This window comes from Mesorhizobium sp. M7A.F.Ca.MR.245.00.0.0 (assembly GCF_003997415.1).
Lineage (GTDB): Bacteria > Pseudomonadota > Alphaproteobacteria > Rhizobiales > Rhizobiaceae > Mesorhizobium.
Genome location: NZ_RZTE01000001.1, coordinates 1 through 57,026 on the forward strand (window position 1 = coordinate 1; position 57,026 = coordinate 57,026).

At 63.8% G+C, this 57,026-nt stretch carries 52 protein-coding genes, 1 tRNA gene and 1 other RNA gene (1 of these 54 running past the window's edge); 22 read left to right on the plus strand and 32 right to left on the minus strand.

Annotation, left to right across the window (positions count from 1 at the left end):
• Positions 1-206 precede the first annotated feature (206 nt).
• The 11 genes from EOB80_RS00010 to EOB80_RS00060 form a co-directional block, all read right to left on the minus strand.
• Positions 207-1,019: an enoyl-CoA hydratase family protein gene (locus EOB80_RS00010; RefSeq protein ID WP_127326223.1), complete on the minus strand. Its 813-nt coding sequence runs from the start codon at positions 1,017-1,019 to the stop codon at positions 207-209.
• The gene (locus EOB80_RS00015) at positions 1,016-1,486 is read right to left on the minus strand and encodes a MarR family transcriptional regulator (RefSeq protein ID WP_023811475.1); all 471 of its coding nucleotides are present in this window, start codon (positions 1,484-1,486) and stop codon (positions 1,016-1,018) included. Before EOB80_RS00015 ends, EOB80_RS00010 begins: the two co-directional genes overlap by 4 nt.
• Positions 1,480-2,253, minus strand: coding sequence for an SDR family NAD(P)-dependent oxidoreductase (locus EOB80_RS00020; RefSeq protein WP_127326224.1), 774 nt, complete (start codon positions 2,251-2,253; stop codon positions 1,480-1,482). Before EOB80_RS00020 ends, EOB80_RS00015 begins: the two co-directional genes overlap by 7 nt.
• Complete coding sequence (locus tag EOB80_RS00025) at positions 2,250-4,544, minus strand: bifunctional salicylyl-CoA 5-hydroxylase/oxidoreductase (RefSeq protein WP_127326225.1); 2,295 nt, start codon at positions 4,542-4,544, stop codon at positions 2,250-2,252. The genes EOB80_RS00020 and EOB80_RS00025 overlap by 4 nt, the downstream gene beginning before the upstream one ends.
• Before the next feature lie 141 nt (positions 4,545-4,685).
• Positions 4,686-5,285, minus strand: coding sequence for a VOC family protein (locus tag EOB80_RS00030; protein WP_127326226.1), 600 nt, complete (start codon positions 5,283-5,285; stop codon positions 4,686-4,688).
• Positions 5,286-5,363: 78 nt separating this feature from the next.
• On the minus strand, positions 5,364-6,200 hold the full coding sequence (locus EOB80_RS00035) for an ATP-binding cassette domain-containing protein (protein ID WP_127326227.1): 837 nt from the start codon (positions 6,198-6,200) through the stop codon (positions 5,364-5,366).
• Positions 6,193-7,071, minus strand: a complete 879-nt coding sequence (locus tag EOB80_RS00040; RefSeq protein ID WP_127326228.1) for an ABC transporter ATP-binding protein — start codon at positions 7,069-7,071, stop codon at positions 6,193-6,195. The genes EOB80_RS00035 and EOB80_RS00040 overlap by 8 nt, the downstream gene beginning before the upstream one ends.
• On the minus strand, positions 7,068-7,916 hold the full coding sequence (locus tag EOB80_RS00045) for an ABC transporter permease (RefSeq protein WP_127326229.1): 849 nt from the start codon (positions 7,914-7,916) through the stop codon (positions 7,068-7,070). The genes EOB80_RS00040 and EOB80_RS00045 overlap by 4 nt, the downstream gene beginning before the upstream one ends.
• Positions 7,909-8,916 carry an ABC transporter permease gene (locus EOB80_RS00050; protein ID WP_027039637.1) on the minus strand — a complete coding sequence of 336 codons (1,008 nt, stop codon included), beginning with the start codon at positions 8,914-8,916 and terminating at the stop codon, positions 7,909-7,911. Before EOB80_RS00050 ends, EOB80_RS00045 begins: the two co-directional genes overlap by 8 nt.
• A 220-nt stretch (positions 8,917-9,136) precedes the next feature.
• Positions 9,137-10,666, minus strand: coding sequence for an ABC transporter substrate-binding protein (locus EOB80_RS00055; RefSeq protein ID WP_127326230.1), 1,530 nt, complete (start codon positions 10,664-10,666; stop codon positions 9,137-9,139).
• Positions 10,667-10,777: 111 nt separating this feature from the next.
• Positions 10,778-12,352, minus strand: coding sequence for an NAD(P)/FAD-dependent oxidoreductase (locus EOB80_RS00060; RefSeq protein ID WP_127326231.1), 1,575 nt, complete (start codon positions 12,350-12,352; stop codon positions 10,778-10,780).
• A gap of 119 nt (positions 12,353-12,471) precedes the next feature.
• On the opposite strand from EOB80_RS00060, the gene EOB80_RS00065 reads away from it, so the two are divergent.
• The 5 genes from EOB80_RS00065 (at position 12,472) to EOB80_RS00085 (ending at position 19,154) form a co-directional block, all read left to right on the plus strand.
• Positions 12,472-13,263, plus strand: a complete 792-nt coding sequence (locus tag EOB80_RS00065; RefSeq protein WP_127321408.1) for a cyclase family protein — start codon at positions 12,472-12,474, stop codon at positions 13,261-13,263.
• Positions 13,264-13,278: 15 nt separating this feature from the next.
• Positions 13,279-14,850 (plus strand): NAD(P)/FAD-dependent oxidoreductase, encoded by a 1,572-nt coding sequence (locus EOB80_RS00070; protein WP_127326232.1) that lies wholly within the window; start codon positions 13,279-13,281, stop codon positions 14,848-14,850.
• Complete coding sequence (locus tag EOB80_RS00075; RefSeq protein WP_127321410.1) at positions 14,850-15,332, plus strand: MarR family transcriptional regulator; 483 nt, start codon at positions 14,850-14,852, stop codon at positions 15,330-15,332. The genes EOB80_RS00070 and EOB80_RS00075 overlap by 1 nt, the downstream gene beginning before the upstream one ends.
• A 95-nt stretch (positions 15,333-15,427) precedes the next feature.
• Positions 15,428-17,581 (plus strand): indolepyruvate ferredoxin oxidoreductase subunit alpha, encoded by a 2,154-nt coding sequence (locus EOB80_RS00080; RefSeq protein WP_127326233.1) that lies wholly within the window; start codon positions 15,428-15,430, stop codon positions 17,579-17,581.
• Positions 17,574-19,154, plus strand: a complete 1,581-nt coding sequence (locus EOB80_RS00085) for an indolepyruvate oxidoreductase subunit beta family protein (RefSeq protein ID WP_127326234.1) — start codon at positions 17,574-17,576, stop codon at positions 19,152-19,154. Before EOB80_RS00080 ends, EOB80_RS00085 begins: the two co-directional genes overlap by 8 nt.
• Before the next feature lie 120 nt (positions 19,155-19,274).
• Here EOB80_RS00085 and EOB80_RS00090 read toward each other — a convergent pair whose 3' ends face one another.
• From EOB80_RS00090 to EOB80_RS00120, 7 genes are all read right to left on the minus strand, one after another.
• Positions 19,275-19,562, minus strand: a complete 288-nt coding sequence (locus EOB80_RS00090; RefSeq protein WP_127326235.1) for a hypothetical protein — start codon at positions 19,560-19,562, stop codon at positions 19,275-19,277.
• Between the two features lie 112 nt (positions 19,563-19,674).
• The gene (locus EOB80_RS00095; protein ID WP_245466195.1) at positions 19,675-20,091 is read right to left on the minus strand and encodes a periplasmic heavy metal sensor; all 417 of its coding nucleotides are present in this window, start codon (positions 20,089-20,091) and stop codon (positions 19,675-19,677) included.
• A 35-nt stretch (positions 20,092-20,126) separates the two neighbouring features.
• On the minus strand, positions 20,127-20,579 hold the full coding sequence (locus EOB80_RS00100) for a hypothetical protein (RefSeq protein ID WP_127326237.1): 453 nt from the start codon (positions 20,577-20,579) through the stop codon (positions 20,127-20,129).
• An 86-nt stretch (positions 20,580-20,665) separates the two neighbouring features.
• Positions 20,666-21,208: an RNA polymerase sigma factor gene (locus tag EOB80_RS00105; RefSeq protein ID WP_127326238.1), complete on the minus strand. Its 543-nt coding sequence runs from the start codon at positions 21,206-21,208 to the stop codon at positions 20,666-20,668.
• A 45-nt stretch (positions 21,209-21,253) separates the two neighbouring features.
• Positions 21,254-21,685 carry an acid-shock protein gene (locus tag EOB80_RS00110; RefSeq protein ID WP_127326239.1) on the minus strand — a complete coding sequence of 144 codons (432 nt, stop codon included), beginning with the start codon at positions 21,683-21,685 and terminating at the stop codon, positions 21,254-21,256.
• A gap of 163 nt (positions 21,686-21,848) precedes the next feature.
• Positions 21,849-22,037, minus strand: a complete 189-nt coding sequence (locus EOB80_RS00115) for a DUF2158 domain-containing protein (RefSeq protein WP_023811455.1) — start codon at positions 22,035-22,037, stop codon at positions 21,849-21,851.
• A gap of 135 nt (positions 22,038-22,172) precedes the next feature.
• A tRNA-Thr gene (locus tag EOB80_RS00120) sits at positions 22,173-22,248 on the minus strand.
• Positions 22,249-22,579: 331 nt separating this feature from the next.
• Between EOB80_RS00120 and EOB80_RS00125 the strand changes: the two genes are divergently transcribed.
• Complete coding sequence (locus EOB80_RS00125) at positions 22,580-23,719, plus strand: hypothetical protein (RefSeq protein ID WP_164762470.1); 1,140 nt, start codon at positions 22,580-22,582, stop codon at positions 23,717-23,719.
• A 14-nt stretch (positions 23,720-23,733) separates the two neighbouring features.
• Here the strand turns inward: EOB80_RS00125 and EOB80_RS00130 are convergent, their stop codons facing one another.
• Positions 23,734-25,335: a cisplatin damage response ATP-dependent DNA ligase gene (locus EOB80_RS00130; protein ID WP_127326241.1), complete on the minus strand. Its 1,602-nt coding sequence runs from the start codon at positions 25,333-25,335 to the stop codon at positions 23,734-23,736.
• 4 nt (positions 25,336-25,339) lie between these two features.
• Complete coding sequence (locus tag EOB80_RS00135; RefSeq protein WP_127326242.1) at positions 25,340-26,350, minus strand: ligase-associated DNA damage response exonuclease; 1,011 nt, start codon at positions 26,348-26,350, stop codon at positions 25,340-25,342.
• Positions 26,351-26,456: 106 nt separating this feature from the next.
• Between EOB80_RS00135 and EOB80_RS00140 the strand changes: the two genes are divergently transcribed.
• Together EOB80_RS00140 and EOB80_RS00145 are read left to right on the plus strand one after the other, a co-directional pair.
• Positions 26,457-27,386, plus strand: coding sequence for a methyltransferase domain-containing protein (locus EOB80_RS00140; RefSeq protein WP_127326243.1), 930 nt, complete (start codon positions 26,457-26,459; stop codon positions 27,384-27,386).
• 290 nt (positions 27,387-27,676) lie between these two features.
• Entirely contained in the window at positions 27,677-28,039 is a 363-nt protein-coding gene (locus tag EOB80_RS00145; protein ID WP_127326244.1) for a hypothetical protein, read from the plus strand.
• On the opposite strand, the gene EOB80_RS00150 is transcribed toward EOB80_RS00145, so the two are convergent.
• The 7 genes from EOB80_RS00150 to EOB80_RS00180 form a co-directional block, all read right to left on the minus strand.
• Complete coding sequence (locus tag EOB80_RS00150; protein ID WP_127326245.1) at positions 28,036-28,977, minus strand: glyoxylate/hydroxypyruvate reductase A; 942 nt, start codon at positions 28,975-28,977, stop codon at positions 28,036-28,038. The genes EOB80_RS00145 and EOB80_RS00150 overlap by 4 nt on opposite strands.
• 29 nt (positions 28,978-29,006) lie before the next feature.
• Positions 29,007-30,638, minus strand: a complete 1,632-nt coding sequence (locus EOB80_RS00155) for an ABC transporter ATP-binding protein (protein ID WP_127326246.1) — start codon at positions 30,636-30,638, stop codon at positions 29,007-29,009.
• Complete coding sequence (locus tag EOB80_RS00160; RefSeq protein ID WP_127326247.1) at positions 30,635-31,780, minus strand: ABC transporter permease; 1,146 nt, start codon at positions 31,778-31,780, stop codon at positions 30,635-30,637. The genes EOB80_RS00155 and EOB80_RS00160 overlap by 4 nt, the downstream gene beginning before the upstream one ends.
• Positions 31,780-32,877 carry a microcin C ABC transporter permease YejB gene (locus EOB80_RS00165; protein WP_127321004.1) on the minus strand — a complete coding sequence of 366 codons (1,098 nt, stop codon included), beginning with the start codon at positions 32,875-32,877 and terminating at the stop codon, positions 31,780-31,782. The genes EOB80_RS00160 and EOB80_RS00165 overlap by 1 nt, the downstream gene beginning before the upstream one ends.
• A 30-nt stretch (positions 32,878-32,907) precedes the next feature.
• Complete coding sequence (locus EOB80_RS00170) at positions 32,908-34,776, minus strand: extracellular solute-binding protein (RefSeq protein ID WP_127326248.1); 1,869 nt, start codon at positions 34,774-34,776, stop codon at positions 32,908-32,910.
• The gene (locus EOB80_RS00175) at positions 34,776-36,653 is read right to left on the minus strand and encodes an extracellular solute-binding protein (RefSeq protein WP_127326249.1); all 1,878 of its coding nucleotides are present in this window, start codon (positions 36,651-36,653) and stop codon (positions 34,776-34,778) included. The genes EOB80_RS00170 and EOB80_RS00175 overlap by 1 nt, the downstream gene beginning before the upstream one ends.
• Positions 36,654-36,808: 155 nt before the next feature.
• Positions 36,809-37,483 (minus strand): cytochrome c family protein, encoded by a 675-nt coding sequence (locus EOB80_RS00180; RefSeq protein WP_127326250.1) that lies wholly within the window; start codon positions 37,481-37,483, stop codon positions 36,809-36,811.
• A gap of 193 nt (positions 37,484-37,676) precedes the next feature.
• Between EOB80_RS00180 and EOB80_RS00185 the strand changes: the two genes are divergently transcribed.
• Both EOB80_RS00185 and EOB80_RS00190 read left to right on the plus strand, forming a co-directional pair.
• Positions 37,677-38,405 (plus strand): 3-deoxy-manno-octulosonate cytidylyltransferase, encoded by a 729-nt coding sequence (locus tag EOB80_RS00185; RefSeq protein ID WP_127326251.1) that lies wholly within the window; start codon positions 37,677-37,679, stop codon positions 38,403-38,405.
• Between the two features lie 9 nt (positions 38,406-38,414).
• Positions 38,415-39,278 carry a prephenate dehydratase gene (locus EOB80_RS00190; RefSeq protein ID WP_127268466.1) on the plus strand — a complete coding sequence of 288 codons (864 nt, stop codon included), beginning with the start codon at positions 38,415-38,417 and terminating at the stop codon, positions 39,276-39,278.
• Between the two features lie 76 nt (positions 39,279-39,354).
• Here the strand turns inward: EOB80_RS00190 and EOB80_RS00195 are convergent, their stop codons facing one another.
• The 3 genes from EOB80_RS00195 to EOB80_RS00205 are packed head-to-tail and all read right to left on the minus strand — an operon-like array spanning position 39,355 to position 41,103.
• Positions 39,355-39,660, minus strand: coding sequence for a Dabb family protein (locus tag EOB80_RS00195; protein WP_127326252.1), 306 nt, complete (start codon positions 39,658-39,660; stop codon positions 39,355-39,357).
• Between the two features lie 37 nt (positions 39,661-39,697).
• A complete protein-coding gene (gene nudC / locus EOB80_RS00200) occupies positions 39,698-40,642 on the minus strand; it encodes an NAD(+) diphosphatase (protein ID WP_127326253.1) in 945 nt (314 codons plus the stop codon).
• Between the two features lie 41 nt (positions 40,643-40,683).
• Positions 40,684-41,103 carry an HIT family protein gene (locus tag EOB80_RS00205; protein ID WP_127326254.1) on the minus strand — a complete coding sequence of 140 codons (420 nt, stop codon included), beginning with the start codon at positions 41,101-41,103 and terminating at the stop codon, positions 40,684-40,686.
• 169 nt (positions 41,104-41,272) lie between these two features.
• Between EOB80_RS00205 and ffs the strand changes: the two genes are divergently transcribed.
• The 12 genes from ffs to EOB80_RS00265 all read left to right on the plus strand — a co-directional run bounded on the left by ffs (position 41,273) and on the right by EOB80_RS00265 (position 52,931).
• Positions 41,273-41,369, plus strand: an RNA gene (ffs, locus tag EOB80_RS00210) — signal recognition particle sRNA small type.
• A 105-nt stretch (positions 41,370-41,474) separates the two neighbouring features.
• Complete coding sequence (locus EOB80_RS00215) at positions 41,475-43,286, plus strand: DNA polymerase III subunit gamma/tau (protein ID WP_127326255.1); 1,812 nt, start codon at positions 41,475-41,477, stop codon at positions 43,284-43,286.
• 30 nt (positions 43,287-43,316) lie between these two features.
• Positions 43,317-43,640, plus strand: a complete 324-nt coding sequence (locus tag EOB80_RS00220) for a YbaB/EbfC family nucleoid-associated protein (RefSeq protein ID WP_013527931.1) — start codon at positions 43,317-43,319, stop codon at positions 43,638-43,640.
• Between the two features lie 27 nt (positions 43,641-43,667).
• Entirely contained in the window at positions 43,668-44,075 is a 408-nt protein-coding gene (locus EOB80_RS00225) for a hypothetical protein (RefSeq protein ID WP_127319797.1), read from the plus strand.
• 135 nt (positions 44,076-44,210) lie between these two features.
• On the plus strand, positions 44,211-45,143 hold the full coding sequence (locus tag EOB80_RS00230; RefSeq protein ID WP_127326256.1) for a cell wall hydrolase: 933 nt from the start codon (positions 44,211-44,213) through the stop codon (positions 45,141-45,143).
• 113 nt (positions 45,144-45,256) lie between these two features.
• Entirely contained in the window at positions 45,257-45,862 is a 606-nt protein-coding gene (gene recR / locus EOB80_RS00235; protein ID WP_027039603.1) for a recombination mediator RecR, read from the plus strand.
• Between the two features lie 26 nt (positions 45,863-45,888).
• A complete protein-coding gene (locus EOB80_RS00240; RefSeq protein ID WP_127326257.1) occupies positions 45,889-47,148 on the plus strand; it encodes a lytic murein transglycosylase in 1,260 nt (419 codons plus the stop codon).
• A gap of 261 nt (positions 47,149-47,409) precedes the next feature.
• Entirely contained in the window at positions 47,410-49,053 is a 1,644-nt protein-coding gene (locus EOB80_RS00245; RefSeq protein WP_127326258.1) for an ABC transporter substrate-binding protein, read from the plus strand.
• An 18-nt stretch (positions 49,054-49,071) separates the two neighbouring features.
• Positions 49,072-50,139: an ABC transporter permease gene (locus EOB80_RS00250; RefSeq protein WP_127319783.1), complete on the plus strand. Its 1,068-nt coding sequence runs from the start codon at positions 49,072-49,074 to the stop codon at positions 50,137-50,139.
• A 292-nt stretch (positions 50,140-50,431) separates the two neighbouring features.
• Positions 50,432-51,358 (plus strand): nickel transporter permease, encoded by a 927-nt coding sequence (nikC, locus tag EOB80_RS00255; RefSeq protein ID WP_127326259.1) that lies wholly within the window; start codon positions 50,432-50,434, stop codon positions 51,356-51,358.
• Positions 51,355-52,188: an ABC transporter ATP-binding protein gene (locus EOB80_RS00260; protein WP_127326260.1), complete on the plus strand. Its 834-nt coding sequence runs from the start codon at positions 51,355-51,357 to the stop codon at positions 52,186-52,188. The genes nikC and EOB80_RS00260 overlap by 4 nt, the downstream gene beginning before the upstream one ends.
• Positions 52,185-52,931 carry an ABC transporter ATP-binding protein gene (locus EOB80_RS00265; protein ID WP_127326261.1) on the plus strand — a complete coding sequence of 249 codons (747 nt, stop codon included), beginning with the start codon at positions 52,185-52,187 and terminating at the stop codon, positions 52,929-52,931. Before EOB80_RS00260 ends, EOB80_RS00265 begins: the two co-directional genes overlap by 4 nt.
• 215 nt (positions 52,932-53,146) lie before the next feature.
• On the opposite strand, the gene EOB80_RS00275 is transcribed toward EOB80_RS00265, so the two are convergent.
• Positions 53,147-56,251: an efflux RND transporter permease subunit gene (locus tag EOB80_RS00275; protein ID WP_127326262.1), complete on the minus strand. Its 3,105-nt coding sequence runs from the start codon at positions 56,249-56,251 to the stop codon at positions 53,147-53,149.
• Positions 56,248-57,026, minus strand: partial view of an efflux RND transporter periplasmic adaptor subunit gene (locus EOB80_RS00280; RefSeq protein WP_127326263.1) — the 3' portion only. 301 nt of this gene lie beyond the right edge of the window; the window shows 779 of its 1,080 coding nt (coding positions 302-1,080); its start codon lies beyond the right edge, outside the window; it ends in the stop codon at positions 56,248-56,250. The genes EOB80_RS00275 and EOB80_RS00280 overlap by 4 nt, the downstream gene beginning before the upstream one ends.

Here is a 57,026-nt window from a genome sequence, read left to right on the forward strand (position 1 = left end):
TTGCGCTCTACGGCGCCCCCCTCTGTCCTGCCGGACATCTCCCCCTCTAGGGGGGAGATTGGCAGCTTCGCCGCCACGGCTCATCCTGCCACGCTGGTGGTTGGCGAAAACCGACGCAACATCCAATCTCCCCCCTAGAGGGGGAGATGTCCGGCAGGACAGAGGGGGGCGCTGTCCCGCCAACATCTCCACGGAATGCATCATCCTCAATCCCCCTCGAACACCGGCTTTTCCTTGGCCACGAACGCCTTGTAGGCGCGCTCGAAGTCGCGGGTCTGCATGCAGATCGCTTGTGCCTGGGCTTCCGCCTCGATCGCCTGGTCGAGACCCATCGACCATTCCTGGTTGAGCTGCGTCTTGGTGATGCCGTGCGCAAAGGTCGGGCCGGAGACGATGCGCGCCGCCATATCGAGCGCGTCGGCCTCCAGCGAGGCGGCATCGACCAGCCGGTTGTAGAAACCCCAGCGTTCGCCTTCCGCCGCCGTCATGGTGCGGCCTGTGTAGAGCAGTTCTGCGGCGCGGCCCTGGCCGACGATGCGCGGCAGGATCGCGCAGGCGCCCATGTCGCAGCCGGCGAGGCCGACGCGGGTGAACAGGAACGCGGTCTTGGCTTCCGGCGTGGCGATGCGGATATCGGAGCTCATCGCAATGATGGCGCCGGCGCCGACCGCGACGCCGTCGACCGCCGCAATGATTGGCTTGCCGCAATTCAGCATCGCCTTGACGAAATCGCCGGTCATGCGGGTGAAGGCGAGAAGCTGCTTCATGTCCATCTTGACCAGCGGGCCGATAATGTCGTGGACATCGCCGCCGGAGCAGAAATTGCCGCCATTGGAGAGGAACACCACGGCGTCGACATCGTCGGCATAGACGAGGTCGCGGAACGTGTCGCGGAGTTCCGCATAGCTGTCGAAGGTCAGCGGGTTCTTGCGCTCCGGCCGGTCGAGCCGGACCTTTGCGATCCTGCCCTCGACCTCCCAGAGGAAATGCTTCGGCTTGCGCCCGGCCATTGCGGTCATTCGCGTCCCTCCCAGTTGCTGCGAAACGAGGTCAGCATGCCGGTCAGCCGGCGCGCGTCGTCCTCGCTGACCTTGCCCAGCAATTCACCGATCCAGCCTTCATGCGCCGCGGCGATTGTGGCAAAGGCTTGCGTGCCTTCCTCGGTCAGCCGCACCATCGACGTGCGGCGGTCGCCATTGCGCCTCGCGCGGGCGACAAGTCCTTCCGAAACCAGCCGGTCGACGATGCCCGTGACATTGCCGTTGGAGACCAGCAGGAAGCGCGACAGGTCGCTCATCAGCATGCCTTCCGGCGCGCGATAGAGGGCTGCCATCACGTCGAAGCGCGGCAGCGTCGTGTTGAACTCCTTCTTCAGCCGCTCGCGCAGCTCGGCCTCGATCGTGCGCGAGGCTCGCAGCAGCCTGATCCACAGCCGCAAGCGGTCCTTGCCGGGTCCCGACGGCGCGGGCAGGGGGCCGGCTACCATGTTTCGCCTCCTGAGATGGAAATCGCCTGTCCGGTTATCGACTGGGCGGCGTCGCCGCAGAGCCACAGCACGGCGGCGGCGACCTCCTGCGGCTGGATGAAGCGGCCTTGCGGGTTGGTCGAGGCGAGGCTTGACCGCGCTTGCTCGACCGAGCGGCCGGTCTTCTCGATGATGCGCTGGATGGACTCTTCCAGCATTTCGGTTTCCACAAAGCCTGGGCACACCGCGTTGACGGTGACGCCCGATTTCGCCGTTTCGGCGGCAAGAGCTCGCATCAGGCCGACGACGCCATGCTTGGCGGCGACGTAAGGCGCAACATAGGCGTAGCCTTTCAGTCCGGCCGTGGAGGCGATGAAGACGATCCGCCCCGCCTTGCGCGCGGCCATCCCGGCCAGCGCCAGTTTCACCGTCAGGAAGGCGCCAGTCAGATTGACGTCGAGCGTCCGCTGCCAGTCGCTGAGCGCGGTTTTGTGCGCCGGCGCGCTGCCGGACATACCGGCATTGGCGACGACAATGTCGAAGGGTCCGCGCGCGGCTTGCGCCCTCTCGTAAAGCGATGCCATCGCCGCCTCATCGGTGACGTCCGCGGGGATGCCGTAGATGCGGTCGTTTTCCCCGGCCACCTCAGTGAGTCCCGCTTCCCGGCGGCCGCAGATGGTGACGTCGATGCCGGCAGCAGCCAGCGCCAGCGCGATGGCCCGCCCGACGCCGGAGCCGCCGCCAGTGACCAGCGCATGCTTGCCGGGTATCGTCGCGGCGGCCGTCATACTTTCAGCCCCGCTGCGGCGTCGCGCTCAGCCAGACGGTAGAGCTGGTCGCGCCCGGGCAGATAGGGATCCGGCCATTTGACACCACGGTCGCCGAGCGTCACGGCGGCATGTAGCGTCCAGTAGGGGTCGGCGAGATGCGGCCGTGCCAGTGCGACGAGGTCGGCGCGGCCGGCCATCAGGATCGAATTGACATGGTCCGGCTCGTAGATGTTGCCGACCGCCATCGTCGCCATACCGACTTCGTTGCGGATGCGGTCGGAAAACGGCGTCTGGAACATGCGGCCATAGACAGGCTTGGCCAGTGCCGAGGTCTGGCCGGCCGAGACGTCGCAGATGTCGACGCCGGCCTCGTGCAGCAGCCGTGCGATCTCCACCGCGTCGGCCGGTGTGACACCTTCGATGCCGACCCAGTCATTGGCCGAAATGCGCATCGAGATCGGCTTCTCCGTCGGCCAGGCGGCGCGCACCGCGCGGAAGATTTCGAGGGGATAGCGCATGCGATTGTCCAGCGAACCGCCATAGTTATCCGTGCGCCGGTTGGTGACCGGCGTGATGAAGGACGACAAAAGATAGCCATGCGCGGCGTGGATCTCGAGCATGTCGAAGCCGCAACGATCGGCCATCTCGGCCGAAGCCACGAATTCGTCGCGCACGCGGTCCATGTCGGCGCGATCCATCGCCTTCGGCACCTGATTCTGCGGCGACCACGCCACGGCCGAGGCGGCGATCACCGGCCAGTTGCCGGAGACCAGCGGCACGTCGGTGCCTTCCCAGCCAAGCCGGGTCGAGCCCTTGGCGCCGGAATGGCCGATCTGGGCGCAGATCTTGGCTTTGGTTTCGGTGTGGACGAAATCGACCAGCCGCTTCCACGCCACCTCATGCTCGGGCGCATAGAATCCCGGACAACCGGGCGTGATACGGCCTTCCGGGCTGACGCAGGTCATCTCAATATAGAGGAGCCCGGCGCCGCCCTTGGCCCGCTCGGCATAATGGGTGAAATGCCAGTCGGTCGGACAGCCGTCGACGGCCTTGTACTGCGCCATCGGCGACACGACGACGCGGTTCTGCAGCCTCATGTCGCGCAGCTTGAACGGCGCGAACATCGGCGCGCGGCGCAGGCTGTTGCCGCCGGCACCCGCCTGGCGTTGGAACCATTCTTCGGCGCTTTCAAGCCATTTGGCATCGCGCAGCCGCAGATTCTCGTGACTGATACGCTGCGAGCGGGTCAAAAGCGAATAGTTGAACTGCACCGGATCGAGGCCGAGATAGCGCTCGACCTCCTCGAACCATTCCAGCGAATTGCGCGCCGCCGATTGCAGCTTCAACACCTCGGTGCGGCGGGCATCCTCATATCTGCGGAAGGCGGCATCCAGATCCGGCTCGGTTTCGACATACTCGGCCAGCGCCACGGCGCTTTCCAATGCGAGTTTGGTGCCGGAGCCGATCGAGAAATGCGCCGATGCCGCCGCATCGCCCATCAGCGCCAGGTTCTTGTAGGACCAGCGCTCGCACAGCACGCGCGGGAAATTGATCCAGGCCGAACCTCGGATGTGGTTGGCATTGGTCATCAGCGCGTGGCCGCCGAGATGTTTTTCGAAGATCCGCTCACAGACAGCGATCGATTCCTGCTGCGACATCGCGCCGAAGCCGAAGGCAGCCCAGGTTTGTTCGCTGCACTCGACGATGAAGGTCGCGGTGTCGCTGTCGAACTGGTAGGCGTGCGCCCACACCCAGCCATGCTCGGTCTTCTCGAAGATAAAGGTGAAGGCGTCGTCGAACTTCTGGTTGGTGCCGAGCCAGACGAACTTGCATTTGCGGGTGTCGATGTCGGGCTTGAAGATGTCGACGAAAGCGTTGCGCGCCCTGGAGTTCAGGCCGTCGGCCGCGACGACCAGATCATGCGTCTCCATGTAGGGCTTGGGATCTGCAATGTCGGTCTCGAACATCAGCTTGACGCCGAGTTCGCGCGCCCGGCGCTGCAGCAGGACCAGCAGCCGCTTACGGCCGATGCCGCAGAAACCGTGACCTGACGAGACCGTGCGCACGCCGTCATGGATGACGGCGATGTCGTCCCAGTAGGCAAAGTGCTTCTTGATCCAGACAGCGCTGACCGGGTCGTTTTTCGACAGATTGTCGAGCGTCTCTGCCGACAGCACGACGCCCCAGCCGAATGTGTCGTCGGCGCGGTTGCGCTCGAACACCGTCACATCGTGCGCGGCGTCCCTCAGCTTCATCGAAATGGCAAAGTAGAGGCCGGCTGGTCCGCCGCCGAGAACCGCAACCTTCATGTCTGCGATCTCCTCTTCGCTTGCTGGAGTTCAGTATCGCGCCGGCGACACGATATTTCAAGCTTAAAGTTTTATATCAAAACGATTGTCCTGACATGGCGAAAGCGCGCCTGCGTGTCATCGCGCAAGCGCGCTGCTGGATCACTTTTCCGGGTTCTTCGGGCTCCACAGCACCGTCTCGGCGCCCTTCTCATAGGCCATGCCATCGGGATAGCTGATCGCCTCCAGTTGCAGACCCCACGGCGCCTGGAAGTAGAGGATGGTCTGGCCGGCGGCGGGCCCTTCCTTGACCGGCAATGGTCCCATCCTTGTCTTGACGCCCTTGGCTTCGAGATAGGTTTTGGCAGCAGTCACGTCGTCGACATAGAACGCGATGTGGAAGCCGCCAATGTCGCTGTTCTTCGGCGTCAGGTCCTTCTGGTCCGGTGCTGTGTATTTGAACAGCTCGATGTTCGAACCATAGCCGCAGCGCACCATGGTGACCTCTTCGATCACCGCCTTCGGGTCGACGCCCAGGAGATCCTGCATGAAGGTGCCCTTGTCGTCGGCGAACGGACCGAACGACATCGCCTTCTTGCAGCCGACCACTTCGGTGAAGAAGTCGACCGCCTGCTTCATGTCGGGAACGGTGATGCCGGTGTGGTCGTGGCCGCGCATGCCCGGGATCGAATCCGCCGAGGCAATGCTGGCGCTGCCGAGCATCGCGGCGGCGAGCGTTGCAATTGCGATTGTGGTCTTCATGTCAGTCCTCTCCATTTGGCGGGACTTGGGTCTTTGTGGTCGCACGTCCGAGGCCCGCTCGTCGGCGTGCGTATGCATTCATGTCGGTGCCTTGGCGGCGGAAGGAATGTCCAGCCAGCTCGCATCGATCTCGGGCAGCGGAATGGCCGCGATGAGATCGCGCGTGTAGCTTTGTCGCGGCTTGTCGAACAAGGCATCGGTGGCGCTGGCCTCGACGATCACGCCTTCGCGCATGACGATCACTTGCCGGCACAGCCGCCGGATGACAGACAGATCGTGGCTGATGAAAGCGACGGTCAGCCCCATTTCCGCCGCCAGCTTTTCCAGCAGCGTCAGGATTTGCGCTTGCGTCGACACGTCGAGCCCTGAGACGATCTCGTCGGCCAGCACGAATTTAGGCGACAGCGCCAGCGCACGCGCAATGCCGACGCGCTGGCGCTGGCCGCCGGACAATTCGTGGCGATAGCGGTTGGCGAAGCTTTGCGGCAGGCCGACGCGCTGCAGCGCCTCGGCAACGCGCGCCTTGAGATTGTCGCCGAGGCCATTTTGCTTGAGTGGCGCGGCGATGATGCTGGCAATGGTGCGGCGCGGGTTGAGCGACGACATCGGATCTTGAAAAATCATCTGCAGATTGCGCCGCAGTGGCCGCAGTTCCGCCTCCGGCAGATGCGTGATGTTGCGGCCGTCGAAAGTAATGTTGCCTGCGCTGGGTTCCAGCAGGCGCACCAAAGCGCGGCCGAGCGTCGACTTGCCGGAACCGGATTCGCCGACGATGCCGGTCACCGAGCCCCTGGGCAGGTCAAAATCCAGGCCCTTCAGGATTTCGACCAATGGCGCGCGGCCGATCAGTGGCTTGCGCGTCATGTCGGGCAGCGCGACCTTCAGCCCGCGCACGGAGAACAACGGTTCAACCATGCGGCCGCCTCCAGGCTTGGTCGGCGGCAGCGATCTCCGAAGCAAGCCCGGCCAGCACCGCCTCGTCCACCGGCTTCAGCGAGGCGAAAGGATCGGTGTAGCGTGGCGTCGCCGCCATCAGCGCTCGCGTGTAGGGATGCTGCGGTGCTGCGAAGAGGGCAGCCGTGTCGGCCTCCTCCACCACCTTGCCGGCATAAAGCACCGAGACCCTCTGGCTGATCTTGGCGACGACGCCGAGATCATGGGTGACGAACAGGATCGCCGTGCCATGCTCGCGCTGCAACTGCACGATCAGCCGCAGGATTTGTTTTTGCACGGTCACATCAAGCGCCGTGGTCGGCTCGTCGGCGACGATCAGCCTTGGCTCTGCGGCGAAGGCGGCAGCGATCAGCACGCGCTGGCGCATGCCGCCGGAAAGTTCGTGCGGATAGCTCTTCAGCACGCGGTCGGGATCGCGGATCTGCACCTCGTCCAGCAATTGCCGGATGCGGGTATCGGCCTTCTCGCCACTCCAGCCGAGGATGCGCACCAGCCGGTCGGTCATCTGCGAGCCGATGCGCCGCGACGGGTTGAGCGCGGTCAGCGGGTCCTGCGGGATCAGCGCCGTGCGCGCCCCGATCAGCGTGCGTCGTGCCTTGGGTTGCAATTTGCCGAGGTCTTCACCCTCGAGCAGCATGTCGCCTTCGACAATGCGCACGCTCGACGGCAGCACACCGAGCACCGCCTTGCCGATCATCGTCTTGCCGGCGCCGCTTTCGCCGACCAGCGCGCGCACTTCGCCGGGCTGAACGGCAAGCGACACCGAGCGCAATACGCGCTGGCCGTTGGGCAGCACCGCGCTCAAACCCCTGATGTCGAGGCAGGCGCTCATCGCAGCACCGGATCGAAACGCGTCTTCAGCGCCTCGCCGAACTGGCTGAACGACAGCACGGTCAGGATCAGCGTGATCAGCGGGAACACCAGCACCCACCACGCCTGGTGGATCGACAGCCGGCCCTCGGCGATGATGCCTCCCCAGGTCGGATCGTCGGTCGAGATCGACAGATTGACGAAGGACAGGATCGCCTCGACGATAACGGCGATGCCCATTTCCAGCGACAGCAATGCGACGATCGACGGCACCACATTGGGCAGCACTTCGCGCAGCATGATGCCGATGCGGCCGTAGCCGGCAATGCGGGCATTCTCGACATAGTCCATGCGCGACTGACCCATTGTCTCGGCACGGATCACCCGGCAGAAACGCGTCCAGTCGATGATGGCGATGGCCAGGATGACGGAACTCAAGCCCGTGCCGAGCACCGCCACCAGCAATATGGCGAACAGCACCGGCGGAAAGGCCATCCAGACATCGACGACGCGCGAGATGATGCGGTCGGCCCAACCGCCGAAATAGCCTGCGATCAGGCCTAGCGTCGAACCGACCACGCAGGCGGCGATGGCTGCGGCGAATGCGACGATGAAGGCGATGCGGCCGCCGAAGATCAGCCTCGACAACAGATCGCGGCCGAGGCTGTCGGTGCCGAGCCAATAGCCGGGTTCGGCTCCATTCATCCAGAATGGCGGCAGTCGTTCCAGCATCAAATCCTGTGCCAGCGGATCCTGCGGCGCGACAAGCGGACCGAAGATCGCGGCCAACAGCGCCAGCAGCAGCCAGCCGCCGGCCAGCCACAGGCGTGGCGACACACCTCGCCTTCGAGCACGGCCCTCATCCATGGCGCAGCCTCGGATTGAGCAGCGCATACATCATGTCGACGCTGAGGTTGATCAGCACGAACAGCAGCGCGAAGACCAGCACGATGCCTTGAATCAAAGGCAGGTCGCGGTTGATGACCGCGTCGATCGCCATATTGCCGAGGCCCTCATAGGAGAACAGCCGTTCGACGATGACGGTGCCGCCGATCAGGAAGGTGAACTGCACGCCGACCAGTGTCAGCGTCGGCAAAGCGGCATTCTTCAAGGCCTCGCGCAGGATGACCTGCGTTTCCGAAAAACCCTTCACCCGTGCCAGCACGACGTAGTCGAGGTCGAGCACTTCCTTCAGCGACTGTTTCAGCAGCTGCGAGATGATTGCTGCCAGCGGCAGCGCCAGCGCCACGGCCGGCATCAGCATGTGCTTCAGCAGATCCCAAGTGAGGTCGAGGCGCAGGCGCAACAGGCTCTCGAACAGATAGAACTGGGTGACGAAGGGCAGGTCCAGTTGCGGCGACACCCGCCCGGAAATGTCGAAGATCGGCACCAGCACGCCGAACAGCAGGATCAGCACCAGGCCCCACAGGAAATCGGGAATCGAAAGCGCCGCGCCGCTGGCGATGTCGATGCCGGCCTCGACCGCCGTGCCGCGTTCGCGCGCGCCGATGATCGCCGTCGTGCCGCCGATCGCCACCGCCATCACAAGTGCGACGATGGCGAGTTCCAGCGTCGCCGGCAGCCGGTTGAAGACGAGGCCCAGCACATCCTGCCGCAGCGAAATCGAAGTGCCGAAATCGCCCCGGGCCACGCCCGACAGCCAGATGAAGAATTGCTGGACGATGGTCTTGTCGAGGCCGTAGAGCGCGCGCAGCCGGGCAATGTCGGCATCCGTCGCGCCGGGCGGCAGCATCATGGCGATCGGATCGCCGGGCGCGACGCGGATCACGACAAAGACGACGACGGCCACGCCGAACAGCGTGATCAGCATCGTCAGAAGACGGATCAGGAATCGTTGCAGGAGCATTCTGGCGCAGGCCTAATGCGTTTCAGTGATTAATCGGACGAACAGCCCCCTCATCCGGCCGCTTGCGGCCACCTTCTCCCCGAGGGGAGAAGAGGTCGCTGACGGCTGAGCCAGTCTCTTCTCCCCAGCGGGGAGAAGGTGGCCGAAGGGCCGGATGAGGGGCCCTGCGCAAGTTGGGAGAAGACACGCCGTCTCGCGACGGGGCGCCTTCCCATATTGGTCAGGCCGGGGTCATCAGGGCCGGCAGCAGCGCGCCGGACACATGCTGCACCACATTGACGCCCTTGGCATGCACGATCGGCTGCGCATACTGGATCAGCGGCAGCACATAGGCCTGCTCGGCGATGTATTTGTCGACAGCCTTCCAGCCGGCGATGCGCTTGGCCTCGTCCTTTTCGCCCCACAGCGGGTTGATCATGTCGATCAAATCCTGGCTGTCCCACACCGAATGCGGGCTCGGGCCGTACATGGCAAAGCCGGTCGAGGTGGTCGGATCGCCGATGGCATTGCCCCAATTGTAGAAGGCGGCCGGCGCAAGCTTGTCGGCGGCGCGCAGTTCGTAGTGCTTGGCGATCTCGTAGACTTCGATCGTCGCCTCGATGCCGACCTTGCGCCACATGCCGACGATCGCCTGGATCATCTCATAGTCCTTGGGCTTGAAGCCCTTGGTCGTCTGGATGGTGAACTTGACCGGCTTTTCCGGCGAATAGCCGGAAGCGGCTAGCAATTCCTTGGCCTTTTCCGGATTGTGCTCGACCTTGATCGACGCGTCGTAGGATGCGTATTCCGGCGTTTCCAGCGTATCGATCGGCTGGCCGTAGCCGCGCAGCAGGCGATCGACCAGAAGCTTCTTGTCGACGGCCATCACGGCGGCCTGGCGGACGTTCTTGTCCAGCATCGCCTCGATGTCGTTGAAGAAGATCATGCCGATGTCGGAGACGTTCTTGCACGAGCCGGCAAGCCCTTCCTTGGCGATCAGCCGGTCGTACTCCTCGTAGGGGATTTCGAGCGTCACCTGCGAGGAGCCGGATTCAATCTCGGCGACGCGGCTTGCCGCGTCGGCGACGAACTTGATCGTCACATTCTCGAAGGCCGGCTTGCCGCCCCAGTAGTTCGGGTTTGCCTTCAGCCGCAGGAAGGCGTTGCGCTCGAACTTTTCGACCATATAGGGGCCGGTGCCGATCGGCGCCTTCTCGAAACCTTCGGCGCCGACCTTCTCGTAGTAGGCCTTCGGCATGATGTAGCCGGTCAGGAACGACATCCATTTGAAATAGACAGGGTCGAACTGCACGACGTCGCCCGTGATTTTGTTGCCGTCGATCTTGAAGTTGTTGACGTTCTTCCAGACGAACTGGATCGGATTGCCGGTCTTTTCGTCGCCTGCCCGCTGCAGCGACCAGACGACGTCCTCGGCAGTGAACGGCGAGCCGTCATGCCAGGTCACGCCCTCGCGCACCGTCATCATTATCTTGGTGCGGTCGTCGTTCCAGCCCCATTCGGTGAGCAGGCCCGGCGCGAAGGAAAGGTCGGGTTTCTGTGGGATGAACTGGTCGAACACCGACTGGTACAGCCCCTGGATGGTCGGGTTGACGGCCGAGGGGCCGGTGGTTGGATCCCAGGATGGCAAGTTGACGTTGTAGGCGATGGTCAGTTCGCCGGCAGCCGCCCTAGCGATCGGCGGCAGGCCGACGGCGGCCACCCCGAGTGCCGCGGCGCTGTATCCCAGCAATTCACGTCTGTTGATTGTCATGGTCGTTCCCCTTGTTGGTTTTGTTTCTGCGCGCGGCGTCTTAGTTCATTGGTTCAGGCTTCTTGGGCAGCAGCGCCTTGCCCCTTGTAGCCTCAAGGAAATCCTCGGCTCCTACCTCCCGCCAAGCTGTTGTGCGAGCATGAAGCCCGACGCCGCACCGGTGCCGGCGCCCGGCCATGTCGCGGCTCCAGTGAGGTGCAGATGCGCCACCGGCGTGTTCCAGCCGGCATAGCCGCGGGCCGGGCGGAACAGGAAGTTCTGCGCCAGATGATGGCTGCCGCAGACCTGGTCTCCGCCGACGAGGTTGGGGTTCTCGCGCTCCAGATCGATGGGCGAGAAGACGGCACGGCCGAGGATCTTGTTGCGCAGGCCGGGAGCATAGGTCTCGATGATGTCGAGGACACGCTCGGCGTAGGCTTCCTTCACCTTGTCCCAATGGTCCGGCGCGATCTTGCCGGCGGCATCGCCCAGGATTTCGGCGGGCAGCATGCGCACCTGCACCCACAGCACATGCTTTCCCTGAGGCGCCCGCGACGGGTCGATCGCCGTCGGCTGGCCGACAACCAGCACCGGCTCGTCCGGCAGCATGCCCGCCATCGCCTGCTGATAGGTGCGCGACATGGCGTCGAGCGACGGAGACAGATGCACATAGGCGAACTGCCGAAGCTCCGCTCCGGCGCGCCAGTCCGGCAGATCGTCGAGCGCCAGGTGGATCATCATGGTGCCCGGCGCGTGGCGGAATGTTTGCATCGCCGTATCGAAGCCGGCATCGCCCGAACCGTTCGCCAGCAGCTTGCCGGTCAGCGCCTTGGGCGCGACGCCGGCGATGACCGCCTTGGTGGCGCTATGCGTTTCACCCGAGGCGAGCCGCACGCCGGTAGCCTTGCCGGCTGAAACCGTGATTTCCGCTACCTCGGCCCCGGTGACGATCCTGCCGCCGGCGGAGGTTACCATGCCCGACAGCGCCTTGATGATGGTGTCGGCGCCGCCCTTGCCCAGCACCATGCCGAAACTCTGGTTGGCCATCGATTCCAGATAAGGGAACACAGCACCGCCGGCGATGTCCGGCGCGAAGTCGAGATGCATGCCCCAGGTGGCGAGCGTTGCCCTGATATGCGGCGACTCGAAATTCTCCTCCAGCCAGGCGCGGGGTGAGGACAGCAGCAGCCGGCCCGTATCGAGCGCGCCGGCAATGCCCTTCTTGCGCCACAGGTTCCACGCCGTGCCGGCAAGCGCGCGGGCACTCATCGGCGAACCCAGCAGCCGGAACAGATGCTCGGCCTCCGCCGGGAAGGCGGCGACCAGCCTGCGCCATGTGGCGGCGTCGGCAGCGGAGAAGGCGGCGATGCGCGCGGCGGTCTTTTCCAGATCGTTGCTGACGCCGAACCAGCGTCCGTCGGGGAATGCGCTGGCGAAACAGTCGGCGACCGGGGCGAACTCCAGCCCCTGCGCTTTCAATTCATTTGCATATTTCCGGTGGAAGGCCGAGCCGGCGAAGAGGCTGAGATTCATCGCGCCGAAATCGTGGCGGAAGCCGGGGAGGGTGAATTCGCGCGTCTGGATGGCGCCGCCGATTGTTGCACTGCCCTCGAAAATCCCGGTTTTCCAGCCTTTGAGCGCCAAATGCGCGGCGCATGCCAGACTGTTGTGGCCGGCCCCGACAAAGATGGCGTCGAACTGGCTCACGCCTCGTCCCCATTTCCTTTATGCTTAAAGATAATTGCAGATGCATATGTTTTCGTCTAGTAGGATATTAAGGGCCGAGACGAGCCTTGATCATCACACGAAAGAGGGAACTTCAGACCATGGATACGCAAAAACTCCTCGGCGAAGTCGCCAGCCAGCTTCTTTCAGGCGCCATCAAGGTGGTCGACCTGTCGGCGCCACTCGGGCCGGACACGCCGTTGATCAAGCTGCCGCCGGAACTCGCCGTCGACACGCCGAAGGTCGAGATCCACAATATTTCCCGTTACGACAAGAACGGTCCGTGGTGGGCCTGGAACTGGTTGAAGCTCGGCGAGCATTCGGGTACGCATTTCGACGCGCCGCAGCATTGGATCTCCGGCAAGGATTATCCGGACGGCGCCACCGACACCATTCCGGCGCAGAATTTCGTCGGCCCGGTCAATGTCATCGACTGTTCGAAGGAAGCCGCCGCCGACCACGATTTCCTGCTCACCGTCGACCACATCAAGGCCTGGGAAGCCGAGCATGGCGCGATCAATGCCGGCGAATGGGTGGTGATGCGCACCGACTGGTACAAGCGCAACGGCTCGGAAGCCGAGTTCCTCAACGCCAACGAGACCGGCCCGCACACGCCCGGCCCGACGGCCGAAGCCATCCAGTTCCTGATCAGCAAGGACATCAAGGGCTGGGGCTCAGAGACGATCGGCACGGATGCCGGCAAAGCCGGCGGCATGGAGCCGCCATTCCCGGCGCACACGCTGATGCACAAGGCCAACCGCTACGGCCTCGCCAGCCTCTGCAATCTCGACCAGCTGCCGCCGAAGGGCGCCATCCTGATCGCGGCGCCGCTCAAGATCGAGCACGGCACCGGCAGCCCGATCCGCGCGCTGGCGCTGGTTTCGAAGGGCTAAGCGAAAGCGTTTGCCGTGACCCAGCCGGATCACATCATCGTCGGCAGCGGCATCAACGCGCTGGTCTGCGCGGCGATGCTCGGGGGCAAAGGGGCGCGTGTGCTCGTCCTGGAGCGCAACGACCGCATTGGCGGCTGCCTGCGCACCGAGGAGATCACCGCGCCCGGCTTCATCCATGATGTGATGGCGACGACCTTCGTGCTGTTCATCACCTCGCCGGCCTTTGCGGCACTGGGCGCCGACCTCGCGCGCCACGGGCTGGAGTTCTGCCACACCGGCACGCCGACCGGCGTGCTGCGGCCGGACGGCAGCCATGCCGTGCTCAGCACCGACCGTGCCGCCAACGTCGTCGCCCTTAATGCGATCGCGGCAGGCGACGGTGACCGGCACGCGGATGATGTCGGCGGCATCGAGCGCAATGCCGACCTGCTGTTCGGCCTGCTCGGCGGCAGCCTGTGGTCCTATCCGACAGCGAAGCTGCTGGCCGGTGATGGCTGGCGGCGTGGCCCGCGTGGCCTTGCCGCCTTTCTCGGCGAGGCACTCGTGCCGGCGCGCGGCTGGCTGGAAAGCACCTACCAGTCCGAAACCATTCGTGCGCTGTGGGCGCCCTGGGTGCTGCATGCCGGGCTCGGCCCCGAAGACGCCTTTTCCGGCCAGATCGCCAGGGTTATCGCCTTCGCGCTTGAGGCGGCGGGCGCGCCGATCGTCAAGGGCGGGGCAAAAAACCTGCTGGCGGCCTTCGAGGCCCTGATCCGGGAACGCGGCGGCGACATCCGTACCGACGCCGATGTCGCTTCGATTGTCCAGAGTGGTGGTCGCGCAACCGGCGTGCGACTGGCATCGGGCGAAACGATCACGGCCAACAAGAGCGTCATCTGCTCGGTCACACCGACCCAACTCTATGGTCGGTTGCTCGGCAGCGAGGCTCCCAAAGCCGATGTCGAGGCGACGCAGAAATATCGCTACGGCAAAGGCAATTTCCAGATCCACTACGCCTTGGACAAACCGCCCGCATGGCGCGGCGAAGGCCTGGACAAGGTCGCGCTGCTGCATTTGACGCCTGGGCTGGATGGCGTCTCGAAAGCCTGCAACGAGGCGGCGCGCGGTATGCTGCCGGAGGTGCCGACCATCTGTGTTGGCCAGCCGCATGCGCTCGACCCGTCGCGCTGCCCGGAAGGCAAGGCGGTCCTCTGGCTGCAACTACCCGAAGCTCCCCGCCACATCAAGGGCGACGCCGCCGGCAAGCTGCAGGCACCAGCGGACGGGCAATGGACCGATGTGCTGCGCGAAGCCTATGCCGATCGCGCTGAAGCGATCCTCGCCAGCCATATCGAGGGCTTCAAGGACAGCGTCATTGCGCGGCGCGCCTATTCGCCGGCCGATCTCGAGGCGATGAACATCAATCTGGTCGGCGGCGATCCCTATGGCGGTTCCTCGACCATCGACCAGTCCTTCCTTTGGCGGCCGTTCAAGAGCAGCCGCAACCATCAGACCGGCATCAAGGGCCTCTACCATATCGGCGCCTCGACCCACCCGGGCGCGGGCCTTGGCGGCGGTTCCGGCTTTCTCCTGGCGGGGAGGCTGTAATGGAAGAGAAGGTCACTGAGAAGCGCCAGCGCATTTCGACCCTGGGGCAGATCGGCCTGCAGCAATTCGCGCCCTATCTGATGAACCGCATCATGGGCCGCTACAACGCCACCCTGCGCGACGATTTTCGCAAGCAAGGCCTGACCATTCCGCAGGTCCGCACGCTGGCCGTGCTGTCGGTCACCGACGGCATCACCGTCAACGACCTCTCGGTCTATACGGTCATCGAGCAATCGACCTTGAGCCGGACGCTCGACTCACTGGAGGGCCAGGGCCTCGTACGGCGCGAACAGGGTGTCACCGACAGCCGCATCCGCCATGTGTTCCTGACCGACGAGGGCCGCGCCGAGTTCGCGCGCGCCTGGCCGGCCATGCATGATGCGTTCGAGGCGATGTTCGACGATATCGACGACGCTGAATATTCCGCACTCATCGCCACGCTTTTGAAGATGCTGAAGAACATTCGCAAGCACGACATCTAGCATGACCCCGAAAAGTGGATCCCGGTTTTCGGAAGAGGTCAAGCAGATAGACCTACGCGCCGCCAGCGCAGGGCGGTAACGGAAGGATTGAAAAAATGGCCGAACGGTCTTTTGCCAGGGAAGTCGAGAAGCTCCGGCTCGGCGCCGGCGAGGAGTTTGCCGGCGAAGGCATCCTCGCCATCACCAAGGCGCTGCTGCAATGCGGCGTCGGCTATGTCGGCGGCTATCAAGGCGCGCCGATCAGCCATCTAATGGACGTGCTGGCCGATGCGCAGGACATTCTGGGCGAACTCGGCGTGCATTTCGAAGCCAGCGCTTCGGAAGCCACCGCCACCGCCATGCTGGCCGCCTCGGTGCACTACCCGATCCGCGGTGCCGCAACCTTCAAGTCGACGGTCGGCACCAATGTCGCCTCAGACGCGCTGGCCAATCTCGCCTCCGGCGGCGTCACTGGCGGCGCACTGATCATTGTCGGCGAGGATTATGGCGAAGGCTCCTCGATCATGCAGGAGCGCAGCCACGCCTTCGCCATGAAAAGCCAGGTCTGGCTGCTCGACCCGCGACCGAACCTGCCGTCGATCGTCAAGGCGGTGGAGGACGGTTTCGAGCTGTCGGAGATTTCCAACACGCCGGTCATGCTGCAGGTTCGTATCCGCTGCTGCCACGTGCATGGCCATTTCATCGCCAAGGACAACAAGCGGCCTGACATGACGGTCGCCGATGCGCTCGACGCGCCGCGCCGCGACACCGGCCGCATCGTGCTGCCGCCCGCCTCCTTCCTGCATGAGAAGGAGAAGGTGCAGAAGCGCTGGCCGGCGGCGGTGGACTTCATCACCAAGAACAAGATCAACGAGTTCTTCGGCTCGGATCATGGTTCGGTCGGCATCGTCATGCAGGGTGGCATGTACAATTCGGTCATCCGCGCGTTGCAGCGGCTCGGCCTTGCCGACATTTATGGCGACACCGATGTGCCGCTCTATGTGCTCAATGCCGTTTATCCCTTGATCGATGACGAGTTCCTGTCGTTCTGCGAGGGCAAGCAGTCGGTGCTGGTCGTCGAGGAAGGCCAGCCCAACTACATCGAACAGGCCTTTGCCTCGATGCTGCACAAGGCGGGTCGCGGCACCAGGCTGGTCGGCAAGGAGCATCTGCCGATGGCCGGCGAATATACCGGCCAGGTCATGCTCGACGGCATCGGCGCCTTCCTGCGCGCCGAGGCGCCGCATCTTTTGCCCGGCGAAGTGCGAGCGCCCAACAAGGTCGGCGACGGCGTCGACGCAGCCGACCTGATCAACGTCGTGCCGGGCCGTCCGCCGGGCTTCTGCATCGGCTGCCCGGAACGGCCGATCTTTGCCGCGACCAAGCTGGTCGAGCAGGAACTCGGCAAGCACCACATAGCCTCCGACATAGGCTGCCATCTGTTCTCGATCATGCCGCCCTTCGAGCTCGGTGCCACCACCATGGGCTATGGCCTGGGTCCGGCCTCTGCCTCAGCCTTCAATTCGCCCGATGCCAAGCGCCGTTCGATCTCCTTCGTCGGCGATGGCGGCTTCTGGCACAATGGCCTGACCTCCTCGATCGGCAATGCGGTGTTCAACAAGAACGACGGCGTCATCGTCATCGTCGACAATTTTTACTCGGCGGCCACGGGTGGGCAGGACATCCTGTCATCGCGCGCCGGCAACAAGACCAAGTCGACGAAGCATCCGATCACCGAGGCGGTGAAAGGCATGGGCGTCAAATGGCTGCGCCATGTCGACCGCACCTATGACGTGACCAAGATGCAGGACACGCTGCGTGAGGCGCTGACGACGGACGAGAAAGGGCCGAAGGTCATCGTCGCCTCGTCCGAATGCATGCTCAACCGGCAGCGCCGCGAAAAGCCGCTGGTCGACAAGGCGATCAAGGGCGGGACCCGTGTGGTGAAACCGAAATTCGGTGTCGATGAGGACATCTGCACGGGCGACCATGCCTGCATGCGGCTGTCCGGCTGTCCCTCGCTGTCGGTCAAGTCAACAGACGATCCGCTGCGCGACGATCCGGTCGCTCATATCGACCAGAGCTGCGTCGGCTGCGGCAATTGTGGCGAGGTCGCCGATGCGGCGGTGCTCTGCCCATCCTTCTACCGCGCCGACGTCGTGCACAATCCGAGCCGCTGGCATCGCTTCCTGGAAGCCGCGCGCCGGGCCACCATCAGCCTGTTGCAGCGCCGCCGCGAAAGCCGGCGCCTGACCTTCGCCGATGCTTGACGCCGTCCCCCCACTTCGCGCCCGCGCCGGCGCTCAGGATAGCGAGCGTGTCACCAAGCTCGCCGTGCTGGCGGTCGGCGGCCAGGGCGGTGGCGTGCTCGCCGACTGGATCACCGATGTCGCCGAGCGCAACGGCTATGTTGCGCAATCGACCTCGGTCGCCGGTGTCGCCCAGCGTACCGGCGCCACCATCTATTATGTCGAGATGGCCCGCGACACCGGCCGGCTGCCGGTCTTCGCGCTGTCGCCGTCGCAGGGCGACGTCGACATCCTGATCGCCGCCGAATTGATGGAAGCCGGCCGTGCCATCATTCGCGGCTTCGTCACGCCCGACCGCACCACGCTGATTGCCTCGTCGCACCGCATCGCCGCCGTGTCGGAAAAGATCGAACCGGGCGATGGCCGGGCTTCGTCCTCCAAGGTGCATGCGACGGCGGAAGCCGCATCGAAGCGCTTCATCGCTTTCGACATGGAAAAGATCGCAGCCGACAATGGCTCGATGATCTCGGCCAGCCTGCTTGGCGCGCTAGCGGGGTCCGATGCGCTGCCCTTCACCCGCGAGAGCTACGAACAGGCGATCGGTGCCGGCGGCCGGGGCGTCAAGGCCAGCCTTGCTGCCTTCGGCGCTGCGTTTGACCGCGCGCGCGGTACGGCAGCACCGGCGCAGAAGCCGGCTGAGCCCGCGATTGTCGAATCTGCCCTGGGCACAGGACAGGTGAGTGGCCCGCAAAACCTGCTGCAGGGCTGGCAGGCCTTGGCTGCCCGCATCGACCTGTTGCCGGTAGCCGTACGCGACATGGCACTTCGGGGCTTGAGAAAGGTCGTCGACTATCAGGACATCGCCTATGGGCGCGAGTATCTCGACCGGTTGGACAAGGCCGTCGCGCTGGACGGGCCGCTTCAGGGCTATGGCCTGTCGATCGCTGCTGCCAAGCATCTGGCCAACGCGCTGTGCTACGACGATATGATCCGCGTCGCCGATCTCAAGACGCGCTCGACGCGCGGCAAACGTGTGCGCCGCGAGGTCGGCGTCAAGGATGGCTCGATCCTGCAGGTGACCGAATATTTCCACCCGCGCATCGAGGAGTTCTGCGGCACGCTGCCGGCGGGTCTGGGCAGCTACATCGAGGACCGCCCGAAGCTCGCCGCCTTTCTCGATCGCCGCATCAATCATGGCCGCCGCATCCGCACCGACAGTTTTGCCGGCTTTGCCGCTTTGTGGTTCATCGGCGGCCTGCGCCGCTGGCGCCGTAGTCTGCTGCGCCACAAGGTTGAGGTCGCGCATCTCGATCGCTGGTACGCGCTGGCTCTCGACCATGTGCCCCAGGACTACGCACTGGCCGTCGAGATCCTCAATTGCCGCCGGCTGATCAAGGGCTACAGCGACACCCATGTCCGGGCACAGTCGAAATTCGACCGCGTGCTGTCGGCGCTCGACCTGGTCAAGGGCCGAGCCGACGCCGCCGACTGGATCCGCCGCCTGCGCGAGATGGCGCTGAAGGACGAGAAGGGCGACATGCTCGACGGCGCGCTGAAGACGGTGGCGACGCTGGGGCCGGACCCAATCAGCTGAGATATCTAGCGGGCGTCCACGGATTGGAGCGGCGCTAACCTTAACTCCGGGCTGGCTGACAGGATTGCCCGTGCGCCGGCGCTGACGCGGGGCCAGGTGCCTGACCCCGCGGTGCTTTGATCAGTAATGGTGCCAGCGGCGCCAGTGATGGTGCGGGTGCCAGCCATAGACCGGAGCGTGCCAGTAGTGGTAGCGCGGGCGCACGATGACGACGCCGTTCGGCACGCAACGGCCCCATCGGTTCGGGTGCCAGCCGATGCCGCACCCCCAGCGGACATGCTCGACCAATGCCGGGGCGGCCGGTTGGGTTACAGACATGACGGGCATTGCGTTGGACGCGGTGGCGGTCACGACAGTTCCACTGACCGCCAGGATAGCGGCTGCTGCATAGTTTTTCAGGCGACTCATAATTGGGCTCCGAGTGCATTCGAGTTTGAAGATGGCCGCCCGGCACGGTGCGATCGGGCAGGCTTGTCCCTTCTCTTCATTAAACGGCGTCTCGAGCATTTTCCGTCGGCCGTCATGGCGATTTTTTTGGCGCAACGGCAGCGCGGCGTTCCATGTGGCGCAGCAATGCCTGCGCCAGCACGCTCCGGTTTTCGGGTGATGTGTTCGCCGCGAAGTCGACGATGGCCTGCTCGAGCCGGGTGCGAACCGTCGCGTCGGCGTTGCGTGCCCGCTCCAGGGCAGCCGACACGGCGGCCTCGTCCATGACAGGCTGTTGCAACAGGTCCGCTGCCTGCTGCCTCGCCTGCTGGCCATCCAAAATGATCTGACGGGACTGCACGCGAACCTGGCGCAGCGCCTCGCGGAACGCCTTGCGATCCTGGTCGGGAAGCTGTCGGCCGGCCGATTCCAGCGAGACACCTGTTTTGGCATTTCTCAGCCAGACCGCACCGCCGACGAATGCGCCTGCAAGAAAGACGTTCAGCACCACGGAAGCAATGACCAGGCCACGGATCCAGCGCGGGCTCATAGGTTTTCCTCACCGTTCTCGGCATCGGGGCCGGCATCGCCAAACGCCGTCGCATTGGCATCCAGCACATAATGGTCCGGCTGGACCTCCGGCGTGACGATGGTCACCAGGGCCAGCCCTGCCACGGCACCGGCCACACCAATGCCGGCAAGTCCGAGTCCCAGCCACCAGAACCACTGGCGCCTGCGCTGGACGAGGTGCCGGCCGGCAGCCTGCAGAATGCTGCCGTGCAGTGCCTTGTCCGGGGCGTCGACGCGGTAGCTGTCGAGCAGCGCGTCAAGTGTCCCGGCCTGCCTCAAGATGGCCTTGCCCGCGCCGCTCGCGGCAAAGACCGTGCCGGCCATTCGCTCAGCCGCGGGCCATCGCCGCAAGTCGCCGCCATAGGCCTGGGCCAAGACGGCAAAGCGCCTGGCATCCATTGCGGGTTCGTTCCTGGATCCTTCAGCCATGTGTCGCCCCCTTGCCCGTCGGCGCCGAGCGCCAGGCGGCACCAGCAAGGCGCAATGGCCGTGGTGCGTTGGTGCTTGCCCGGTGCTTACTCATCGGCGCCATCCCCCGCCAGGATCGCCTGCAGCGACCGCCTGCCGCGCGCAAGCAGGCTCTCCAGGGCATCGACGCTGATCTGCAAGGTCGCTGCCGCCTCGATATTGGACATCTCCTGATAGTAGACCAAAACGATCGCTTCGCGCTGGCGCGGCGCTATGGCTTGCAGCGCCCGTTCGACCCGAAGCGCGTCCTCCTGGCGAGGGGCGTCGGGAAGTGCTGCGGGGTCGACCATTTCCGGCAGGTCGCCGGTCACCCACTCGCGCCTGCGACGCAGCCGGTCGTAGCAAAGGTTGAGCGTCACCCGGTGGATCCAGCTGTCGAAGCGCGCATTGCCGCGCCGCCAGCTCGCGGCATGGCGCCAAATCCGCACGAAGGTTTCCTGCGCGACATCCTCGGCCTCCGCCGCATCGCCGAGCATGCGCGCGGCAAGCGCCAGGATACGCGGCAGCTTGCGCGCGACGAGGGTTTGCACGGCTGCCGGCTCGCCGGCGCCAACACGGCGAACCAGCTCCTCGTCCGGATCCGCAGCCATCAGTCGGCGCACTCCCGATATTCATCGCGCGTCATTGCCTCTTGGTCATTGCTCCTGCTTGGGAGCGGTTTTGTGGCCCGGCAGTTCGTCGGCCGTCAAAATGCCGTCGGCATTCTTGTCCAGCCGGGCGAAGCGCCTGGCGAAGAATGCGTCGAGTTCGGCGCGATCGATCAAGCCGTCATGGTTGGAATCGATCCGCGCGAAGGATTTGGCGGCGTCGCCTTTGGCGTTGCGCTTCGTCTGAAAGGCCTCCCATTCCAGCAGGCTGATCTTGCCGTCGCCATCCGTGTCGGCCGCCATGATCGCCTTTTCGCGCCGCTTCTGGAATTTGGCCAGCGTGATGTCGGACCTGGTCCCCGAAGCGCCTGGCGCGGCAAGTGGCGCGGCGGTCGGCGGTGCAGGCGGCGTCGTTGCCTGGGCGAAAGCCGCAACGGTCTGCAAACTCAAGGCAACGACTGCTATCGAACGGCGGATCATGCTGTGCGTCTCCAGGTTGGCGCGACGCAGACGGCTTGTGCCGCCATCGCGCTTCAACCGTTAAACGCCGCGACCCGGAAAATCCGTCGGTCGCGCCTGCTGATCCGTTCACGCCCGGACAAAAGAGGGTGCCCATCCCGGCTCGATCGGGATGGAAGGAACTCTAGTCCGACTGGTCGGCCGCAATCAGTTGTTCGGGCTTGAACCCGGCATGTTGCGGGGTCCACACCTCGCCCTCGCGATTGAACCAGTGGCACAGATACATGCCCGAGGCTGCCCCATCGCTGATCGTCATCCTGGGACCTCCGGATTTCAGCCTGACGACGTCTCCGGTCTTGAAATTGTTGGGCATTTTTGACCTCCCATGCTGAGGCCATGATTTTCACACCAAACCGGTGTCTCGACAATGGCAGATCTGCCAGGCCGGCGCCGCAATCCTTTGCACCAGCTGCGAAGGGGCAGACAGACGACAAAAATGGAGGAGGAATGGTGCCGCTTGCGTGACTCGAACACGCGACCCCCGCATTACGAATGCGGTGCTCTACCAACTGAGCTAAAGCGGCCCAGGAAGCCAAGGCCTCCAGGATGCGGCGGTGATAGACGCAACCGGGCGCGAATTCAAGATGCGACTTGGCAATTCCTGCGTCGGCGTCGTGGCACCCTCGAAAGCCGGCCGCCGCCTTGTCCGCCAATCAATCGCCAAGGGAATGCGGCGCACGGTGCGTGTGCTCCCTGTGCGCGAAAATCGGCGAAACATGCTGATTTTGTTGCCGGAACAGCGCCGGAATGGACTTTGCACACCTCTGCGAGGCAGAATACGCCGCTCGCCCGTTGATTGATTGGTCGCCTGCGGCTAACGATCACGGCAAGGTTGGCAAAGACAGAGGGACCCGCTTGGACGCGATCGAAAAAGCGATCCGGAACGCCTTGGAGAAAGGCAATGCCGAGGACCGCGCGTTCCGCGAGAGGGTCTATCGCTCGGCTTTTGCCGCGCTCGATCGCGCGCTCCAGGCCAATCCCGGTGTGACCGTTGAGGTCGCCATCAAGCGCCGCAAGGCAATCCAGGCGAATATCACCGAAATCGAATCCGAGTTCCTGCCGGCGGTGCCGGATGTCGGTCCGCAGGGCGATGCACCGGCGGTCGAATTTGGAGCGGACCCGGCGCCCGCGGTCGAAACCGGCCGACAGGCATCGTCCCCCGATGTCGTCGTCGACGGACCCGTGCAATCCGCTGCCGATGCGCCGCGCTCCCGCGTTCTGCCCGTCGTTCCCGATATCATGCCGGAGGCCACGCTTCCCGATGCTCCGGCCATCGACATGTCGGTTCCGGCCTCGGCCGGCGCGACAACGGAAGTGGCGCCCGACCGCGATGAACGGCGCATAAGGGGGCGTCGCCTGCCGCTGACCGCCATCTTCCTGACCGTAACACTGCTCGCCGCGGTTGGCATCGGCCTGTTCTTCGCCGTGCAGACCGGCGTGTTCAAGACATCCGCGCAACTCGACACCGCCCCGCCGCAAGCGCCGCCGACCGTCGAGGACGACGATTTCACACCGGCCGACGGCGGTCCGGCAAAACCCGGCGCCGCGGACCAGGCGCGCGACTGGATCAATGTGTTTTCGCCGGCCGATGCATCCCATGTCAGCGCGCAGTCTGACGCCAGGGCCGAGGTGATGAAGGACGATACCGGTTCGTTCCTGCGCATCCGTTCCGGCGCGTCTGGTTCGGCGATCAGTTTCGACGTCGGACAAGGCGTGCTGGAGAAGCTGGCCGGCAAACATGCCGTGTTCGACATCATTGCCCGCTCCGAAGAAGGCAAGGAGACGCAGATTTCGGTCGACTGCAATTTCGGCGAACTCGGCGACTGCGGCCGCAAGCGCTATGCGGTCGGCCAGCAGCAGAACGAATATCTGTTCGATGTGCAGTTTCCCGACAAGCGTCCGGGCTCGGCCGGCACCATTGCCATCAATTCCGACTTCGACAAGCAGGGTAAGGCCGCGGACATCTACGAAATCCGCGTTTCGATCGAGCCGTAAGAGCGCTGAACGGTCTAGCGGTCGAGCAGCGCCTGCAGCGTCTCGATGCGGTCGGCCTCGTTGGCCGGCTTGTCCCAGCGCAGCCGCGAAATGCGGGGAAAGCGCATGGCAACGCCGGATTTGTGCCGGGTCGAGCGGTTCAGCCCTTCGAAGGCGACTTCCAGCACCAGGCCGTTGTCGCGGTCAGCCCGCACCGAGCGCACCGGCCCGAAACGCTCGATCGTGTTGTCGCGGACATATTTGTCGATCTGCTTCAACTCCTCGTCGGTGAAGCCGAAATAGGCCTTGCCGACCGGCACCAGTTCCTCTTCGCCTTCGGCACCTGTCCAGACGCCGAACGTATAGTCGGAATAGAAGCTCGAGCGTTTGCCGTGGCCGCGCTGGGCATACATCAGCACCGCGTCCACCGTGTGCGGATCGCGTTTCCATTTGAACCATGGACCTTTCGGCCGGCCGGCGACATAGGCTGAGTCCCAGCGCTTCAGCATGACGCCTTCGATGATCGGATGCGGCGGCACCCGGCGCAGTTCCTCAAGCGTTTGCCAATCCGTGAAGTCGACGAATGGCGAAAGATCGAAACGGCTCGGGTCGAGCGTTCCGACAAACGCTTCCAGCCGGCCGCGCCGCTCGCGAAACGGCAGCGCGCGCAGATCCTCGCCGCCGACCTGGAGCAGATCGTAGCAGCGCATGAAGGCCGGGTATTGCTGCTGCATCTTCGGTGTCACCGTCTTGCGATTCAGCCGTTGCTGCAGATCCGAGAAGGTTCCCGTCGCCTCTCGGGGATCGCCGACAAGCAGTTCGCCGTCCAGCGTTGCGGAAAAATGCATGGCATCGGCGAGGTCCGGAAAGGCGCCGGAAACATCGTCACCGGTGCGCGAATAGAGCCGGCGGATGCCGCCCTCGGCCACCGCCTGGACACGGATGCCGTCCCATTTCCATTCGGCGGCATAATCCGCCGGATCGAGCTTTTCGAGATCGCCGTCACCGACCGGGTTCGACAGCATCACCGGGCGAAACAATGCCAACGCCGTGTTCCTGGGCTTTTCGGCCTTGCCTTCCAGCCACGCGAACAGCGCTGTGTAAGGCGGCGTCAACCCGTGCCAGAGTTCCTCGATCTCGGCCACGTCGACCTTGCCGAAATCGGCCAGCGCCTGTTTGGCCAGCCGCGCCGACATGCCGATGCGCAAGCCGCCGGTGACCAGCTTGATGATGGCGAAGCGCGCCGAGATGCCCGCGCTGTCGAGCAGCCCGGCCAGCACCTTCGGTCCGTCGGAGCGGCTTGCCGCCTGCAGTTTGGCCACGACTTCGCCAAGCGTAGGCTCGCGGTTCGCGATGTTCCCGGGCGTTTGCGGCCAGACCAGCGACACCGTTTCGGCGAGATCGCCGACATAATCGTAGGAATAGCCGAACAGCACCGGATCCATGCGTTCGGTGACCAGCATGCGCAACATCGCCGGCTTGATCGCGGCGATGTGGAGATCGCCGGTGATGGCAGCCAGCGCCAGCCCGCGATCGGGATCCTCCACAGCGCGGAAATAGTCGGTCAGCAAGGTCAGCTTGCCGTTGCGCGACGGCGTCAGCACCAGGCGGTCGAGAAGCTCGGCAAAGCGGTTCATGGCTTCAATCGCCCTCGTCCTCGTACCCCACCAGATGCAGCGGCCGGGCGGCGATGCCTTCGAGCTCGCACCAGCGCACCAGCGCTTCCTCGCGGCCATGCGTCACCCAGATCTCCTCGGCTCCGGTCTCCTTGATCGTGGCGGTCAACTCATCCCAGTCGGCATGATCGGAGATAATCAGCGGCAGCTCGACGCCGCCTTGCTTGGCGCGCTGGCGAATGCGCATCCAGCCCGACGCGAAGCACGAGATCGGATCGGGAAAACGCCGCGCCCAGCGGTCGGCGAAGGCCGATGGCGGGCCGACGACGATGGCGCCGGTAAAATCATCCTTGCCGCCGCTTTCGACGGTCGCCGGTTCGAGGGTGCCGAGATCGATGCCTTGGCTCTGGTAGTATTCGCTGAGTTTGGCCAGCGCGCCATGGATGTAGAGCGGCCTGTCGTAGCCGGCGTCGCGCAACAGCCGCATCACCCGTTGCGCCTTGCCCAGCGCATAGGCGCCGACCAGATGCGAGCGCTCGGGGAACTGCGCTGCCGATTTCAGCAGGCGGGCGATTTCTTCTGTGTCGGGTGGATGGCGAAACACCGGCAGGCCGAAGGTCGCTTCGGTGATGAACACATCGCACGGGATCGGCTCGAATGGCGCGCAGGTCGCGTCCCTCCGCCGCTTGTAGTCGCCGGAAGCGACGATACGCGTGCCCTGATGCTCGACGGATATCTGCGCCGAGCCCAGCACATGGCCGGCTGGATGGAAGCTGACGCTGATGCCGTTGAGTGCTATCGTCTCGCCGAGTTGTGCCGCTTGCGTCGTGCCAGCGAAATTCTCACCGTAGCGCAGGCCCATAATGTCGAGCGTTTGCCGCGTCGCCAGCACCGAGCGGTGGCCGGAACGCGCATGGTCGGAATGGCCATGCGTGATCAATGCCCGGTCGACCGGCCGGACCGGGTCGATGAAGAAATCGCCCGGCGGGCAATAGAGGCCCTCGGGCCGGGGATGAAGCAGGTCGCTGGCGCGCATGATCCCCAAGATAGGATATAATTCCGCGGCGGGAAGCCTGTTGTAAGTCACTGCTGACTCCCGCATAGAGCACCGCCGGCTCGATCCGCCGGCAGGACCCATCGCCATGAAACCGCTTCAGGCCTCGTCCGGCGACTTGAACGCCGATCGCCGTGCCGATTATGCCGAGATGCTGCACGCGGATGGCGATCATGCGGCGGCGGCGGAATTGCTGCTCGGCGCCCTGGAAATGACACCGCAATGGGCGATGGGCTGGTTTCGCCTCGGCGAGATGCAGCAGGCGGCGGGCGCGGCGGAGCTGGCCGCGCAGGCCTGGACGATGTCGCTGCAACTCGATCCATCGGATCGTCAAGGCGCTGCACTGAACCTGCAATTGATCGGCAAGGCGCCGGCGCCCGACGCGCTCCCCAGCGCCTTCGTCGAGACCTTGTTCGACCACTATGCCGAGAGCTTCGATGAGTCCCTGGTCGGCAGGCTGAGTTACCGCCTGCCTGAAATGCTCGACCAGGCCATTCGAGCGGCAAGGCCAGGACGCTTCCCGCTCGCTCTGGATCTCGGCTGCGGCACCGGCCTGATGGGGCAGATGCTGCGGCCGATCGTCGACCGGCTGGAGGGGTATGACACTTCGGCCAAAATGCTGAGAAAGGCGCGGACCAAGGGCGTCTACGATTTCCTCGACAAGGCCGATCTGCGGGATTTTCCCTATGCCGGTCCGAAAGCCGATCTGGTGACGGTGGCCGATGTTTTCATCTATGTTGGCGCGCTGGACGGCGTGGTGAAAACGATTGCCGACTTGCTGGCCACGGATGGCCTGTTCGCGTTTTCCGTCGAGACGCTGGCTGGCGATGGCGATTTCGTGCTGCTGCCGTCGCGCCGCTATGCGCATGCGCAACACTATGTGCGCGACGTCCTGGCCGCCAACGGGCTTTCGGTCCTGTCACTGGAGCCAACCGTCATCCGGCAGGATCGTGGGGAACACGTCAACGGGTTGGTCGTTGTGGCCAAGGCTCCGAACTCAGCTCAGCAAAAGAGCTGACGACAGCCAGTTCGGCGGTGTCGGCACCTTTTTGCCGGGCAGCGTGATAGGAATTTTTTCTTGACACCCTGCCCTCAGCTATGGTACATCTTCGCCCATGGTGCTGATTTGCGCCAGTGACCCGCCGCGCAGGCGGGTTTTTCGTTTGATGCTCCGTCAGCCACGCGCCGGCGGAGGGGCGGCCTCGCCGCATCGCAAACAATCTTGCTGTGAAAAAGTCCGATTTGCATGCGCGACTGATATTTGCGATCTGCTCGAGTCAGGGCTGGATATCAGGAGGAGCATAGTCGATGCGCTGGAACATGATGATCTTGGCCTCTTGCCTGCTGACCGCCGGCTGTGTCGGCGGCACCTCGATGTCGGAACAGCAGGATGCGAACGTCCAGTCCTCCCTGCAATACGACACCGTGCCGTGCGATCAGTTGCTGGCGCAGCGCAACGGCTTGGCGCAGCAATACAACCTTCCGGCGAAGGCCAAGCCGACATTCTCCAATCCGGCGATGGGCTTCGGCCCGTTCACACCTGACATGCGCTCCAAGGCCAAACGCGATACCGACAAGGCGAGCGGTGAGATCGATGCCATGAACCGGTCGATCGATCGACGCGACTGCGGCCAGCCGGACAAGCAGAAGAAGCTCGCTCTGCCTGGCTAATACCCCGCCTTGCGGTCCACCAGATTGTCCAGCTTTTCACCGCGTTCGAAGGCGTCCATCTGGCGCAGCATGATCGGCGCCAGATGCACCGGGTCGGAGGTCGCTGCCGCGTGCGGCGTCACGAACACTTTTGGATGCCCCCACAGCGGACTGGTCTTCGGCAGCGGTTCGACCTCGAACACGTCGAGGCTCGCCTCCTTCAATGTGCCGTCATCCAGCGCCCGCAAAATGTCGGCATCCTTCTGCAGACGGCCGCGCCCGGCATTGATCAGCACCGAACCGCCGAGGCCGTTGCGTTTCCGCAGCTCCTTCAGCACGCCGTAGTTGATAATGCCCTTGGTCTCCGGCGTCAGCGGCAAAAGCACCACCAGGATGTCGGTGGCCTTGAGGAAGGGGATCAGTCCAGCCTCGCCGGAATAAGTCGCGACGCCTTCCATGACCTTGTCGGTGCGCGACCAGCCATTGACGGCAAAGCCGAGCGGCAAAAGCACCGAGGCCGCGGCGCGGCCGAGACTGCCGAGGCCCATGATGCCGACCGAAATGTCACCGGCAGGCCTCTGCTGCGGCTCGTGCCAGATCTTCTTCGGCTGCTGCGACCGGTAGAGCAGGCCCTGGCGGTGATGATCGAGAACCCGCCAGACGACATATTCGGTCATGTACTGGGTGAGGTTGTCGGCGACGACCTTGACGATCGGCACATCGGGCAGGCCGGGATCGGCGAAGATATGATCGACGCCGGCGCCGATCGAAAAGATGGCGCGCAGATTGGGCAGCGACGACAACAGGTTCGGCTTCTGCTTCCACACCACGGCATAGGTGATCGACGGGTCGCTGGCGCCGTCGGGCTCCAGCACCACCTCGCGCTCGGCCGACAGGAGCTCGCGCCAGCGCTGCGGATGAAAGCCGGTGACGGCAAGCAGGATACGGCCTTTTTCCATTGCGGTCTTTTAGTCCCTCTCTACGCAGATCACTCGCTGACGATGCCGACCGGTGCCGTCTCGATCTTGAAGGCGGCCGAGATCAGCGCCCGAGTATAGTCGGTTTGCGGGTTTTCAAAAATCTGCTGGGAAGGACCAGCTTCGACGATCCTGCCGTTGCGCATGACGATGACGTCATTGGCGAGCGCCCGGATGACTTTCAAATCATGGCTGATGAAGAGATAGGCGAGGTCGTGCTTGGCCTGCAGGCTGCGCAGCAGGTCGACGACCTGCGCCTGCACGCTCATGTCGAGTGCCGACGTCGGCTCGTCCAGCATGACGAAGCGCGGGTTGAGCACCATGGCGCGTGCGATGGCAACGCGCTGGCGCTGGCCGCCGGAAAACTCGTGCGGATAGCGGTTGCGTGTCGCCGGATCGAGCCCGACCTCCTTCAGCACGGCGGCCACCTTGTCGTCGCGCTCGTCGGGCGACAGCTTCGGCTCGTGGATCTTGAGGCCTTCTTCGATGATCTCTGCGATCGACATGCGCGGGCTGAGCGAGCCGAACGGATCCTGGAAGACGATCTGCAATTCGCGCCTGAGCGGCCGCATGGCGTTGAAAGTCAGCTGGTTGATGTCGCGACCGTTGAACTGGATCGTTCCGGTCGACGAGATCATTCTCGCCAGCGCCAGGCCGAGCGTCGTCTTGCCGGAGCCGGATTCGCCGACCACGCCAAGCGTCTGGCCGGCGCGCACGGTGACATCGATGCCGTCGACCGCCTTCACATTGTCGACGGTGCGGCGGAAGAAGCCCTGCTTGATCGGGAACCAGACCTTTATGTCCTTGCCGGTCATGACAGGCTTGGCATCGGCATTGGCGGCCGGCGGCTTGCCCTTTGGCTCGGCCGCCAGCAGATGCCGCGTATAGGCATGCTGCGGATTGGCGAAGATCTCCTTGGTCGGCCCGGTCTCGACGATCTTGCCCTTGGTCATCACGCAGACGCGATCGGCAATCTTGCGCACGATGCCGAGATCATGGGTGATGAACAGCATCGACATGCCCTTGCGGCTCTTCAAGCCGGCCAGCAGTTCGAGGATCTGCGCCTGCACGGTGACGTCGAGCGCCGTCGTCGGCTCGTCGGCGATCAGAAGTTCGGGCTCGTTGGCCAGCGCCATGGCGATCATCACGCGCTGGCGCTGGCCGCCGGACAACTGGTGTGGATAGGCATCGAGGCGCTTGTGCGGATCGCGGATGCCGACCTCGTTGAGCAAGGCCAGTGTGCGTTCCTTGGCCGGGCGGTCGGCCATGCCCTGATGCAGCTTCAGGATCTCGACGATCTGCTGCTCGATCGTGTGCAGCGGATTGAGCGAAGTCATCGGCTCCTGGAAGATCATGGTGATCTTGTTGCCGCGCACCTGCCGCAACTGCTTCTCGTTCATCGCCAGCAGGTCGGCGCCCTGGAACAGGATCTTTCCCGAGGGATGGCTGGCGCTTGGATAGGGTAGCAGCTTCAGCACCGAAAGCGCCGAGACCGATTTGCCGGAACCGGATTCGCCGACCAGCGCCACCGTCTCGCCCTTGGCGATGTCGAACGAGATGTGGTCGACCGCCGTCGACTGGCTGCCGCCCTGGCTGAAGGCGACGCTGAGGTCCTGTACGCTGAGCAAGGGGGCTTCGCTCATCTGAACGTCTTGCGCGGATCGAAGGCATCGCGCGTCGCCTCGCCGACGAAGACCAGCAGCGACAGCATCAGCGAGATGACGACGAAGCCGGAAATGCCGAGCCACGGCGCATTGAGGTTCCGCTGCGCCTGCTTGAGCAGTTCGCCGAGCGAGGCGGAGCCGGGCGGCAGGCCAAAGCCGAGGTAGTCGAGCGAGGTCAGCGTCGAGATCGAGCCTGAGAGCAGGAAGGGCATGAAGGTCAATGTCGCCACCATGGCGTTGGGCAGCAGGTGCCGGAACATGATGGTGCGGTTGGGCACGCCGAGCGCCCGGGCCGCGTTGACATATTCGAAATTGCGGGCGCGCAGGAACTCGGCCCGCACCACACCGACCAGCGCCACCCAGGAGAACAGCAGCATCAGGCCGAGCAGGATGAAGAAGCCCGGCGGCAGGATGGCGGCGACGATGAGCAGGAGGTAGAGCACCGGGATGGCAGACCAGATCTCGATGAAACGCTGGAACAAGAGATCCGTCCAGCCGCCGAAATAGCCTTGCACGGCGCCGGCCGCGACGCCGATCAAGGCCGAGCCGGCGGTCAGGATCAGGCCGAACAGCACCGAAATGCGGAAGCCGTAGATGACGCGCGCCAGCACGTCGCGCGCCTGGTCGTCGGTGCCCAGCCAATTCCAGTTGCCGACGATGCAGGCGGGGTCGGCGGCACCCTGCGGGTACTGGTTGCAGCGCTTCGTGGCGTCATACTGCCAAGACGGCCTGGCCGGTGCTGCTTCCGGAATGGCGTTGTTGACGGTCTGATAGGAGTAGCGCACCGGCGGCCAGATCATCCAGCCATTGGCGTTGATCTCGTCCTGGATGACCGGGTCGCGATAATCGGTGACGGCATAGAAACCGCCGAATTTTTCCTCGGGGTAGGCGACCAGCACCGGAAACAGGATCTCGCCCTTGTAGGAGGCGATGATCGGCTTGTCGTTGGCGATGAACTCGGAAAACAGCGACAGCACGAACAGGACGAGGAAGATCCACAGCGACCAGTAGCCGCGCCGGTTGGCTCTGAAGTTCTGCAGGCGCCGCTTGTTGAGCGGCGACAGAAACGGCCGCTTTATCCGCGCGGGTGCCGCGTCCACGGGGACTATAGCCTCCGACATCAGACGTCTCTCCGCTCGAAATCGATGCGCGGATCGACCCAGGTGTAGAGCAGGTCGGACAAGAGACCGACGAACAGCCCGAGCAGCGAGAAGATGTAAAGATTGGCGAACACCACGGGATAGTCGCGCTCGACCACCGACCGGAAGCCGAGCAGGCCGAGGCCATCGAGGGAGAAGATGTTCTCGATCAGCAGCGAGCCGGTGAAGAAGGCCGAGATGAAGGCGCCAGGGAAGCCGGCGATGACGATCAGCATGGCGTTGCGGAAGACATGGCCGTAGAGCACCTGCCGTTCCGACAGGCCCTTGGCCCGCGCCGTCACCACATACTGCTTGCGGATTTCTTCGAGGAACGAGTTCTTGGTCAATAGCGTCGTCGTGGCGAAGGCCGACAGCACCAGCGCGGTCAGCGGCAAGGTCATGTGCCAGAAATAGTCGACGATCTTTCCCCACCAGGACAATTGATCCCAATTGTCCGAGGTGAGGCCGCGCAGCGGAAACCAGTCCCAGAAAGACCCGCCGGCAAACAGCACCATCAGCATGATGCCGAACAGGAAGCCCGGAATGGCATAGCCGACAATGACGACGCCGCTGGTCCAGACGTCGAAGGGAGTGCCGTCCTTGACCGCCTTGCGGATGCCGAGCGGGATCGAGATCAGGTAGGACAAAAGCGTGATCCACAGTCCGATCGAGATCGACACCGGCATTTTTTCCAGGATCAGGTCGAGCACCGAAATGTCGCGGAAATAGCTGTCGCCGAAATCGAAGCGGGCATAGTTCCACAGCATCATGCCGAAGCGCTCGAGCGGCGGCTTGTCGAAGCCGAACTGCTTTTCCAGCTTCTTGATGAATTCCGGATCGAGCCCCTGCGCCCCGCGATATTTCGAACTGACGTCACCGGCGACATCCAGGTTGCCCCCAGCACCCGCGTCGCCGCCACCGCCGCCGAGGCGGTCGCTGCCGCCCTGATTGGTCAGCCGGGCGATGACCTGTTCGACCGGACCGCCGGGGGCGAACTGGATGACGGCGAAGGATATCGCCATGATGCCGAACAGGGTCGGGATCATCAACAGGATGCGGCGCAGGATATAGGCGCCCATCAGGCCTTCTGCCCCGCTTGAGCGAACATCTCAGCCTTTGCCAATTTTTGCCGCCTTGCCCTTATCGAACCACCACAGCGTCTCGACCGGAAAGCCGAAATCGGGCTTCTGTTCGACAAAGCCGAACATGTCCCAATAGGCGACGCGGTGATTCGCCAGATAGTATGTTGGAATCCAGTCCAGCCGCGCGCGCAAGACCCGGTCGAGCGCTCTGAGCGCCGTGACGAGTTCTATACGGTCTTTCGCCTTGCCGGCTGCCGCGATCAGGGCGTCGATGGCCTTGCTTTCCGTGCCCGGATAGTTGCGCTGCCCCGGGATTTTCGCCATCCGGGAATCATAGAGCATCTGCAGGCTGTCGTCGGTCGGCGTCGCCCCGATCGACCAATGCAGCAAGGCAAGATCGAAGTCGTAATTGCTGTGCCGCTGCTCATACTGCGCCGAATCGATTTGCCGGATCGATGCGTCGATCCCGATCGCCTTCATATTCTCGGACCAAGGGGTGTAGATGCGAACGATGCCGTCGTCCTCCGCCAGCATTTCGACCCGCAGCCGCTCACCCTTGTCGTTGACGACGAAACTGCCATCGCGCTTCCAGCCGGCCTGCGCAAGCAATCTCGAAGCCTCGCCCAGCAGCTTGCGGTCATGGCCCGAACCGTCGGAAAGGGGCTGCGTCACCGCTTCACCAAAAACCTCTGGCGGCAATTCGGCCCGGAACGGCTCCAGCAGGGCCAATTCCTCAGGCGAGGGCAGGCCTTCGGCCTTGTAATCCGACCGTTCGAAGTTCGATTGAGAACGCTCGTAGGAGCCGTAAAACAGCGCCCGCTTCATCCATTCGAAATCGAAGCACCTGGCGATCGCCCGCCGCACCCGCTCATCGCGGAATTGCGGACGACGCTGGTTCAGTGCGACGCTCTGCATGTCCGGCGTCTTCTCGCCGGGAAATTCCCGTTTGACGACCTTGCCGTCCTTCAGCGCCGGAAAGTCATATCCGGTCGCCCATACCCGCGAGGTGAATTCCTCGCGGAAATGCGTGTCGCCTTTCTTGAAGGCTTCGAACGCCGCCTGCCGGTCAAGATAGAAGTCGATGCGGATGCGGTCGAAATTGTAGAGGCCGCGGTTCACTGGGAGATCGCGGCCCCAATAGTCGGCCACGCGGTCATATTCGACAGTCTGTCCGGCCGCCACGCGTCCAATCTTGTAGGGACCCGAGCCAAGCGGCGGTGTCATGGTCGAGGCATCGAAATCATTGGCCGTATAAAAGGCCTTGGAGACGAGCGGCATCCCCACGATCGCCAGGATGTTTTGCGCTGACTGTTCGCCGTTGAAAGTGAGGTTTACGGTGGCGGGATCGACCGCAACCGCGTCGGTCATGTACCGCAACGCCTGGGAAAGGTTCGGATGGCCCTTGTCCTTATAAAGCTTCAGCGCGAAGACAACGTCGTCCGCGGTCAGCGGCGAGCCGTCGTGGAAACGCGCTTGCGGTCGCAGGGCGAAGCGGAAACCGTTGCGGTCTGGCGACAGGGTAACGGTTTCGGCGAGCAGGCCGTAGGCCGCATCCGGCTCATCGAGCGCGCTTGTCATCAGGGAATCGAAACATAGTTCGGCGCGCGGCGGAGCCTCTCCCTTCAACACCAGGAAATTCAGGGTGTTGAAGGTCAGGAAGCTCTGATTGAGGGTCGAGTTCGGCGGCGCGAAATTCATCTGGCCGCCCTTTGGGGCGTCAGGATTGACGTAGTCGAAATGCGCGAAATCGGGTTTGTATTTGAGGTCGCCGAAGGCCGACAGGCCGTGCAGCTTGGTGCCGGTCGCAGTGTCGGCGAAGGCCTTGCCGGGCAGCAAGGCGGCGGCTGCCGCGGCACTGCCCAGGGCCAGGAAGTCGCGGCGGGGAAGGGCCGCCATCAATTGCCACCCTTGTACTTGGCCGCCAGCGCCTTCTCCTTGTCCGGGTCGATCCACCAGGAATCGATGTCGGCTCCGGCATAGGCAGGCTGCTTGTCGGGGAATTTGAACTTGTCCCAATAGGCCAGCCACACCGCCGACCGGTAATATTGGGGAACCACGTAGAAGTTCCACAGCAGGATGCGGTCGAGCGCATGGGTGGCGGCGACGAGATCGTCGCGATCGGTCGCGAAGATAATGCGATCGACCAGCGCGTCGACTGTCGGGTCCTTGATGCCCATCAGATTGCGCGAGCCGGGCGAGTCGGCAGCTTTAGAGCTCCAGAAGTCGCGCTGCTCGTTGCCCGGCGAATCCGACTGCTGCAGCATCCCGGTGACGACATCGAAATCGAAATTGTTGACGCGGTTGATGTACTGCGTCTGGTCGATGATGCGCAAAGTGGCGTCGACGCCGATCTTGCGCAGATTGGCGATGTAGGGGCTAGCGATCACTTGGTCGGTGTCGTTCCAGCCGAGAATTTCGAACTTGAACGGCGCGCCGGTCTTGGCATTGACCATCTTGCCGCCCTTGATCACCCAGCCCGCCTTGGCGAAGAGATCGACCGCCTGTTTCAGGTACTTCCGTTCCGCCTGCGGCGAGTCATAGACCGGCAGCTTGAATTCCTGGGTGAAAAGTTCGGGCGGCAGCTTATCGCGATATTTTTCCAGGATCTCCAGTTCCTTGCCCTGCGGCAACCCGCTCGAGGCCAGTTCGGTACCTTGGAAATAGCTCGACGTGCGGGTGTTGAAGCCGAAGAACAGTGTGCGGTTCATGCTCTCGAAATCGAACGGAATGGTCAGCGCTTCACGCACCAGCCGGTCCTGGAACAGCGGCCGCCGCTGGTTGAGGACGAAGCCCTGCATCGGTTCCGGCGCCTGGGTCTGGAAATCCTTCTTGATGACATCGCCGGCTTGGAATGCCGGGAAATTGTAAGCCGTCGCCCATTTGCGCGAACTGTATTCGCGGTTGATGTCTTCCAGCCCACCCTTGGTGAAGGCGAGCCAGGCAGCGTTGTCGTCCAGGATATAGGTGTAGCGTCGGGTGTCGAAGTTCTCACGGCCGATCTTCACCGGCAGCTTGGCCGCCCAATAGTCCGGCACACGCTGCCAGATGATTTCCGAACCCGGCTTGAAGCTGGCGATCTTGTAGGCGGCTGAACCGAGCGGAATTTCCAGCGTCGGCTTGGTTACGTCTCGCTTCTTGCCGTTGGCATCGGTGCCTTCCCACCAATGTTTCGGCAGCACTGCAAGGTCGCCGATGATCTTGGGCAGTTCGCGATTGCCCTTCTGGTTGAAATGGAACTCCACCTCGCGATCCGAAATCGCCACCGCATCGGTGACATTTTCAAAATAGCGGCTGTATTGCGGGCTGTTGGCCTTGAGCACATGAAATGACCAGATCACGTCATCGACGGTGATCGGCTGGCCGTCATGCCATTTGGCGCGCGGATCGAGCCGGTAGGTCGCGGAGGAATAATCATCAGGATATTTGTAGGCATCGGCGATCAGTGGATGGCTGGTGCTGCCTTCATCGGTCGCCTGCTCCATCAGCGTGTCGTAGAGCAGGCCGCCGCCGAACCCGACGAGGCCGGCGGCCGGTGATCCCTGGACGATGTAGGGATTGAAGCTGTCGAATGTGCCTGGCACCACCGAATTCAGCGTGCCGCCCTTGGGCGCGTTCGGATTGACGTAGTCGTAGTGCTGGAAATTGGCGCCGTATTTGGATTCGCCGATCAGCGATGAGGTGGTGCGCCATTCGTCGGCGCGGGCAGCCTGCAAGCCCGCCGCCAGAAGGGCTGCCGCCAGCAACGACTTGAGAAGCGTTCGGCCAACCGTCATGCACTATCCTCTTCGCAATGCCCGTTCATGGCAATCTAGATGATTTGGCGCTCGTGAAAACCGCCGTGCGCGGCTTTGTCGCCGCCTATGCGGTTTTCCCAACAAAAAAGCCGGGCTGAACCCGGCTTTTTCAAGGTCGTCGAGATGATATCTGGCTATTGGGCAGGCGCCGGTGCCGGTGCGGCCGGAGCCGGGGCGGCGGGAGCGGCCGGCGCGGCACCCTCAGCCGGCTTTGCCGGAGCGGCTGCATCGGCGGGCGCGCCTGCATCGGCGGCGGCACCCGGCGCCGGCAGCGGCTTGGGATTGTCGGACAGCGTGCGCAGATAGGCGATGACGTTGGCGCGATCCTCGTCCTTGGGCAGGCCGGCGAAGCCCATCGCGGTGCCCTTCACGAGTTTCTTCGGCGAGGTGATGAAGTGGTTGAGGTTGTCGTACGTCCACTTCTCGGCGCCGCCCTTGGAGAATTCCTTCATGCCGGCCGAATAGGCAAAGCCTTCATGCTCGGCAACGGGGCGGTCGATGAGGTCCCACAGGTCGGGGCCGACCTTGTTGGGGCCGCCCTTTTCGCCGGAATGGCAGGCTTGGCACTTCTTGAAGACGGCAGCACCTTGCTCGACATTGGCGGTCGCCAGCAGTTCGGCGATCGGCTTGGCTGCGGCGGCAGGCGCGGCCGGACCGCCTTCGGCGGGCTCGGCGGCCTCGATGGCGAAACCGGGCTTTTCCGGCGCCGGCGAGGCAAACAGCGCGTCCGACACAATGCCGACCGAGAAGACGACGAAAACGGTTCCGAGCAATCCGGCGAGCAGTTTGTTGACTTCGTTGGAATCCATACGCCCCTTGCTCCCTTTTCCGGCGGACAGAACCGTCCACTCCGTCCGTCGGTATCGTGACCCGTCCTGCCAGGGCGGTCAAATCGGGCGGAAACTAGGTCTTTTGCTGCGGCGTTGCAACACCTATAAGGGCGCTTCCAGTGAGACCTTTTGCCACTTTCCCTGTCCTCTTTCGAGACGCCTTGCACCCGAAATGTCCACGCTGATCCTGATCCCGGCCCGCATGGCTTCGACCCGCCTGCCGGGCAAGCCTCTGGCCGACATCGCAGGCGCCCCGATGATCGTCCATGTCGCCCGCCGTGCCGCCGAAGCCGGCCTTGGACGGGTGGTGGTGGCGACCGACAAGCAAAGCGTGGCGCAGGCGGTGCGCGCGCACGGTTTCGAGGCCGTGATGACGCGCATGGATCACGAATCCGGCTCCGACCGGATCCACGAGGCGCTGATCGCGCTCGACCCCGGGCGCAAGGTCGAAACCATCGTCAATGTACAAGGCGACCTGCCGACGATCGATCCCCAGATCATCGCCGCGTCGCTCAGGCCTTTCGAGGACAGTGCGGTGGACATCGCCACGCTCGGCGTCGAGATCGTCCGTGACGAGGAAAAGACCAATCCCAATGTCGTCAAGATCGTCGGCTCGCCGCTTTCCGGCACCAGGCTGAGGGCGCTCTATTTCACCCGCGCAACGGCGCCTTGGGGCGAGGGGCCGCTCTACCATCACGTCGGCCTCTACGCCTATCGCCGCGAAGCACTTGAGCGTTTCGTCGCGCTGAAGCCGTCGCCGCTCGAACGGCGCGAGCGGCTGGAACAGTTGCGGGCGCTGGAAGCCGGCATGCGCATCGACGCCGAGATCGTCCAGTCGCTGCCGCTCGGCGTCGACACGCCGGAAGACCTCGAACGCGCCAGACAGATCCTTTCAACCTGAGATATCGGCATGCCTGAAAAGACCAACAGAATATCCTTCCAAGGCGAGCCGGGCGCCAATTCCGACACCGCCAGCCGCAACATGTTCCCTTCGATGGAGCCGTTGCCCTGCCCGACATTCGAGGATGCCTTCAACGCGGTCGAGACCAACAAGGCCGACCTCGCCATGATCCCGATCGAGAACACCATTGCCGGGCGCGTCGCCGATATCCATCATCTCTTGCCGGAATCGAAGCTGCACATCATCGGCGAATATTTCCTGCCGATCCATTTCCAGCTGATGGTGCTGCCGGGCGTCAGGCGCGACGAGATCAAGACGGTGCACAGCCATATCCACGCGCTTGGCCAGTGCCGCAAATACATCCGCAAGAACGGCTGGAAGGCGATCGTCGCCGGCGACACGGCCGGCGCCGCCAAGATGGTCTCCGAGGTCAAGGACCGCACCATGGCGGCGCTGTCGCCCGCGCTGGCAGCGACGCTCTACGGGCTCGATATCATCGAGCAAAACGTCGAGGACACCGACTCTAACGTCACCCGCTTTGTCGTCCTGACCAAGAACAAGCAATGGGCCGAGCGCCCGTCGCCTGACGTCAAGATGATGACGACCTTCATCTTCCGCGTCCGCAACGTGCCGGCGGCACTCTACAAGGCGATGGGCGGCTTCGCCACCAACGGCATCAACATGACCAAGCTGGAGAGCTACCAACTGGGCGCTTTCACGGCGACGCTGTTCTACGCCGACATCGAGGGCCATCCCGACGACCCGCTGGTCAAGCTGGCGCTGGACGAGCTTCGTTTCTTCTCCCGCGAAGTGCGGATTCTCGGCGTCTATCCGGCCAGTGAGTCGCGTGAGCAGTGGAAGGTTGCGGACTGATCGCAGCTGGGCATGATCTCCGGACAAACGAACCGTTTGTCCTAGAAAACCGGTTTCCACTTTTCGGGACCATGCCCTAAATCACCGCGCCCAGCGGCACATAGTCGATCTCCATGAAGGTCTCGACCTCGGGCACCCAGCGGTCGCGCACGAAGGCGACATGGTCGGGATGGTCGTTGTACCTGTTGTAGGCGGCCTGGTCGGCGAACTCCATCGAGAAGCCGAAACGATAGTCGGTCTTGGGGCTGATCTGCCGCAATTGCTCGAAATGCGTGACGCCTCTGATCGCGGTGAGGATTTTCTTGGCGTCGACCAGGAACCGCTTTTCCTCCAGCGAATGCGGCGGATGCTTCAGCGTGAAAACGACGGTGTGACGGATCATGTCCTGCTCCTGCAATGTCTTCCAGTGTTCGCTGCCATCATTCTGAATCGACCCAGGCGCGGATCAGGTGATGCGCGATGGCGCCTTTCGGCGGCGTGACCAGATTGTCCTTGTGCGTCCTTTCCAGCATCAGGCGCACCTCGTCGCGAAAAAACCAGCGGCAGTCCTCAAGCTCGTTGAGGTCGGCCTGGATGTCGTCGTTGAGCGGCTCGCCGAAGCAGCCGATCATCAGCGAATAGGGAAACGGCCAGGGCTGGCTGGCGTGGTAGACGACGCGGCCAAGCCGGATGCCGGCCTCTTCCAGCGTCTCGCGGCGCACCGCCGCCTCGATCGTCTCGCCCGGCTCGATGAAGCCGGCAAGGGCCGAGTACATGCCCGGCGCGAAATGCCGGCCGCGCCCGAGCAGGCACTTCTCCCGCGTTGCCGTCAGCATGATCGCCACCGGGTCGGTGCGCGGAAAATGCTCTGTGCCGCAATTCGGGCAATGCCGCTTGTAGCCGCCGGCCCGCACCTGCGATTCTGTACCGCATTTGCTGCAGAAGCGATGGCTGGCATGCCAGGCAAGCAGGGCAGCCCCTTGGGCCATCGCGCCAGCCGCCGCCTCGTCGATTAGCCCTTGCATGTAGACCGAGCGGTAGTCGATGGCCTTGACTGTTTCCGGAAGCTGTTCGGGTTCGACGCCGGCGGGCACGGCCAGCACCGGTCCTCGTTCGGAAAAGCCGAGCAGGATGCCTTGTGCCAGGGAAACCTTGAAGGGCTCGCTCTCGGTCGCACCGAACCAGGGATCGAGAGCGCCGCTATCGCCGAGCTTCAGATAGAGACGGCCGCCATGCATCAGAAGCAGCCGCGTCGCCGGGTCGGCCAGCGCCTTGTCGACCGAATCGTCGGCGCGGTTCTCGGACTGCCGGTCGATCGTGTTGCCGGCGAAGCCGACGAACTGGCTCGGCTCGCGCAAAGGCGCGTCAAACAGGCGGAAGCTCATGGGGACTCTGGGCTATGTTGAGGGATGGACACGGGGAACGCTTATAGCGCCGCCTTGATCGTTTCGGCAAACCGTCGCAAGTCGGAACGTTGATAGGGCTCTCGCAGGCCGTGTCCCCACACAGGGCCTGGCCAGCTGGGATCACCTTCCGAACGCGCGATGACATGGATGTGCAGCTGGCGCACGATGTTGCCGAGCGCGCCGGTGTTGATCTTGGTGCAGCCGGTCGCCTTCTTCAGCGCCTGCGCCACCATATTGGTCTCGAAGGTCAGCATCGCCTGGTCGAGCGGCGTCATGTCATGGATTTCCTCCGCGCCGGGCCGCTGCGGCACCAGCAGCAGCCATGGCCAGCGGCGGTCGTTCATCACCCGCAGCTCGCACAGCCCAAGCCACATCAATTGCTCGCTGTCCGCCTCCAGCCGTGCGTCCAGCGTAAATCCGGCCTCCAGGCCCGGCAGCATCGGCGTTTCCCTTGCTTTTCTTGGTTTGCTCAACACATGAAGGCTAGAGCGGCGGCAAGGGGGCTGCAAGTGAATCATTGCGCCCTCACGGTCTGGTGCGCCGATTCGACATTTAACGATTTCTTCGGCGGACTTGCATTTCGTCGCGCAATTGCCGATATGGAAAGCGGGAGGTTGGTGGTGGACGATCCACTCGCCAACCGGGTCAGGTCCGGAAGGAAGCAGCCCTAACGAGCCCGGAACGGGTCATTGTTCCAGCCTCCCACCTCATCGGCCCCTCTCGCGACATTGACGACGCATTGCAGCGCGGGCGAGACTATGCGCAGGAATCGGCCGCCTTCGGGCGCGGCCATTTGGAGCTTTACGGGCGTATGAGCGAAGCCGGAAATTCGGGACCAAAAAGCCTGGAGATAGGCAAGGCCGCCGCCTATCGCGTGCTGGCGCGCAAGTACCGTCCTTCGAATTTTTCCGAGTTGGTCGGCCAGGAGCCGATGGTGCGCACCCTCACCAACGCCTTTGCCACCGGCCGCATCGCCCAGGCCTGGATGCTGACCGGCGTGCGCGGCGTCGGCAAGACCACGACGGCGCGCATCCTCGCGCGGGCCCTGAATTATAAAACCGCCGATATCGACCAGCCTTCGGTCGACCTTGCCGTCCTCGGCGAACATTGCCAGGCGATCATGGAAGGCCGCCATGTCGACGTCATCGAGATGGATGCCGCCTCGCATACCGGCATCGACGACATCAGGGATATCATCGAGCGCGTGCGCTACGCGCCGGTCTCGGCCCGCTACAAGGTCTACATCATCGACGAAGTGCACATGCTGTCGACGCAGGCCTTCAACGGCCTGCTGAAGACGCTGGAAGAGCCGCCGCCGCACGTCAAATTCATCTTCGCCACCACCGAAATCCGCAAGGTTCCGATCACCGTTCTGTCGCGCTGCCAACGCTTCGACCTGAGGCGCATCGACGCCGGCGCTCTGGTCGCGCATCTGTCCTCGATCTCGGCCCAGGAAGGCATTTCTGTCGACGACGACGCGCTGGCGATGATCGCGCGCGCCGCCGAAGGCTCGGCCCGTGATTCGCTCTCCATCCTCGACCAGGCGATTGCCCATGGCGCCGGCACTGTCGGTGCTGCGGCTGTGCGGGCGATGCTGGGACTTGCCGACCGCGCCCGCATCGTCGACCTGTTCGAACATGTGATGAAGGGCGATGTGGCGGCAGCCCTTGGCGAATTCCGTGCGCAGTATGACACCGGCGCCGATCCAGCCGCCGTGCTGACCGACCTTGCCGAATTCAACCATCTCGTCACCCGGCTGCGTTTCGTGCCGACGGCCATCGAGGATGCCTCGCTGTCGGAGGACGAGCGGCAGCGCGGCGCCGATTTCGCCAGGACGCTGTCGGTCAGGGTGCTATCACGGACATGGCAGATGCTGCTCAAGGGCATCCCCGAGGTGCAGTCTTCCAACCGGCCGGTGAGTGCCGCCGAAATGGTGCTGATCCGGCTGGCGCATGCCGCCGATCTGCCGACGCTGGACGAGGCGCTGAGATCGCTCGATAGCGCTGCGCCTATGCAGAATGGCGCGCCGCGCCCGAATGGGACGTCGGCAAGTTCCGGCAATGGCGGTGGTGCCGGCGCGGTGGCGCAGACGCGCATGCCATCCGGATCCGGCGGGGCACAGAGCATGCGGCTGGTAGAAGCCTCGCCTGCTGCCGTTGCCTACGTCGCTCCGCCGGAGCCGGCCATGGAATCGGCGCCGCTGAAATCGCTGGCCGACATCATTGCGCTCGCCGATGCGCAGCGCGACATCGCCTTCAAGGTGCTGGTCAAGAGCTGCATCCGGTTTGTGCGTATCGAGCCCGGCCGCATCGACGTCGGCCTGACCAGCGATGCGCCCAAGATGCTGCTCAACGACCTGACGACGAAGCTTCGCGCCTGGACCGGCCGCAGCTGGCTGGTCTCCCTGTCGAAGGAAGAGGGCGGCCAGACGCTCGCCGAAATGGAATCGGCCAAGCGCGAGACGGCATTTCTCGATGCCAAGAGCGATCCCACCGTGGCCGCCATCCTGGCGCGCTTTCCCGGTGCCAAGATCATCGACGTGCGCATTCCAGACGCGCCGGAAGCCGAAACGACAGAGGCTGAAGTGCCGGTAGAGCCGCCGGCTGACGACGATGAAACCTGATCCAGTCACGAATCCGCAAAGGACCCGACCATGAAAGATCTTCTCGGCCTGATGGGCAAGGCGAAGGAAATGCAGGCCAAGTTCCAGGCTATGCAGGACGAGATCGCCACGCTGGAAGCGTCCGGCCAGGCCGGCGGCGGCCTGGTCAATGTGACGCTGACCGGAAAATTCGAGATGAAGTCGCTGAAGATCGATCCGTCTCTGTTCAAGGAAGACGATGTCGAGATCCTGGAAGACCTGGTGCTGGCCGCCCACAACGACGCCAAAACCAAGGTCGAGCAGATCATGCAGGAAAAGACCAAGGCGCTGACCGCAGGTCTGCCGATCCCGCCGGGAATGAAACTGCCCTTCTAGCATTCGGCGCGCGCGCCCATGATCGCCATGACCGAAGAGCCCTCCGAAAGACTGATCGAGCAGCGTATCCGCAACAGGATCTACGAGATCCTGGAAATCCTGGCCGATTGTGACGACGGCGTCGATCTCGTGGGCATCAAGGGTTATTTCTACCTGTTCGAGGATTTCGTCCATCGCCCGTCGATCGAAGCCGGCACATCGGCGCTTTCAAAGGACGAGCGCGCGATCGTGCTGGAGATCGCCGAATTTCTGGAGGCGGCAAGCGAGACAAATCCGGACTTCACCAAGGCTGACTTCATTGACAGCGACTGGCCGGGAAAGATAGCGCCGACGGCCAGGGAGGCGCGGACGCTGTTCCTCCGGCGCGGCCTGTTTTCGGAGAAGGTCGAGGAGCTTGAGCCCGGCCAGCCGGCGGCCATCACAGTGGGGCACTAATTCACTTTTAGGCCATGCAACTGTACCAATTTGGTAACAGAGACTCATCAATAACGTTTTGGCCATCATTTTGCCCGAAAGTGTCTCATTCTTGCCGCAGCCTGGGGGCGGGCATGGAAGTGAGAGGGTTACCTGTTGATTGCCACGCGATGGAAGACGCCGCTGTTGCTCTGCGCCGTCATTTCACCCCTGTTTTTGGCTGCCTGCAGCCAGACCACGTCACACGGCATGTCCGTCGCCAGCCTGACCGACGCCATCACGCCGGGTTTCCTCAGCTCACGGGCCTACAGCCACACGCCGAAGGACAAGGAATGCCTGGAACGGGCGATGTTCTTTGAATCCAACCGCTCGAGCCGCGATGGCATGATCGCGGTCGGCACTGTGGTGATGAACCGGCTGCGCTCCGGCAAGCACGGCAGCACCATCTGCCAGGTGGTGGGCGAGCGCGGGCAGTTCGCCCCCGGCGTCATGACAAGGCCGATGAATTCACGCGCAATGCCCGATGTCGAAGAGGCTGCCGAGGCGGTGCTCAAGGGTGAGCGCAAGGCCAAGCTCAAGAACACCATGTTCTTCCACACCGCCGGCTTACGCTTCCCCTACAAGAACATGCACTACACCATGGTTGCCGGCGGCAATGCCTTCTACGAGAAGCGCGGCCGCAACTGGCAGCCGCTGCCGGACGAGCCGCAGGTCGCCATTGCCTCGGCGGCGCCGCACAAGCCAGCGGAGCCGGTGACGATGGTCGCGTCCGCCGAGCCGGTGCGTCCGGCCAAGCCGGCGACCGTCCGGTCCGTCCCTGCCCAGCAGACCTATATGACCGCGGCCGCCGCGCCGACCGCGAAATCCGCGCGTGTCTCGGCGGAGCCGACGGTGGTGGCGATGCAGGAGCCGATGGAGGAACCGGATGCCGCCCGTTTTGGCGGAACCTTGAACACAAGGACAAGGGTCATCTCCTCGGTCGAGGAAGCGCCGCAAGAGGCGTCTATGGGATTCCAGTCGACGCCTGAGAACACCGACGCTGTCGGCGCGATGATCGTCAGCCAGGGCCGGCCGCTCGAAACCAACTGATCTGCTCTCCATGGTCCCCATAGGCCCCGCCCATTTTGGTCCGCCAAGGCCAATATGGCGGTCATGCGTATGCGGATGTTCCAAAGCGCTCTGAAAAATCCTAGATCAGAGCGATGTCGAAGCGAATCGCCGGTCCCGAGATCGAACGTCTGATCCAGCTCCTGGCCAAGGTGCCGGGGCTGGGTCCCCGGTCGGCCAGGCGTGCGGCCCTTCATCTGATCAAGAAGAAGGAGCAGCTCTTGTCGCCGCTGGCCGCCGCCATGGCCGAAGCGGCCGACAAGGTGCGCATCTGCTCGACCTGCGGCAATGTCGACACATCGGACCCTTGCATGATCTGCACCGACCCGCGCCGTGACGCCGGCACCATCATCGTCGTAGAGGACGTCTCCGACCTGTGGGCGCTGGAGCGCGCGGCGGCGATGAATGTGCGCTACCACGTACTCGGCGGCACGCTGTCGCCGCTCGACGGCATCGGCCCCGACCAGCTCAACATGCGGTCGCTGGTCGACCGCGTCGCCGGTGGCGAGGTCAAGGAGATCATCCTCGCCGTCAATGCGACGGTGGAGGGCCAGACGACCGCGCATTACCTCACCGATCAGCTCTCCGGCTTCGACATCAAGGTGACACGGCTCGCGCATGGCGTGCCGGTCGGCGGCGAACTCGACTATCTCGACGAGGGCACGCTGGCCGCGGCGCTGCGCTCGCGGACGGCGTTTTGACAAAGTTGGCGGGGATGCTTGCTGAGATGACTGCCGCAGAACACAACCTTCGCAATGTCATCTCTGCATTTCTTCTGGCCGCGCTGGCCAGTCTCTTCATTTCCGCTCCCGCCTCCGCCGCAAAGATCGACGACCAGTTCCGCGCCTGGCTGCAGAACGACCTTTGGCCGCAAGCAAGGGCGAAAGGCATTTCCAAAACCACCTTCGATGCGGCCTTTGACGGCATCAAGCCCAATCTGAAGCTGCCCGACCTGGTCAAGCCGGGCGATAAGGCGACCACGCCGCGGAAGCAGCACCAGGCCGAATTCGGCTCACCCGGCGCCTATTTCGCCGAGAAGACCGTTCGCGCGGTGACGGCGGGCGGGCGGGCGCGCGAAGCCACCAATGCCAGGACACTTGCATCAATCGAAAAGCGCTACGGCGTGCCGGGCGAAGTGCTGCTGGCGATCTGGGGCCGCGAGACCGGATTCGGCGCGGCAAAAATACCCTACGACGCCTTCGAGGTGCTGGGCACCAAGGCGTTCATGTCGACCAGGAAGGACTTCTTCCGCACCGAGTTGCTTGCTGCACTCGAGATCGTCGAGCGCGGGCTGGCTCCGGTCGGGGCGATGAAATCGTCCTGGGCCGGAGCGCTCGGCCAGCCGCAATTCATGCCGACCTCGTTCCTGAAACATGCCGTCGATTTCGACGGCGACGGCCGCGCCGACATCTGGAACTCGACGCCGGACGTGCTGGCCTCGATCGCCAATTATCTCGTCCATTACGGTTGGGTAAAGGGCCGTGGCTGGGGTTTCGAGGTGACGGTGCCGGAAAGCGTTTCCTGTTCGCTGGAAGGCCCGGACCAGGGCAAGAAAATCTCGCAATGGGCTGATATGGGCATCAAGCGCGTCGGCGGCAAACCGTTTCCAGCAAGTGAGCTGAAGGCCGAGGGTTTTCTGTTGATGCCGGCAGGGCGCAGCGGCCCGGCCTTTATCGCCACACCCAATTTCTACGTGCTGAAGCAATACAACACCAGCGACCTCTACGCGCTGTTCATCGGCCACGGCGCCGACCGCATCGCCCATGGCGATGGCAATTTCGCCGGCAGCTGGGGCGCGGTTGGCGGGCTCCACCGTTCGGACATCGCCGCTCTGCAACGCGCGCTGGAAGCCCAGGGCTATGATGTCGGCAGCGCCGATGGCCTGCCCGGCTTCAAGACCCGCCGTTCGATAGGCGCTTGGCAAGCCAAGAACGGGCGCGCCGCCACCTGCTTCCCTGACGCCGGCTTGGTCGCGGCGCTGAAGTAGCCGCGACATTCGCCAGATTTTCCCCGATCGGCAGCCTCTATTGGCTGGCTTATGCGTCGACATCCACCGGCCTTTCTGGCCCATTGAGCCGTCGTATAAATGCTCGTTGCCCGCCACGAGGCCGCCGGATATGGTGTTGACCAACTGGACAAAAACCGCAACGGTAAGAGGTCAGTGGGGCCGTCTCAAGGCCCGAAAAGAATTCCACAACCCTGAGCCGGGAACTCAGGTCAACAAACAACAAAACAGGGAACAATCACGATGATGATGGAAAAGTTTGCTCTACGCTCTCGCTTCCTGCTGGCGGGTGCAGCCATGTCCGCGCTGCTTCTGGCCGGCGCGCCCGCCGGTGCGGTCACGCCCGCCGACACGCTGGTCGAAGGTTTCGCGATCGACGACATCATCTCCATGGATCCGGGCGAGGCGTTCGAGCTGTCGACCGCCGAGGTCACCGGCAACACCTATGATCTGCTTGTCCGTCTCGACCTCAGCGACACCTCCAAGGTCAAGGGCGACCTCGCCGAAAGCTGGACCGTCTCCGACGACGGCCTGACCTACACGTTCAAACTCAAGCCCGGCCTGAAATTCGCTTCCGGCAACCCGATCACCGCGGCCGACGTCGCCTGGTCGTTCGAACGCGCCGTCAAGCTCGACAAGAGCCCGGCCTTCATCATCGGCCAATTCGGCATCAGCGGCGACAACGTCGCCGAGAAGGCCAAGGCGGTCGACGAGACCACCTTCCAGTTCACCGTCGACAAGGCTTATGCCCCGAGCTTCGTCCTGAACTGCCTGTCGGCAACGGTCGCTTCGGTGGTCGACGCCAAGCTGGTCAAGGAACATGTCGCGGCGGTCACGCCGAGCGCCGACTACAAATGGGACAATGATTTCGGCAATGCCTGGCTGAAGACCGGCTATGCCGGCTCCGGCGTCTTCAAGCTGCGCGAATGGCGTGCCAATGAGGCAGTCGTTCTCGAGCGCAACGACAATTATTACGGCGAGAAGGCCAAACTTGCCCGCGTCATCTACCGCAACATGAAGGAAAGCTCGGGCCAGCGCCTGGCGCTCGAAGCCGGCGACATCGACGTTGCCCGCAATCTCGAGCCGAACGATCTCGACGCCATCGCCAAGAATGCTGATCTGACCTCGACCAGCGCGCCGAAGGGCACGGTCTATTACATCAGCCTCAACCAGAAGAATGCCAACCTTGCCAAGCCGGAGGTACGCCAAGCGTTCAAATACCTGGTAGACTACGATGCGCTGAGCTCGACGATCCTCAAGGGCATCGGCGAAATCCACCAGACCTTCCTGCCCAAGGGCGTGCTCGGCGAATTGGATGAGAATCCGTTCAAGCTCGATGTCGCCAAGGCCAAGGAGTTGCTGGCCAAGGCCGGTCTGCCCGACGGCTTCAGCGTAACCATGGACGTACGCACCGGCCAGCCGACGACCGGCATGGCGGAATCGATCCAGCAGACGCTTGGCCAGGCCGGCATCAAGCTCGAGATCATCCCGGGCGACGGCAAGCAGACGCTGACCAAATATCGCGCCCGCAACCACGACATCTATATCGGCCAGTGGGGCCAGGACTATTTCGACCCGAATTCCAACGCCCAGACCTTTGCCTCGAACCCGGACAATTCGGATGCGGGCAAGTCCAAGACGCTCGCCTGGCGCAACGCCTGGGACATTCCGGACCTGACCAAGGAAACGGAAGCAGCACTGCTCGAGAAGGACGCCGGTAAACGCGCTGACATGTACAAGGATCTGCAGAAGAAAATTCTCGACACCAGCCCCTTCGTCGTCATCCACCAGCAGCTGGAAGTCGCCGGCCTGCGCAAGAACCTCAAGGGCTTTGCGCTCGGCCCGAGCTTCGACAGCAATTTCGTCGGGCCGGTGTCCAAGGAATAGTGCTCGCGGACACGCCGCATGAGCACGGTTGAAAAGGAAGTGGCGGCGGGGCGTGGCAGCGCCCGCGCCGTCGCTATTGCGTCATCGCTTGGCCGTTTCCTGGTCATTGCGATCACGACCTATCTTGGTCTGCTCGCGGTCACCTTCTTCATCGGCCGCGTCATTCCGATCGACCCGGTGCTGGCGGTGCTCGGCGACCGGGCGCCGGCCAATGTCGTCGAGCGCACGCGCCGGGAGATGGGCCTCGACCTGCCGTTGATCGAGCAGTTCTACATCTATGTGAAAAATGCCCTGAACGGTAATTTCGGCATCTCCGTGCTGACCACCAATCCGGTCATGACCGACATTCGCCGGGCGCTGCCGGCCACCACCGAACTGGCGACGCTGGGAACGCTTATCGGGGCGCTGTTCGGCGTGCCGCTCGGCGTGCTGGCGGCGGTCAAGCGCGGCAGTCTCATCGACCAGATCGTGCGCATCATCGGCCTGATCGGCTATTCCGTGCCGATCTTCTGGCTCGGCCTGCTGGCGCTGGTGCTGTTCTATGCCAAGCTGCAATGGGTTGCCTTCCCGGCGCGGCTCGACGTCGTCTACGAATACACTTTTACGCCGATCACCGGCTTCTATCTCCTCGACTCCGCGATGCAGGGGCAGTGGGACGTGTTTTACGACGCCTTCCGCCACATCATCCTGCCGGCATCGCTGCTCGGCTACTTCTCGCTCGCCTATATCAGCCGCATGACGCGCTCGTTCATGCTCAACGAACTGTCGCAGGAATACATCGTCGCGGCACGCGCCAAGGGCCTGTCGGAAACCCGCATCATCTGGGGCCACGCGCTGCGCAATGCGGCGGTGCCGATGGTGACGGTGATCGCGCTCTCCTATGCCGGGCTGCTCGAAGGCTCGGTGCTCACCGAAACAGTGTTTTCGTGGCCGGGCATCGGCCTTTACATCACCAATTCGCTGCAGAACGCCGACATGAATGCGGTGCTCGGCGGCACCATCGTCATCGGCTCGGTGTTCATCGCCATCAATCTCCTCTCCGACCTGCTGTATCGGGTGCTCGATCCGAGGACGAAGGTTCAATGAGCAGAGGTATTCCACTTTCGGGCCTAGAGCAGTTCACCGTTTCACGGAAACGGCGACCCGCTCTAACTCATTGTTTTTACGCAATTCCGGACGGAAAACCGTTTCACACTTTTCCTGGAATTGCTGCGGCCAATCACCCCCACTCCGGCCCTTCGGGCCACCTCTCCCCCTGCCCGGGGGAGAGGAAAAGCCGGTCGCACGCCTGGCGCCTTTCATCTCCCCCGTCGAGCGGGGGAGAGGTGGTCTGCGAAGCGGGCCGGAGTGGGGGTCGACAGTACCAAGAGGCATCGTCATGACCGCCTCCGACGCCCGCCCTCTCTCCCGTCGCGACTGGCTGCTCAGCGAGCGGCCGGCCTCGCGTATGCAGGCAAGGCTCGGTCGCGCCTATGTGGCGTGGCGGCGCTTTTCCGCCAACCGTCTGGCCTTTCTCGGCCTGCTCATCATCGTTGCCCTGCTGGTCGTTGCCGCCCTTGCCGGCGTGCTGGCACCTTATTCTCCGACGTTCGGCGACCTGAAGAACGCGCGCCTGCTGGCGCCGAGCGCCGAGCACTGGTTCGGCACCGATGATCTCGGCCGCGATATCCTGTCGCGCATCCTCTACGGCTCGCGCTGGACCCTTTATGTGGTCATCCTGGTCGCCATCATCGCGGCACCGATCGGCCTTCTGGTCGGCACGGTGGCCGGCTATGCCGGCGGCTGGACCGATGCCATCCTGATGCGCATCACGGACATCTTCCTCGCCTTTCCCAAGCTGATCCTGGCGCTGGCCTTTGTCGCAGCACTTGGCCCCGGCATCGAGAATGCGGTGCTGGCCATCGCCATCACCTCATGGCCGCCCTACGCCCGCATCGCGCGGGCAGAGACGCTGACGGTGCGCAATTCCGACTACATCAAGGCGGTGCAGCTGATGGGCGCCTCGCCCTTCCGCATCGTGCTGCGCCATATCATGCCGCTTTGCATTTCGTCCCTGATCGTCAGGGTGACGCTCGACATGGCCGGCATCATCCTGACCGCCGCCGGGCTCGGTTTCCTCGGCCTCGGCGCGCAACCGCCGCTGCCCGAATGGGGCACGATGATCGCGTCCGGCCGCCGCTTCGTGCTCGACCAGTGGTGGGTGGCCGGTGCGCCGGGCTTCGCCATCCTCATCGTCAGCCTCGGTTTCAATCTGCTTGGCGATGGGCTACGCGACGCGCTCGATCCCCGTAGTGGTGACCAATGAGCGCGCTTCTCGACGTCGACGACCTGCGCGTCACCTTCCCGACCCGCACCGGGCTGATCGAGGCGGTGCGCGGCGTCTCCTTTTCGCTCGGTCGCGAACGGCTCGGCATCGTCGGCGAATCCGGCTCCGGCAAATCGCAGACCGGCCGCGCCATTATGGGGCTGACGCCGCCGCAGGCGCGGATATCGGCCAACAAGCTCGCCTTCGACGGCATCGACCTGCTCAGCGTCTCGGCGCGCGAACGTCGGAAGCTGCGCGGCAAACGCATCGCCATGATCCTGCAGGACCCGAAATATTCGCTCGACCCTGTCATGAGCATCGGCCGCCAGATCGTCGAGACGCTGCGCACCCATGAAAAGGTCGGCAAGGCCGAGGCACGCGACCGCGCATTGGCCATGCTGGAGGCGGTGCAGATCCGTGATCCCTCTCGCGTCTTCAACCTGCATCCGCATGAAGTTTCGGGCGGCATGGGCCAGCGCGCCATGATCGCCATGATGCTGATCGCCGGTCCGGAAATGATGATCGCCGACGAGCCGACCTCGGCGCTCGACGTCACCGTGCAGCTTGATGTGCTCGGCATTCTCGACCGGCTGGTCAGTGAGCGCGGCATGGGGCTGATCTTCATCTCGCACGATCTGCGCCTGGTCTCGTCCTTCTGCGACCGCGTCATCGTCATGTATGCCGGCAAGGTGGTAGAGCAGCTCAAGGCGTCCGAACTCGGCCATGCCCAGCATCCCTACACGCGCGGCTTGCTCAATTGCATGCCCAAGATCGGTGCCGACCGCCACCCGCTGCCGGTGCTCGACCGCAAGCCGGAGTGGGCGGCATGACTTCCGCGATTGCCGTCGACAGGCTGGAAGTGATCTTCGACCGTTTTCGCGCACTGAAGGGCGTCAGCCTCGACGTGCAGCCGGGCGAATCCTTTGGCCTGGTCGGCGAATCCGGCTCCGGCAAATCGACGCTGCTGCGGGCCATCGCCGGCCTTGCACCGGTCGCTTCGGGCGGCATCGCCGTCAACGGCAAGACGCTCGGGCCACGCCGCGACAAGGCCTTCTACCGCGAAGTGCAGATGGTCTTCCAGGATCCGTACGGCTCGCTGCACCCGCGCCAGACCGTCGACCGCCTGCTGCAGGAGCCGCTTGCCATCCATGGCTTTGCCGACGGCGAAAAGCGTATCCAGCGGGCGCTCGACGAGGTCGGCCTCGGCAACGGTTTTCGGTTCCGCTATTCGCACCAGCTCTCCGGCGGCCAGCGCCAGCGCGTGGCGATTGCGCGTGCACTCATTCTCGAACCGTCGATCCTGCTGCTCGACGAGCCGACCTCGGCGCTCGATGCCTCGGTGCAGGCGGAAGTGCTCAACCTGTTGGAAGAGGTACGCAGGCGGCGCAAGCTGACCTTCCTGATGGTCAGCCACGACCTCGCCATCATCACCCATATGTGCGAGCGGCTGATGGTGATGCAAAGCGGCGAGGCGGTGGAGAATCTGGCGGCGGCAGACCTTGTCGAACGCCGCGTAACCAAGGATTATACGCGCAATCTGTTGCGGGCCAGCGATGGGTTTGTGAGGGCGTAGCTGAATCTCTACGTCGAGTTCTGTGGCGCCTCCCTCTGGCCTGCCGGCCATCTCCCCCACGGGTGGGGAGATTGGCAGTCATCGCGGCCTTCGCCAATCTCCACCGTTGCAGGTCGAGCGCGGCGCTGAAGCCTCCGATCTCCCCCCTTGTGGGGGAGATGTCCGGCAGGACAGAGGGGGGCGCGAAGGAACGCGGCGCTGCTCGCAACCTGCCCTCAGGCCGTGCCGCCTTCCGGGATGGTAGCATCATCGGCAGGAGCTGTGTTGTCTTGCTCCTGCTTCGGCTCCTTGATCCTGAACCACGTCACATAAAGCGCCGGCAGGAACAGCAGCGTAATCGCCGTGCCGGCAATGATGCCGCCCATCATGGCATAGGCCATCGGCCCCCAGAACACTTCGCGTGCGATCGGGATCAGCGCCAGGCTGGCGGCGGCCGCCGTCAGCGCGATCGGGCGCATCCTGTGTTCCGTCGCTTCGATGACAGCGGCCCAGCGGTCCTTGCCTTCCCGGACGAGATCCTCGATCTGCACGATCAGGATGACCGAGTTGCGGATCAGGATGCCGATCAGCGCCAGCACGCCCAGGATGGCGACGAAGCCGAGCGGTGCTCCGCTCGGCACCAGGGCCGCCACCACGCCGATCAGGCCGAGCGGCGCCACGGCCACCACCAGGAACAGACGCTGAAAACTCTGCAACTGCACCATCAGGATCGTCGCCATGACGAACAGCATCAACGGCACGACGGCGGCGATCGGTCCCTGGCTTTTGGCGCTCTCCTCGACCGAGCCGGCGGTGGCGATCGAATAGCCCGGCGGCAGCTTGGCGGTGAAGGCATCGACCGACGGCTTCAACTCGTTGACGACGGTGGCCGGCAGCACGTCGCCGACCAGTCCGGCGCGCACGGTGATGGTCGGGATGCGGTCGCGTCGCCACACCGTTGGCTGCTCCAGATCGTAGCGGAAGTTGGCGACGGCCGCGAGCGGGATCGCCTCGCCGGTACTGGTCGGCAGCTGCATGTTCTGCAAGGTTTCGATCGAGCCGCGTTCGGACCCACGCGAGCGCGCCACGACATTGATCAGATAGGTGGCGTCGCGCACCTGCGTGATAGTGGCGCCGCCGACCGTACTGTTCAGCGCGCTGGCGATGTCGGAGGAGGTGATACCGAGCTGGCGTGCCTTGTCCTGCAGCACGTCGACCCTCAGCACACGCTGCGGCTCGTTCCAGTCGAAGGTCGGCGCTGCTAGCTTTGGATTGGCGGAGATGACACCGGCGAATTGCTGCGCCAGTTCGCGCACCGTCTGGATGTCGGGACCGCCGACGCGATATTGCACCGGGCGGCCGACCGGCGGTCCGAGTTCGAGCGGCTTGACGAAGGCGTCGGTGCCGACGAACTCCTCGCGCAGCAGTTTTTCAAGCGCCGGCTTGACCCGGTTGCGGGCCGCGATGCTTTTGGTGACGATGACGGTCTGGCCGAAATAGGGGTTGGCCGGCTGCACGTCATAGGCGAGCACGAAACGCACCGCGCCCTGGCCGATATAGGACGAAAAATGGTCGATGTCGGGATTGCCGACCAGCGCCCGCTGCTCGAACCGCTCCATCTGGTCGCGCGTATCGGCGATCGAGGCATTCTGCGGCAGGTTCCAGTCGACGATCAGCTCCGGCCGGTCCGATGGCGGAAAGAACTGCTGCTGCACCAGCCCGAAGCCGGCGATCGAGCCGGCAAACAAAAGCACTGTGACGATGATGGTCAGCCAGTGATGGCGCACCGAGCCGACAAGCACGCGCCGGAAAAGCGAGGTGAAGCGGCCAGGCTGGTCGTGATGCTTGGTTTTCATCGTCGCCGGCAGGATGGTGACGCCGAGCAGTGGCGCAAACAGCACCGCCACGACCCATGACACCAGCAGCGAAACGGCGATGACCACGAACAGGGTGAAGGTATATTCGCCGGCGGCGCTGTTGTTGAGGCCGATCGGGATGAAGCCGGCGACCGTCACCAGCGTACCGGTCAGCATCGGAAAGGCGGTCGATGTGTAGACATAGGTCGCCGCCTTGCGCAGATTGTCGCCGACCTCCAGCCGCGCCACCATCATCTCGACCGCGATCATCGCGTCGTCGACCAGAAGCCCGAGCGAGATGATCAGCGCCCCCAGGGAAATACGCTGCAGCGAAATGCCGAGATAGGCCATGACCGTGAAGGTGATGGCCAGCACCAGCGGGATCGACAGCGCCACGACGAAGCCGGCGCGCATGCCGAGGCTGATGAACGACACGGCGAGCACGATGGCGACCGCCTCGAACAGCGCGCGCGTAAAGCCCGAGACGGCCTCCTCGACGATGACCGGCTGGTCGGCCACCAGATGCACGCCGACACCGACCGGCAGGTCGGCCAGCACCTTGTCCATCTCCTTGTGCAGCGCCTCGCCGAATTCGAGCAGGTTGGCGTTGGGTTTCATGCCGATGGCGAGCCCGATCGCGTCCTGGCCGTTGAAGCGGAATAGCGCCGTAGGCGGATCGACATAGCCGCGCGTGATCGTCGCCACGTCGCTGAGGCGGAAGAAACGGTCATCGACCCGCAGATTGATGGCGCGCAGGCTGTCCTCGGAGGTGAACTGCCCGCCGACCCGCACGCTGATGCGCTCCGGCCCGGACTGGATGACGCCGGACGGCGTGATCGCGTTCTGCGCCTGCAGGCTCGCCACGATCGCTTGCTGGTTGAGGCCGAGGGCGGCGATCTGGCGGGTCGAGAATTCGAGATAGATCGCCTCGTCCTGGGCGCCGACGAGGTCGACCTTGCCGGCGTTGGGCACGGTCAGGATTTTTGTTCTGGCGTCCTCGACATAGTCGCGCAACTGGCGCGGCGTCAGCCCGTCCGATGTGAAGGCGTAGATGTTCCCATAGACGTCGCCGAAGCGGTCGTTGAAGAAGGGTCCCTGCACCCCCTGCGGAAACTGCGCCGCGATGTCGTTGACCATGTTGCGCACCTGAATCCAGTTCGGCACGACATTGCGTGCTTTGGTGGTGTCCTTCAGGTTGACGAAGATGACGGTCTGGCCGGCCGTGGTGACGGACTTGGTGTAGTCGAGGCTGTCGAGTTCCTCGAGTTTCTTCTCGATACGGTCGGTCACCTGCTGCACGGTTTCCCTGACCGAGGCGCCCGGCCAGTTGGCCTGGATGATCATCGTCTTGATGGTGAAATTGGGGTCTTCTTCACGGCCGAGATTGAGGTAGGAGAACACGCCAGCCACGACGAAGACAAGCATGAAATACCAGACCATGGAGCGGTGGTTGAGCGCCCAGTCGGAGAGATTGAAGCCTTTCATGAGGCCACTCCCTCGGGCACTGTCACCTTCTGGCCTTCGCTCAGGCTGTGGACGCCCGCCGTGACAACACGCATGCCGGCCTCCAGCCCCTCGGCCACCGTGAAGGTGCCGCCATTCTTCGACGCGACCTTTATGTCGTGTGCGTTCACGCTGGATGTCTGCGGGTCGACGATCCATACTTTCGCGGAACCGTTCTTTTCGAACAGCGCCGACATGGGCAATTCGATCGTCGGTGCCACCTTGGTCACGCGGGTCGCCGTCACCGTCGAGCCGAGCCGGAAGGCCTGTGGCGGATCCGTGAGCGTCAGCTTGACGCGCCGCGTGCGGGTCGAGCCCTCGGATTGCGGTGCGATCTCGCGCAGCTTGGCCCCGGTCTGGATCGTAGGCAGCGACTGCAGGATCACCTGGAAGGGCGTGCCGGCCTCAAGATCACCGGTCAATTGATCGGGAATGTCGACCACCGCCTCGCGCAGGTCCGAACGCGCCACGGTGACGACGGTCTGGCCGGGCGAGACCGTCTGGCCAACTTCGGCGCCGACCGCGGTGACGACACCGTCGAAATCAGAGAACAGCCTGGCATAGCCGAGCTGTTCCTGCGATTTGGCAAGCGAAGCCTTGGCCCGCTCGACACCTGCCTCCGCGGCTTTGCGCGCCTGCTGCGCGGCATCGAAGACAGCTTGCGTGGCGTTGGCCGAGGCGAGCAACTGGCGCTGCCGTTCTTCGCTGGCGGCGGCGTTGGCGAGCTGCGCCTCGGCATTGGACAGTTCCGCCTTGG

Coding starts and splice junctions, on each gene's coding strand:
- EOB80_RS00010 (WP_127326223.1), bottom strand. CDS start 1,019: ATGACCGCAATGGCCGGGCGCAAGCCGAAGCATTTCCTCTGGGAGGTC.
- EOB80_RS00015 (WP_023811475.1), bottom strand. CDS start 1,486: ATGGTAGCCGGCCCCCTGCCCGCGCCGTCGGGACCCGGCAAGGACCGC.
- EOB80_RS00020 (WP_127326224.1), bottom strand. CDS start 2,253: ATGACGGCCGCCGCGACGATACCCGGCAAGCATGCGCTGGTCACTGGC.
- EOB80_RS00025 (WP_127326225.1), bottom strand. CDS start 4,544: ATGAAGGTTGCGGTTCTCGGCGGCGGACCAGCCGGCCTCTACTTTGCC.
- EOB80_RS00030 (WP_127326226.1), bottom strand. CDS start 5,285: ATGAAGACCACAATCGCAATTGCAACGCTCGCCGCCGCGATGCTCGGC.
- EOB80_RS00035 (WP_127326227.1), bottom strand. CDS start 6,200: ATGGTTGAACCGTTGTTCTCCGTGCGCGGGCTGAAGGTCGCGCTGCCC.
- EOB80_RS00040 (WP_127326228.1), bottom strand. CDS start 7,071: ATGAGCGCCTGCCTCGACATCAGGGGTTTGAGCGCGGTGCTGCCCAAC.
- EOB80_RS00045 (WP_127326229.1), bottom strand. CDS start 7,916: ATGGATGAGGGCCGTGCTCGAAGGCGAGGTGTGTCGCCACGCCTGTGG.
- EOB80_RS00050 (WP_027039637.1), bottom strand. CDS start 8,916: ATGCTCCTGCAACGATTCCTGATCCGTCTTCTGACGATGCTGATCACG.
- EOB80_RS00055 (WP_127326230.1), bottom strand. CDS start 10,666: ATGACAATCAACAGACGTGAATTGCTGGGATACAGCGCCGCGGCACTC.
- EOB80_RS00065 (WP_127321408.1), top strand. CDS start 12,472: ATGGATACGCAAAAACTCCTCGGCGAAGTCGCCAGCCAGCTTCTTTCA.
- EOB80_RS00075 (WP_127321410.1), top strand. CDS start 14,850: ATGGAAGAGAAGGTCACTGAGAAGCGCCAGCGCATTTCGACCCTGGGG.
- EOB80_RS00080 (WP_127326233.1), top strand. CDS start 15,428: ATGGCCGAACGGTCTTTTGCCAGGGAAGTCGAGAAGCTCCGGCTCGGC.
- EOB80_RS00085 (WP_127326234.1), top strand. CDS start 17,574: ATGCTTGACGCCGTCCCCCCACTTCGCGCCCGCGCCGGCGCTCAGGAT.
- EOB80_RS00090 (WP_127326235.1), bottom strand. CDS start 19,562: ATGAGTCGCCTGAAAAACTATGCAGCAGCCGCTATCCTGGCGGTCAGT.
- EOB80_RS00100 (WP_127326237.1), bottom strand. CDS start 20,579: ATGGCTGAAGGATCCAGGAACGAACCCGCAATGGATGCCAGGCGCTTT.
- EOB80_RS00105 (WP_127326238.1), bottom strand. CDS start 21,208: ATGGCTGCGGATCCGGACGAGGAGCTGGTTCGCCGTGTTGGCGCCGGC.
- EOB80_RS00110 (WP_127326239.1), bottom strand. CDS start 21,685: ATGATCCGCCGTTCGATAGCAGTCGTTGCCTTGAGTTTGCAGACCGTT.
- EOB80_RS00115 (WP_023811455.1), bottom strand. CDS start 22,037: ATGCCCAACAATTTCAAGACCGGAGACGTCGTCAGGCTGAAATCCGGA.
- EOB80_RS00130 (WP_127326241.1), bottom strand. CDS start 25,335: ATGAACCGCTTTGCCGAGCTTCTCGACCGCCTGGTGCTGACGCCGTCG.
- EOB80_RS00135 (WP_127326242.1), bottom strand. CDS start 26,350: ATGCGCGCCAGCGACCTGCTTCATCCCCGGCCCGAGGGCCTCTATTGC.
- EOB80_RS00140 (WP_127326243.1), top strand. CDS start 26,457: ATGAAACCGCTTCAGGCCTCGTCCGGCGACTTGAACGCCGATCGCCGT.
- EOB80_RS00145 (WP_127326244.1), top strand. CDS start 27,677: ATGCGCTGGAACATGATGATCTTGGCCTCTTGCCTGCTGACCGCCGGC.
- EOB80_RS00150 (WP_127326245.1), bottom strand. CDS start 28,977: ATGGAAAAAGGCCGTATCCTGCTTGCCGTCACCGGCTTTCATCCGCAG.
- EOB80_RS00155 (WP_127326246.1), bottom strand. CDS start 30,638: ATGAGCGAAGCCCCCTTGCTCAGCGTACAGGACCTCAGCGTCGCCTTC.
- EOB80_RS00160 (WP_127326247.1), bottom strand. CDS start 31,780: ATGTCGGAGGCTATAGTCCCCGTGGACGCGGCACCCGCGCGGATAAAG.
- EOB80_RS00165 (WP_127321004.1), bottom strand. CDS start 32,877: ATGGGCGCCTATATCCTGCGCCGCATCCTGTTGATGATCCCGACCCTG.
- EOB80_RS00170 (WP_127326248.1), bottom strand. CDS start 34,776: ATGGCGGCCCTTCCCCGCCGCGACTTCCTGGCCCTGGGCAGTGCCGCG.
- EOB80_RS00175 (WP_127326249.1), bottom strand. CDS start 36,653: ATGACGGTTGGCCGAACGCTTCTCAAGTCGTTGCTGGCGGCAGCCCTT.
- EOB80_RS00180 (WP_127326250.1), bottom strand. CDS start 37,483: ATGGATTCCAACGAAGTCAACAAACTGCTCGCCGGATTGCTCGGAACC.
- EOB80_RS00185 (WP_127326251.1), top strand. CDS start 37,677: ATGTCCACGCTGATCCTGATCCCGGCCCGCATGGCTTCGACCCGCCTG.
- EOB80_RS00190 (WP_127268466.1), top strand. CDS start 38,415: ATGCCTGAAAAGACCAACAGAATATCCTTCCAAGGCGAGCCGGGCGCC.
- EOB80_RS00195 (WP_127326252.1), bottom strand. CDS start 39,660: ATGATCCGTCACACCGTCGTTTTCACGCTGAAGCATCCGCCGCATTCG.
- nudC (WP_127326253.1), bottom strand. CDS start 40,642: ATGAGCTTCCGCCTGTTTGACGCGCCTTTGCGCGAGCCGAGCCAGTTC.
- EOB80_RS00205 (WP_127326254.1), bottom strand. CDS start 41,103: ATGCTGCCGGGCCTGGAGGCCGGATTTACGCTGGACGCACGGCTGGAG.
- EOB80_RS00215 (WP_127326255.1), top strand. CDS start 41,475: ATGAGCGAAGCCGGAAATTCGGGACCAAAAAGCCTGGAGATAGGCAAG.
- EOB80_RS00220 (WP_013527931.1), top strand. CDS start 43,317: ATGAAAGATCTTCTCGGCCTGATGGGCAAGGCGAAGGAAATGCAGGCC.
- EOB80_RS00225 (WP_127319797.1), top strand. CDS start 43,668: ATGACCGAAGAGCCCTCCGAAAGACTGATCGAGCAGCGTATCCGCAAC.
- recR (WP_027039603.1), top strand. CDS start 45,257: ATGTCGAAGCGAATCGCCGGTCCCGAGATCGAACGTCTGATCCAGCTC.
- EOB80_RS00240 (WP_127326257.1), top strand. CDS start 45,889: ATGACTGCCGCAGAACACAACCTTCGCAATGTCATCTCTGCATTTCTT.
- EOB80_RS00245 (WP_127326258.1), top strand. CDS start 47,410: ATGATGATGGAAAAGTTTGCTCTACGCTCTCGCTTCCTGCTGGCGGGT.
- EOB80_RS00250 (WP_127319783.1), top strand. CDS start 49,072: ATGAGCACGGTTGAAAAGGAAGTGGCGGCGGGGCGTGGCAGCGCCCGC.
- nikC (WP_127326259.1), top strand. CDS start 50,432: ATGACCGCCTCCGACGCCCGCCCTCTCTCCCGTCGCGACTGGCTGCTC.
- EOB80_RS00260 (WP_127326260.1), top strand. CDS start 51,355: ATGAGCGCGCTTCTCGACGTCGACGACCTGCGCGTCACCTTCCCGACC.
- EOB80_RS00265 (WP_127326261.1), top strand. CDS start 52,185: ATGACTTCCGCGATTGCCGTCGACAGGCTGGAAGTGATCTTCGACCGT.
- EOB80_RS00275 (WP_127326262.1), bottom strand. CDS start 56,251: ATGAAAGGCTTCAATCTCTCCGACTGGGCGCTCAACCACCGCTCCATG.